This is a genomic window from Microcoleus sp. Pol7_B2, from assembly GCF_036701035.1.
Taxonomy (GTDB): domain Bacteria; phylum Cyanobacteriota; class Cyanobacteriia; order Cyanobacteriales; family Microcoleaceae; genus Microcoleus.
Genome location: NZ_JAUBQB010000046.1, coordinates 1 through 54,878, shown reverse-complemented (window position 1 = coordinate 54,878; position 54,878 = coordinate 1). Strand labels below are relative to the sequence as shown.

Below are 54,878 nucleotides of genomic sequence, written 5' to 3'. Positions count from 1 at the left end.
TCGAGCGAATAAGCTTTCATTTTTTCTGCTGATGTACTGAATGTAGTGTACCACATTTACATGGAATTTGCTGTATCAGGCCAGTGCAGAGCACTGGTCACATGATCCCCCGCCTGGTCAAGTTGAATAAGTGCGATGTCATCTCCCAGTTGATGTGAGAGGGCATCAATAAACTCCTGAAATCTTTGAGTATTGAGGCGATCGTATTCTTGACAAAAATGCCAGCCGCTCAAAGGTTCGACCACCCCGTAGAGCCAAAAATTGTCACGTTTCCAGAGTACCGGTGCGTAAGGTTTCACTCCAAACGCCATAATCACTTTCCCTGTTTCTGTTTTAAGTCCCAAGCGGGTCTCGTCTTGACACAAGTAACGCAGCCGTTGTCCCTTTCCAAACAAGCGTTGATAGGTCAACAGGGCTGGGGCGATGTTTTTTTAAAACGCTGATCGGCATTGGGTTCTTGCTTCCCGCTTTTGGGGCGTGGCACTTTTAATTTAGCTTTAAGTCGATAGTGTACCCAATGATAGACTGTGGGGTATGTCAGGTTCAGTTGATAAGTCTCATTGAGCCACTCCACGATTTCTCCGTAAGTTTTGAAGCCTGGTGGCTGTTCCAGTCTTTTTTGTAATCCGGCAAGAGCCTCTGGACTCAAGTGGGGCAATTTTCCGGGTGCACTCTTGAGGGCCAACAATTCGGACAATCCTCCCTGACGATACTTTTGCAACCACCGAGTTACCGTTGAACCATCACGTCCCAGACGTTTGGCCAGGATTTGATGCTGAGTGATTTGTCCAGTTTTTAGCCACCACAACATTTGCAACCGTTCTTTCTGACTGGCGGTACGACTGTTTTTTAGTTGTTGCTCCAAACTCTCTGCACTTTCTGCGCTCGCCACCATCAGTTGACGTGCCATAACTCATCACCTCTCAACAGTATCTTTATTCTATGCAACTTCATGTAAAATTGGTATAAGTCCTACCTCCATATTGATAGCTAAATCCTGATTAAGTTCTCTCAATTTGCGGGTTAAAGTAATCAGTTTCGCTCTTTCTTTAGGTGTGGCATCGGAACGCAAGCTGTTTATTTGAGAAATAAACCTAATCTCTGACAGAATTTTTGGAATTTCTGGAAACTTCAGCAAAGTAGCATCCATCAAATAATAGGCATCTAGATCGGGGTCTAAAATTAGATTATCAGTATCGCCGACGCGAGCGCTCAGTCTATTAAGTTCGGCAGCTAAACGTTAATCTACAAAATTGTAAGTTTCTAAACTACACTGGCTGTGGCGAAGTTTGAAATTTTGCCAATTTTGATAACTTTTATTAAAGTTTTCACTGGACATTAATATGTTTCATATCTGGCAATCTGTATTTGCTAGCGCTTGAAAGTTCTTGTCTATCTTCTTGGCTTCTTAATCGGTTCGGGATTCTGAATTGCTTAAATTAGGATTGAAACTATGATAATTTAACAGTTGAAGTTTCGGTATGTATTCCCTCAACTGGCGCAGCGGGCGCAGGTATTGATTACCGTAGATTTCTTTTTTGGAAAAATCAACCCTGCTGTTAATTTCGGAAATCAGCAGGTACATGATCAAGGTTAACGGTATTGCAAATAGACAACCGATTAAGGTAAATTTTTGAGGATAGCTCAGCCGATTCATTAAATGGATAGCCAAGGATTTTCTGTTCATAATTGATACATTTAAAGAAGATTATACTAAAAAAGTAGCGATCGCTACTAAAGTAGTTTCGGGGACACTCGCTCTAGAAAACCACAATGCTAATACAATTAATCAGCGATAGCTGATTTAATTTCTAAGGCGTTTTCGTCCTGTTGCAACAAATTTTGCGGCATCCCTGTGATATCCTTGGCTCAGTTCGCCTTCCACAGTCTAAAACACGTTTAGCAGTTTTGGAACGCAGAATAGTAATTTGTACTGAGATTCGGGGGGAGGATTAGAGGCTTTTAAGAATATTTACTTAAGCATAAATTTTTCTTAATACCCGGAGACAAAAAGTAAAAATTAAGTAATAACTGGGTAGTGCAAGTTTCCTGAAACACAACTGTCGGCAGCAAGTAGGAAATACTTGCGCCGCACCAGCAACCAGCAGTCAAGTCGGTTCTGCACAAAGGAACCAATACCACCAGCAATAGTGTCTAAGTAAGTATCTGCAGTTGAGTGTTCAGGAGCGATCGCGCATTGTGTAAAGTGAGGCAGAGGGCGTATGATGAAAAGAATCTCCAAAAATAAATCCCCAAAGAATAAAAACCGAGAGCAAAAGCAGCCCAATCCTGTAATCTTGGCTTTGGTGCTGACAGGAATTCTGGTATGGGAAATGTATCCGGCGCTAAGACACACCGCTGCGGCTAACGCGGGCGCTCTCAAAGATTCCCTTGCCCAGTTGGAAAGACAACAACAGCAAACCGCGCAGCAATTTTCCTCAGCCGCGGTACCCCAAAAAATCAGCTATTCGGTATTGGCACTCAATACTCTAATTTCCGAACCGGGCAATTTGGCCGAGGCTACGCGCCAAAATCCCCCGAATAAATTGCCCGCAACCGTAGCAGCAGCAGTTCGCCGAGAGTTGTCGGACTCCACTGGCATTGCTGCTGACAAGTTGAAAGTAACTGAATCGAGCGGACAAAGTTGGCCGAATACTTGTTTAGGACTCTCGAAAGCGGATGAAATTTGCGGTCAAATGATTGTCGAAGGTTGGCGGGTTGTGGTTTCTGATGGTAGGCAAACTTGGGTTTACCGTACTAATGCTAGGGGAAATATCTTGCGTTTGGAAAAAAAGTTAGCTAGGTAAATGTAACCCTGTGAAATGAAAAATAAGTTTACTTTTGGAACAAGCAAGATGCCTGTTCCACAAAGAGTAAATTTTCTTGTGGGAAGTTTCTTGTGGGGTAGGCTTCTTGGAACAAGCAAGATGCCTGTTCCACAAAGAGTGAATTTTCTTGTGGGAAGTTTCTTGTGGGGTGGGCACGCAAGCCTGCCCCTTAAATCAACCCGGGAGTTGGTTTCTTTCGATGATGCCGCCGCCCAATAGCACATCGCCGTCATACCAAACAGCCGCTTGTCCGGGGGTAATGCTCAACTGCGGTTCGTCAAAAATCAACTTAACTCTTGAACCGCCGACTTTTTCCTCTGGTTGGGAGGATTCTACAGGAATAATTGTAGCCGGGACGGGTTGCGATCGATATCGAATCTGTACCTGAGCCCGAATCGGAGCCATCGGCGCAGCCACAGAAACCCAATTCACTTTCTGGACTGTACATTCAGATTCTACTGCCAACTGTCGATCGCCCACAATTACCCGATTGCCAGCAGCATCGAGTTCAATCACATACAGCGGTTCCGCGGCAGCAATTCCGAGTCCCTTCCGCTGCCCGATGGTGTAGTGGTGCACACCGTCATGCTGTCCGAGCACCCGCCCTGACTTGTCCACAATGTCACCCTTTTGCGGCGCAATGTACTTATCCAGAAAAGCCCGCATCGAACCGTTACTTTCCACCAAGCATAAATCCTGACTTTCCGGCTTATCAGCAGTTGTCAAGCCAAATTCTGCCGCAATTCTGCGAGTTTCTGTCTTGGTAATTTCCCCCAAAGGAAATTCCGTACCCGCCAACAAATCCTGTGTTAGATCGTACAAGAAATAAGACTGATCTTTCGCAGGGTCGATCGCCCGCAGCAACTGATAACGACCCGTAGCAGCATCGTAAGTAATCCGAGCGTAGTGCCCTGTAGCGATTTTTTCAATTCCCAGTTCTTCGCGAGCATACTTAAGCATTGGCCCGAACTTCACAGTTTTATTGCACTGCGAACAAGGCAAAGGCGTAACTCCTGCACTGTAACCCTCCACCAAATAATCGACAATACTTGCCTGAAAGACCTCGCGGCTGTCAACAATGTGGTGGGGAACGCCCAAATCTTCGCAAATTTTAGCTGCATCGACCATTCCCTCAGAGCAGCACTGACCTTTGCCCTTCATCAACCACAGCGTTAAACCCACCACTTCATATCCCTGATGGTGTAAAATTGCGGCTGCTGCGGAACTATCGACCCCGCCGGAGAGGCCTACAACAATCTTGTTCATGGTTGGAGAGAAATTGCTATTTTACTGTTACTTTGTTCGATCGAGCTAATTTATTATACCACAAAGATACTACAACTTGCCACTGCTGCTGTTAGCTGAAATTTTAGCACTAATATGACTATTCAAAAATTTGTTGTCACCGCCGACCAAATGCGGCAAATAGAAACGAGAATTTTTGCTGCTGGAATGCCAGTCGCAGCTTTAATGGAAAAAGTCGCGGGACTGATTGCTAGACGCATTCAGCAGCTTTTGAAGGTGGAAGGAAGTTCGGCAACGGGCAGTGTACGGGATTTAACGGATAGAAGGAAAAGGGAAGAAGGGAAAAATCTTGTTAATTCTCAATTGCCAATTATCGGCGTATTGGTTGGCCCCGGACACAACGGCGGCGATGCTTTGGTTGTTGCCCGCGAATTGCACTTTCAAGGGTTCCAAGTAGTTATTTACTGTCCGTTTTCTAAACTAAAAGAACTAACAAAAAATCACGCTGATTATGCGCGTTCTTTAAATATTCCATTTGTTGACAAAATTGAACCGCTGAAAAACTGCGATTGGCTTGTAGATGGTTTATTTGGATTCGGATTAGAACGAGAAATTAATAACGCCACTGCGTCAGCTATTGACGAAATAAATAATTTAAACATACCCATTTTAAGTATAGACATTCCATCGGGAATTCATACAGATACCGGAGAAGTTTTGGGGACGGCAATTCGGGCAAAACATACATTATGTTTGGGTTTGTGGAAAATGGCATTTCTGCAAGATAGAGCGTTAGAATATATCGGGAGTTCCGAATTAATTGATTTTGATATTCCTGCAGCAGATATTGCAGCAATATTGGGCGAAACGCCAGCAATACAACGCATTACAAAAGCATCGGCAACTCAGCATTTGCCGTTACCCCGATCGCCAATTTCGCACAAATACACCAACGGTCACTTACTAATTATTGCAGGTTCCCGCCGCTACAGCGGAGCAGCAATTTTGGCAGCATTGGGAGCAAGAGCAAGCGGCATCGGAATGCTGTCAATCGCTGTTCCTGAGTCGATTAAACCGATGTTGAGCAGCCAGTTGCCAGAGGCATTAGTTATAGGATGTCCCGAAACCCAAAGCGGTGCAATTAGCGAGTTGCCAGTAGCAATTGATTTGGGCCTCTATGATGCGATCGCCGCAGGGCCAGGTCTGACATTGGAAGCGGCAATAGCTGTAGAATCTCTACTGGAGAGCGATCGACCTCTGGTTTTAGATGCTGACGGTTTAAATATCCTCGCTCAACTCGGCACAGTCCCGATTTTGTCGGAACGTTCAGCACTTACAATTATCACGCCTCACCCGGGTGAATTCAAGCGTTTATTTCCCGAATTAGCCGACGAAACCGGCGATGATCGAATTGCGGCAACTCAAGCAGCAGCTCAGCTTTGTGGCGCAACGATATTGCTCAAAGGAGCGAGAGTTTGCATAAGTTGGAAGGATGAGGGCGATTCCCTACGGGATAGCTACGCTTCACGTATCATCACCTATCTCAATCCCGAAAGCACCCCAGCCCTCGCCAGAGGCGGCAGCGGCGATGTTCTCACCGGCTTGTTAGGGGGACTATTAGCAACAGCGATCGCCCGCAAGTCCCCCCCCAAATTAGTTGCTGTAACAGCAGCTTGGTGGCACGCTCAAGCGGGAATCATGGCTGCCAAAGAACGGACGGAATTAGGAGTAGATGCCTTTACTTTGACACAGTATTTAATTCCAACATTGCGAGAATTTACTGAGTAAACAATCAACATTAGTTGGTAGGGTGCGTACCTCGCATCTTTGTATTGGGTAGGTGTCCACCGCGCACCTTACCCCTTGGTTTGTATTGACAACGGAAGTCCTCATAAAAATATTACAACTTGTATTCGTTATGACAAACCAACGGGTAACTCAAACGAGTGACACTCACATGAGTGACACTCCAAAAAGTGACTGTGCATCCACAAATCCCACCAGTTATACCTGAAATATCAAAGACGAAAACTTAAATGTTGAGAGGAACCACATTATGTATACCGAAGAAAGAAGCTTGAACAATGAAACTATGGCTCTTGTCGCCGATACTACTGCTCAATCAAGTCTTACATTTGCTGAAACCACTGGAGTAAACAAACCCACTTTACAAATGGGTTCAACAGGTCAAGCTGTCAAGGAACTACAACAGCTTCTATATCATTGGGCTTATTATTTCGGGCCGATTGACGGTATTTTCGGCGTCCAAGTTCAAAACGCCGTCAAAGGCTATCAACACCGCGTCTTTTTAAAAGAAGATGGGATTGTCGGCCCTATCACTTGGGAAGCACTATACTCTGGTGCACCTGTGAATATGCCGATCGTCATGAAGGGCAGTTCTGGTAATGCTGTTAAAATTGTTCAGAATGTCTTGAAAATCAATGGATACTATTTCGGCTCCATTGACGGATTCTTCGGGGCGATGACAGATGTAGCAGTGCGGCAATTGCAACTGAGCAAGGCTTTACCGCAAGATGGAATTGTAGGCTACAGAACTTGGCACGCCCTCAGCAAGTTACCGCATTAATGACTGGTTGGCTTCACTTTCAGTCATCGCCAAAAATCGGTAGCTCAATTAGGGATTTAGGCTTTACCTAAGTCCCTAATTATCGTTAAGGGGAAGGCAGCGCGCGGGAAGGGCGATCGCAAATTCTCTTACCGTTCTCGGCGATAAAAAATATTCTCGACTTTTCCGTGTTTATTTCTTACTATATCTTAGGAAATTGGGAGTCACAATCCGGTTTATTTCTCTTCTGATTTAGTTGTAAATAGTTGCAATCATAAAATTATTATTCCGATACTTACCTAACAAGACTTAGGCATGGAGGGCTTATTCCCGGTTTCTACGAAAAATTCCAGGTTTAGTAACAAGAAATTTAGGAATCAACCGGGTTTTTAAGCCAAGCGCACGCAAGTCCCGAACTAGCCTTTGATGAACTTTTCTAATTTTTGAGCCATCTTCTCTATCATTCCCTCCGAAGTATCTCCCGCCGATGATTCAGCTTCAATACGCTTGACCACATCCTCTGAAAGATTCAGCAACTGCACTAATTTTTGATAAGCTGCGGCTTCTTCAGCGTTAATTTTTGGTTCGTCAGGAGTGCGAGAACTAGATGAAATCACTTCATAGCCGAGTTGCAGGACTAATTCCCTTTCATCTTGAGTTTCTAGTTGACCGATCAACTCGTCAAGGGGAATATTTTGCATAATATAATCCCGCAGTTCTTGTTGCATTTGTTGTCCGTCGGTATCTGGGGCAAACAAACTGCAAAAACGATCGAGCATTAAATCAACTTCTTCTGTCGCGAGTTGGCCGTCAGCCCAAGCCATAGAAGTAACAATCCTCAGCAGATTCATCTGGCGGGGCGTAATTGATGGAGGAGGTGGGGTTTGCATAATTAAAATGGGTAATTGGGAATTGAAAATTGGGAATTGGGAATTGGGAATTAGGAATTGAGCCTGATTCCTTCTTGTCTTTTCTTTCCCGTTCCCCTTCATTTATGTCACAATTTCGACAGAGGAACTCCCAGCCATCCAGTAAAGTTTTGTTTCTGAATAGCGGTGGGCTGTTCCACCGGCACGATCGAGTAGCGGCCAGGCCGCGGCGGCGCGAGAGTCACACGACAAGTCCGCAGTTCGTCTTGGTGAAAAACTGTCACCGAGACGATATCCCCAGGCTTGAAATCTTTTAGTCTCTCGCCCGCTTGTTCTGAATTTACCCGAAAACCTTCGATCGCCAGCAACTCGTCCCCAGCGTCAATTCCCGCCAATTGTGCCGGAGAGCCTATTTCGACAAATTTAACCATTTCCCGCCCGTTTTCCGATCCCAACGTCCAACCGATGCGAGGCGTTCGGTCAGTTTCATCTACCCAAATTTGCAGCCCGAAAGGTTCGAGATATTTGTTGTAAGGCAACTCTTCTGTACCGTCTATATAGCGCGCAAAAAAGTCGCTCAAATCAATGCCGGCGACGGACTCGATCGCACTTTGCAACTCTTCGGGAGTAAAGCCTATTTCTGCGGGCAGCGAAGGAGAATTTAAGTGTCCGTTTGATGTCAAATGCGCCGACTTGCCGTCTGTTTCCGACTTCAGGTCAAAATCGCCATTTTCAGTCGAATTAGCATTGCCAAACTGCTGCCACATCAAACGCATCACATCGTCGAGTGATCGCTCATTGCCGTGTCTAGCTCGAATCAACAAATCGAGCAAAAACGAAACAACTTCCCCTTTCAAATAATAGGAAATCTGCGAATTATCGCTGTTAGCATCCCGGCGATAAAGTTTAATCCAAGCATCCCAGCTCGACTCGCTCAGAGGCTGCACGTTGCGCCCCGGAGTCGTCTGCAAGCGAGTAATTTCCTTAGCCATACCTTGGAAAAAACCTTTCACGCTGTAGAGACCAGCTCGAAAAGGAATCACCAAATCGTAATAGCTGGTAGTCCCTTCAGAAAACCATAAAGAAGGAGTATAATTCTCTTTTTCGTAGTCAAATACTTCCAGAGCTTTCGGTCGAATGCGCTTGACATTCCACAGGTGAAAAAACTCGTGAGCTACCAACTGAATAAAGCGTTCATACTTTTCCTTAGCCCGAAACCCAAAACGCGGATAGTTGAGAGTGCAACTCTCCTTGTGTTCCAAACCGCCAAAACCAGAGCCAGACAAATGCAGGAAAAATACATAGCGTTCGTAAGGGAAACCGCCGAACATTTTTGCCTCGACTTCGATCACTTTTTCGATGTCTCGAATCGTGCGCTCTGGTTCTAAATTGCCTTTTCCCCAAACAACTAGCTGGTGGGCTTTTCCCATCACTTCAAACTCGTACACTTCGTGATAGCCAATCTCAAAAGGACTGTCTACCAGAGTGTCAAAATCCGCAGCAGCGAAAGTAAGATTTTGGCCAGGAACAGGTGGCAAAGTAGTAACGGTGCGCCATTCGGGCTGCGGCGGCACAACGGTTACGGTGTAGCAGTTGCTCTCAAAACCGGGCAAGAAAAAGCACAAAGCCGCCGGATTGAAATAACCGTGAGTCGAGTCTAAATGATTGGTTCGCACTGTCAGTTCGTTGGCAAAAATGCGGTAGAAAACCGTGACATCTGACACGGAATTTGTCTCGATTTGCCAGTGATTTTTGCTGAGCTTGCGCCAAGGTAAAGCACGCACAGCGTAGCTATCCCGTAGGGAATCGCCCACCTGTGAGCTAAAATCTTGCAGGTGGCGGGCGTACTCTCGAACCAAGTAAGAACCGGGAGTCCAAACAGGCATTTTTAAATCCAGAACCTGCTCCGACCAACCTTGCACGCGCAAAGTTACTTCAAAGAGGTGGGATTCAGGATTGGGCATCGCCACCGAATATTGAATTGTCGGTGCTGTTAGTTGCCCCTGACTGTTGCCGGCGGCGGACGAAGTATCCAAACAAGTAACATCAGTCATTGACTTGCCAAATTAATCAAGTGCTTGAGGTTGATCAAATGGATAGTTTGGCGGTCTGGATCGATATTGATCCAACCTTTACTATCAAGTTTTTCCATAATTTTGCTGGTTTCATCTAGGGTGATATCTGTGACATCAGCTAAGTCTTCATAAGGAATATTGAAGATATCTTTGCCCTCAGCAGTTTTCTGACCGTAGTTTTCTGCCAGCTCGACTAAAGTATTTGCTAGTTTAACCGCTGGCTGGCGGTTGCGGAGTTGATAGCGGAGATTGGTTTGGCGCAGCCGCCGTACCATCAGTTGCAGCATCCGGTGGTGCAATTGCGGGTCTTTAAACAGGGTTTGGATAAATCGCTGAGCTGTGACGCTGAGAAGTCGCACTGGCGATAGAGCAAGTACGTCATTCGATCGGGGAGATTCGTCCAGAATTGCCATTTCGCCGAAGAAGGCACCCCGTCCTAAAATAGCCATTGATACAGCTCGATCGTTTGACAAGCGGCGGACTTTTACCCAGCCAGACACGACAAAGTAAATCGCGTTGCCCCAAGAATCCTCCATCACTACAGCTCGGCCCGGGGGATACTCATGCTTGACGGCATTTGATAGCAACCCTCCCAAGGTTTCTGGGTTAGCACCCTTAAATAGAGGGAACAGCTCACTGAAAGCTTCTGTCTTCATGCAAACTCGCGGAGGTGGGAAATATGATTAGGCGACACCCAACAGCTAGGGAACGATCGATGTTTGGGAACACAAACAATCTCTTGCTCCTTTAATTGATGATAAGGGTGCAGAGACCCGGTTCACGTAAAATCGGCAGATTCTTTAATCTTAAACGGGTTTACAAGCCGGCCACTGCCTGTTGGACTTTACCCAACAGAGGTTCTATGTATTCCGGCCAGCCGATCGCGATTGACTGTGTGTGGGCCAGAGTTTCCGGCTCGATCGCATCTTTAGTCCACCTCAGCGGTTGACCTTGCAAGTCGCAACAAACCAATCCGGCTGCTTTTGCTAAAGCCAGAGGGCCGGCGGTATCCCAAACTTTAACTCTGCCGTTGAGATACAGGTACAAACCAGCTCGACCGAAGATAACTTCCATCACTTTTAAGCCAAAGCTGCCCAGCGAGTAAAATTCGGCTCCGGGGATGCTTTGGGCGATCGCCCGGGCGTAGTTTTTCTGGTCTTTGTCTCCGAGAACAATTTTACAATTTTGCGCTGTCGGAGCCGGGGGTGGGCACAGGGCGATCGGCTGCGGCGCTTGGGTTCCCACACTTTGGAACAATCCCCAATCTTTGCCACCAAAATACATTTGGTCAAAAGCCGGGGCGTTGAGCCAGCCGGCCACCGGTTCCCCTTCAAGCAGCAGCCCCACCATCGAAGCGTAGTGCAGTTTTCCCCGAATAAATTCTTCTGTCCCGTCGAGGGGATCGATGCACCAGAGGCGTTGGTAATTGGCCCCGTAAGCTGCTCTGGAGGCGCTGTTTTCCTCGGTGATCCTGCCGTCTTCAGGAAACAAAGCGCTAAATGCTGCCGATAGTTGTCGGTCTAGGTATTGATCGATACTCGTCACGTAGTCGTTGGGCCCTTTCTCGGAAACTTCAAAAGGTTCGGCTGCGAGCTTGTAAGCTTCTTGACCGCACTCGCGTAGGGTGTAGCGAATTTTTTGGTCTTGCTCTGGAGAAATATACATGAGGTTAAACATAAATTCTTTAGCTAACTTCAGCATAAAAGCTTAAGTCCTTTGAATCGATCGGCGCGAGTCACTGTTTTTGATTCGTACAGGATTTGCGCCCGGTTGTCCATAAACCCGGTTTCCTAAGCATGAGGGCCGTTGCTATACAAGTCCCAGACAGGAGTGGTGGAATTAAAAAAATTTAGACATGACGGAGAACCCCCAGATTCATCATGTGTAGAGTCAATCTAAAATCTAAAATCTAAAATCTAAAATCTAAAATCGACTGACTGACCGCACCACCACTTTCAATAGTTGAGGATAGAATTTTCTGAGGTTAGATAATTTGTGCCAGCACCAAATTGCAGTTTGTTTGGTGGACAATAAATATGCTGCTGGAGTGCAGGTTTTACTGGAAGCAATGGCCGCCCGGTCGTCATGACTGGGACTCAAGGTAGGGTCGATTATTTAGCTGCCCCGGATCTTGCCAAAGTTGTAAATGTGGGAGATGCAACAGGTTTGCGGGATGCGATCGTCCATTTGCTAAAAAATCCTCAAGAAGCTGAATCTCAAGCGCAGCGCGGCTACGAAATGGTTGTGAACCAGCACAGCAGCGAACGTTATGTCGATGTTTTAGCCAAGAAGTGGCGATCGCTTTAATAAAACTGTATGGTGCGCCGAGGCGCACCATAAATCACGTCCGCAGGATGCACAATGCACACCTTACTGACATAGATAAAAAGCCCAACTATTTATTACCTAAGTCATATTTAAAAAATCATCAATTATGAGTTGCAGTTCCTAATTAAATCTTATAGCAGTTACTTACCTAGTAAATAAACCGGGTTTGACAAAGATCATCGAAAGGCTTAAGGAAGTATTTTCGTTCATCAAACCCGGTTTATGTGCCTAAAACGGTTTCACTCAAAACTCCGAAATCAAAACTATTAAGACTCCCGTCCACTCGCCCACTTATCCCGCCATTTCACAGTCCCTTCCGAAACTAAAACCCAGCGGCGACAAACCAGATTTTCTCGCAGCGGCGACAGTCCTTCCCGTAGCAGCGCATACTTATAAGAAATCAACTTCCCCGCACTTTCATTAAAAGGAATTTCCCCAAACCAAGTATTAGTATTGATATACTCTAAGGGGTAGCCCTTACTAATATCCCAATTCCCCAATTCAGGACAATCTCCAATCACCACAATTCTTTCCCCAGGCTGAGTTCTAACGCTGTTAAGCTGCGCCCGCACAATAGTTTTCGCCTTAACTCGCTCTCCGACGCGGCTAAAAATCATTACTTCCCGCGAACCCAACTCTAAGTTGTACAGCATTCCATCTTTAACTTCAAACTTACGGCGGGATAAAACCTCCGTATGCTCTCCATCAGGCAGCTCAGTATCCACCTCTTTAAGTGTCACAGAATTGCCCCGATTCATCGCTACAAACACCACGGAATCGCGATAGCGACGCACGTAACAATAAACATCAGCAGTTAGATATTTTTGCCACTGACTCCCCATCGAAATAGCTGGATTCAGCCGCCGCAAGCCCGACAGCAACCGCACATCTCGATAAATCGGCGAATCAGTATCCCACTTTTCCATCATCGGGCGGTTGTAGGGGTCGTTTCCCCCTTCGGTATCATCGTGAAGATACTGTTCGGTGCCGTAATAAATGCAAGGAATGCCGCGAGTCGTCATAATTAAACCTATCGCTAACCGCAGCATTTCTGGATCGGGATTCAACGACTGAAACCTCGGCATATCGTGGTTGTCAATAAAAGTAATCAACTCCGTCGCCCCGTAGTAGCGGTGATCCAAATTCAGGACATCTTGGACTAACTTAAATCCCGCCTCCGCACCCTTTCCCAATACTTCTCGAATTGCCACGCACAGACCAAAATCTAAAATAGTCATCCCCGACTCGTTGACAAATTCCACAGAACGATCGTTTCTAGGGTCGCTGTAAATCCATTCGCCAAAAATGAAAACATCAGGTCTGTGTGTTAAAATGTCAGCATTAAACTCCTGCCAAAACCAAATAGGCATATGCTTGACTGTATCAACCCGCAAAGCATCAACGCCTCTGTCCAGCCATTGTTTAATTGCTGACTTAATGTAATTGCGGTATGCAATATTGTTTTCGTTGAAAGTTGCTAAACCCGAGAGTTCGCAGTTTTGGACTTGCCATTCATCTTCCCAGTTTGTGACTTCGCCGTAGTGGTGATACCAGTCATCTTCATCGTCGTTAAAGTCAGCTATTTTTACGCCGTCGTCGTAGAGTTCCCCTTTTTTACCACTAAAATCTGGGTTGCTGTGATTGCAGACAATATCGAGCACGAGTTTCATATTTCGCTGGTGCAACTCGTATACTAATTTGTCAAATACGGTATCTTTAGTTTCTTGTGTTTGGTTGATAGAAGGATTGTCGCCTGTGGCAATGAAGCGGGGATTTAGTCGCTTAAAATCTTTAGTCCAGTAGCCGTGAATTGCAGCTTGTTCGACAAATAATGCTTCAACTTGCTCGAACAGTGGAGTCAGCCAAACTGCGGTAACTCCCATATCTTTTAAGTAATCGAGTTTGTCGATAACTCCCTGCAAGTCGCCGCCCCAATATTTGCCCCAATCTTTGCCTTCTGGATCGTAAAGTTCTGGGTTGGGGCCTTCGTTATTTGCGGGGTCGCCGTCGTAAAAGCGATCGACTACAATGAAATAAATTGTTTCTTGTCGGAATTCAATGTCTCTGGTGTAGAGGAATTCTAAATCGAGTTCGCTTTCTGGCTTAACTTCTTCTACCAGAGAGTCAATTTTTTCTTCGGCTTCGCTAACTTCGTATTGAGAGGAAGTTTGATTTGGAGTGACTGATGTCATGAGATGTATTTTTTTATATTGTAAGATTGGTCAGTTATTCGGAGCTACAGTCGGAGATAGCTTTCCCCTCTAACTTACTTTTAGAGCATCATACGGAATTTACTCGTTTAATGAAATCTTCCTTTAGAGAGAGGGCAAGCTCATCCTTGAGTATTAGGTGGATGAGAGTTAATATTTAGCGTAATTCTCAATCACAGAGGCAGAGCCTCAAAAACCAGTGCTACCAGGCTGAGCCTGTTAACGAGAAAAGGTGCACTCATTGTGTGATCGCACTTTTTCCCTTCCTTCTATTCCTCCCGCAAGTTTTGGATATCTTCAACGCTCAAACCAGTAGTTTGACTAATGGTTTGATTGTCAAGGACATTGAGAAGTTGCCTAGCAATTTATAGAGCCTTTTCTCTCATTCCTAGCGCGATTCCTTCTTCTCTGCCTCCTGGGATGCCTTGTTCTCTGCCTTGTGCGATGCCTTTTTCAATTCCCTTGAGCAAGACACGCTGCTGATGGAGAATAAACATTTCGTGTTCTTCTAAATATGCCAACTCCTCTGGATTCAAATTAGTTTCATTGGCAATCGCAAAGGCTTGCTGTATTTCCGATACTGTTTCCATTGTTGACGGCACTATTTCCAAGCTGGGAGCATTTTTCTTAAAATAAATCCACTTATCAGTCAAAGTTCCTAACTCATCCAATTGGTTATTTTATTTTGGCAATTCGATAAATATTAGTTCAATCTATGGATCGACATAATCAAATAAACTGTTTTTATCCGTAAACACAAAATGAGAAATTACTTCTTGGTCATTGCCAAACATTTCAAAATCAGTAATTGTCAAAGCAATTATAGATTTTAACTTAAAGTAACCTTGACCGCGAATCAGTTGAAAAGAGCGATCGCCCGACATCCACCCCAACCCTAGCTAACTACAGCCACCGCAGACTCTGGAACCTGAGAATGCTCCACCCGAAAAACATTCGCGCTCAAATTAGCAACCACTTGTTTCCCCTGCTGCGTCAGTTCCAAATAGCCGATCGCATCCTTCACATACCGATAAACCACATTCCAATAAAACTTCGGATAACCATCCCGCAACTCCCCCGGGTTCTGATAGCCCAAAACCAGATTTTGCCCAGTCTCCTCAAACTCGTAAAACAGCGCCGCAATCTTTTGCAAATATCGCGGATCACTCAACTGACCAATTAAATCAGCAGCCCGAACTAAACCCGGGTAATTTACAATATCTTGATAATCTTCATCAGCAGGAACTGGGAAACGAGTCAGCTCAATATTACGCTTAACCAGCTCAGCATCAATCAGTTTGTGGCTGCCAAAACGCTCGTCAATAAACATTTTTCCGCGATCGACATGATAAAGCATCAAACTAGCATCCGTCGCCCCTGGAGGCAGTGTTAATTTCAGGTCGCCTATTCCCGTTGCATACAGTCCCAAATCTGTTCTATCTTGTCGGCAGACACCTTTAACATACCCGATATCGTGACATAGCAAAGCAATGTGGAAGTGCAGCCAATCTTCGCAGGAAACACCCCCTTCGCGGATGTGCTTCCCACCCAGAATTGCTTGTCCCACCAAGGTTACTAAAATAGTGTGTTCGACATTATGGTAAAGAGCATCGCTATTAGCAATATTTTCTAAAGCCATACTCGCCACCCAAGCAATAATCTCGCCATAGTCAGATTTAAACCCGCCATAAGTGTGGCGGTAGCCTTCAATCAGGCGATTGACAAAAGCCTTAATCAGCAGTTCAGTTGCGTTAAACATATTCACTTCCCTAATCCCACCTAGATTATTAAATTATTTTTATAGTTATTGCTTTTGCTGCTACCGCTTGATGTTATTTTTGGCTTAAGCGCCACGATGGATACCCACTCCTATCGACAGGCATCCCTTGATATTATCAACAATTATGGCTTAAATTAGGGCTCTCGCAACTACCAGAGTGACAGACCCCATAAATAATTGATATCAATGGGTGATCGAGGTATGACACCCCTCAATCAGCAGTACAGGGTTACATCTTCGCCGCATACCTCAGTCGATTTTAGATGTTAGATTTACTCCACAGATACATCTGGGAGTTGGAACTAGGAGCTAAAACTTTGGGTTGCTCACTACTCTTGTCGGAAACTTGTATCTGTTCTGGCTGACCCCACCCCAAAACGAGAGAGACCAACAGCTTAACCCAATTAATTCCTCATACACAGGATTAAGTTTGCACATAGGCAGTATATGGAAAAAATGGTGTCCCAATAACTAGATATCTCTCTCACAAGAACACCGGGTGAGTATAAGTTGGCACACCACTGAGTTACTGGTGGCTCTCCCACTGCAATGCTATCGAGCCACTGTGGCACTTGTTGCAAGAGGCGATCGCAAAAAGTTAAGTCTTGGCACTGATTTTTCGGGAAAATACTTGTAGTCCAGTTCATGATTGATCTCAGTAATAATTACTAACAAAAACTTATGAATCACTCGACTTAATCCTCAACGAAACCCACTGTTACTCCGGTGACGTGAATAAGTTTTATGGGTGACACTCACAGTCGCAAAATGTGATGCGAAGAGCTAGCATTTGTGATTTAAAACTCGCTAAAGTGTGAGACAGATCACGCCCTCTGTTGCATCCAGAATGTATATTTAGATAGATGGCAAGAAAATAAGACAGAATAAGTGGCAGCCCTCCCTCGCAGCTCCCCTCTCCCATCCTCTGCGATCTACTACTCTGTATACTTACTAATATAAGGTTTCAGGCAATGATTAAACAAAAACATAAATATGCCGACCTTGCTCAACTCCCCCACACAGATACCGTGCTGCAAAAACTCCCTGTAGAAGTTAAAGAATGGGCCCAAAGCTTGCCTTGGAACCAACGGCGCTATGTTTTGTCCCTCTGCTACATATTGTGTGCATCTACTCCCGACTTGCAAGCAGAATTTTTAGATAATTATACAGCCGACGGTTTAGTCTCAAAAATGTTTGAAGATGTAGATACTCTACACCGAGTCAAAGAGTATTTAATCAGATTTCGGGTCAAAAAACAATTAAACGAATCAGATTTAAGAAGCTACATCAAACAATTTTATATCCACTCAGCTCAACAATCGCGCAGAGAAACTGACCAATATTTAGAATCTGCACTCCGCTTCGTCTTGAGTACAGAAGAACGTAATAATGTTTTTAACTACATTTTAGGTTTTGAATTTATTAAAATTGTGTTTCAAATGAGCTGGTTGCAACACGAAAGATTAGCGAGACTGCAAAAAAATCAGTCGCAGTTTATTGAAACCTATATCAAGCCGATTCAACACGCACACAGAATTAATGGCATAATTCTCCCGAAAGATGAGAGAATCTTTTTTGCCAGACGCACCTATTACGTTCAACTACCTAACATTTCCTACAGAAGGCTCATTGAGTTAGTCATGGCAACTTTTACTACAGAAATGGTGAGTAATTGCGGATTTTCTATCAGCCGCCACTCTCAAGCTCTGCGTTTTGACTGCGATTACATTTATGATCCAGAACCAGAAGAAGAAAGATTTCCTACTGACTTGCAATTTATTCATTGACTTGACGCAGTAAGGTGTACCCTACATTGCTTTTTTCTTTTGACTTTTAGTTGCCCTTTGGGAACAGGAGAGTTTTTGAATCAGGGGACTTTGAGTCGGCAGGTTAAAACCGAATTTTTCAGCCGGATTTGATATAAAGTAGGAGGGCTGTATCAACTAACCTTCCGCTTGCATTTCTTCAATGTCAAACCAGCTAACTATCACTCCCGCTAGCGGAATCGCCAGAAATATACCTAAAAGTCCTGCTGATCTTGCCCCGACTAACAGTGCAAAAAATACCACTACCGGATTGAGGTTAAGGGAATTTTGCATCAGTCTGGGATGAATAAAGTTGTCTTGAATTTGCTGCAAAACAATGCAAGCTGCCAATACTTTTAAAGATAGCCACACATTTTGAGACAATACAATAAAACAAACTAAGCTAATTCCCAGCGTCGCTCCGATCCCTGGAACTAAATCAAACAATCCGATAATAAAGGCTAAAATCAAGGGAAATTTCACATCTAACAGCAGAAAAATTAAAAAACTTGCTGTTGTCAAAAATAACATTAATAGGATTTGTGCCTGAAAAAATCCTAAAAAGTTTTTCTCTATTGTTACGCTTAAACGCCTGTGCAGGTGTCGAGGTATAAATTTGAGAACTAACACCCACAGCCTCTCTCCATCAAGTAACATGAAAGAAGCCACCACCAAAATTAATATTAAATTCAATAAATTGGTTAAAAATACTTGTAAAAAAGCAATACTCGATACAACTCCCGCCAAAGCTTGATTTCGCAGTTGTTCCTCAATAACTCGCAGGTTAACTTGCAGGTTTCTCGCCCGCAGAAATGCTTCGATGCGCTCGGACAGAGGCGCCAGAGCATTCAAAAATTCAGTCATGCTGTCAATTAATTGCTGTCCTTGAGATAAAAGAGTGACGCCTACAGTGACGGTGAGACCGCCCAAAACTAAAATGGTGAGCAAGACAACGAAGGCGACAGCTAAACTTCGCGGTAAAAATCTTTGGAGAGTTCGCACCGGATAGTTGAGCAAAAAAGCCACGAGTGCAGCAATGGTGAAAACCGCGACTGCAGTTTCAAAGTAAGCTAAAAGTTGCAGTCCAGCCCAACCAGAAGCAAATAAAAGCAAAAACCGGACTAAGGCTAAATTGCTTAGCATATTCCAAAAATTGGGAGGGGTTCTTTCTTGCTCTTTCACAGGGATTTTTAGGGGTTAATAATAGCTCAAAACTATTGCAGAGTGATCTTTTAGAATCGCACCCAAGATATATCTGCGGCTATCCCCCTCAAGGCAGAAAACAGATGACGAACGGAGGCAGGAGTGGGTTCTATTCACCATAAGTTCGATCGTCACGAATGCCCCATGAAACACGTCCGCGATCGAACAAACAGCCTTTTTGACTCTAAAACCGCCTCGGGAATTCTTTGCGAGGGGAGTATTTGTCGTGGCGGGCCCGCAACTAACACACAAACGCTCAAACTTGCCGGCGCCGAAACACCCGGTTTCAGTGCCCGTGGCGAAAAATTTCAACTCTGCCTCGTGGAAGATAGTATGAACCGGTCAATTTTTGGGATACTAGAAATTAGCACTCAACTTAGCTGAGGAACAAACGTGCTGCTATCAAAAGGCTTTGAAGTAGAAATGTATACCGGCACTCCCGAAGGTGAGGTTGTCGGTCTCTCCGATCGCATAGTTGCCGATTTAGAGGGGTTTGTGCGGGAGCCTGATAGCCGCAATGTGGAGTACACGACCGCCCCGCTGTGCAGCTACGATCGCCTGTTGTGCGCCTTAGTCAAGCCGCGAGTCCGGCTGCGCGAGTATCTCAAACAATTGGGCGACTATACCTTGCTGCCGGGAAGTACCTTGTCTCTCGGAGGAAGCGATCGATTTTACAGATCCGATCCCAACAACCCCTACCACACCTACATCGAGCAAACCTACGGCACCAAAGTCGTCACCGCCAGCATTCACATCAACATCGGCATCTCCCAACCAGAAATGCTGATGCGGGCCATCCGCCTCGCCCGCGTCGAAGCACCGCTATACCTTGCCTTGAGCGCCTCTTCTCCCTTCCTCGACGGCGAAGCCACGGGCTATCATTCCACTCGGTGGGGTTTGTTTCCCAAAACTCCCGCCATCGTCCCTCTGTTTGAAAGTCACAAGCATTACATTCAGTGGACTGAAGAACAGCTAGAACTCGGTACTATGCAAAACGTCCGCCATTTGTGGTCTGCAGTGCGACCCAATGGCGATCGTCGCCCCTACTGTCTCAACCGCCTCGAACTGAGAATTTGCGACCTCGAAGTCAATCCTCTGGCTTTGTTGGCCATCACTGCCTTACTAGAAGCTCGCATTGGGCAGATGATGGAAGACCCCAGCTTAGACCCCTTAGAACTCAGCACCTTACCGGCGGCCACCCGCAACCAAGACTTAGTTGCTCTCACAGACGCCAACGAAATTGCTGCATCCCGGCAAAGTTTGGATGCTCCACTAACCCACTGGCAGGACGGCAGGACTATTCTGGCACGAGATTGGATTGAGGAAATTTACCGCGAAGTGTGGCCTATAGCCAAAAAACGCGGCTTTAGTTGCTTTCTCTCGCCACTCAAAAAGATTCTCCGGGAAGGCAACACGGCCCAGCAGTGGTTGAAGCTACACGAGGGCGGTTCGGACACCCGCAGTATTATTCTGCAAGGGATTCAGGGGATGGCTCACCAAGAATGGGAGCTAGAAGACAACTTGTGCGCCCAGTTAGTTGCCTGAAGTACCCGCCGTTATTATAACGGGGGCTTTCACTAGCCCCCTGGCTATGCGTACTCAGCCAATACAAATAGCCCGCACCTCCCGGTCAAAAGTTGCAGAGCGACTCCCAAAAACAAATCAGAATATTTAATCAATGGAGTTCGACAAAGGTTATAAATAAAAGCTATAAGGTATATCTACCTGTGGGTGGTTTTTTAAATTTCCCAATAGCTGTATTGTTCGCTTTTAATTAGCTTCATGCCCCAACTTGTCTTGATTCACCCGCAAATCCCCCCAAATACTGGCAATATCGCCCGCACTTGCGCTGCCACAGGCACAGAACTGCATTTAGTGGGCCCGCTGGGGTTTGAAATTAGCGATCGCTACCTGAAACGGGCAGGCTTAGATTACTGGCCCTACGTCAACCTCCACTGCCACGAAGACTTAGCGGCTTTTCAGGCCTATCGGGAGCAGCGCGGGGGACGATCGATCGGATTCAGCACTGGCGGGCGATGCAATTACGCGCAATTCCAATTTCAGCCCAACGACTGGCTGATGTTTGGCTCGGAAACTGTAGGCATTCCCCAATTCGTCTTGGATGCCTGCGACGCCACACTTTTTATTCCGATGAGCCAGCCTGGAGTCAGGAGTTTGAACCTCTCCGTCAGCGCCACTGTGGGTTTATTTGAGGCTAAACGACAGTTGGGAGAGCTGGGATAAATCATTATCAACACATAAATATATAGATATTTAATAGCTGCCGGAGGCTGCCAAATCTCCATTTAAGTATAAGAAATTTGTATCAAAGGGGTGAAAATCTAGATAGCCGACATTAATATATTTTATTCATTCAAAAACAGATTGTTATCAGCAACACCAAATTACTCCCAAGATGATTCAGCAACAAAAACAGAGGATTTTAGCGATTTAGGGCGTGAGCGAGTACCAGCTTGGGTCTGAACACTATATCTAGTAAATATACGGTTGTAGGTTGTCCGGAAATTAGCCTAAAGTCTGATAATAGGTGAGAGTTCAGAGCCTTACCGGAACGAAGATTTTATGTATTCGTTCCAGCTATTGCGGTGTAAGGCTTGTGGGGTTAATTGCAGCAGGTTTGACCGAGAATTTTAAAATTTATGACGGTTTGAGCTTGTCTAAATTAAAAAAGCAAGGTAATCTGGCCTAAGCATGATAGCTGTCAACAATCAGAATATTTTTGCTTGTTGATTTAAACTCAGCGTCATGCGATCCCCTTGAGTGTTTCCAAGGACAGTTAGCGCTTCTCAGTAGGAGGTCGTTTTTTTGAAACGAACATATCCCCAAATTAAGCCTGTTCAGGCTAGTGAAATCGACAGAGACGGTTCTGCGGAACCATCCAAACAGACAACGCTCAGCACAGGCAGAGTTCGCTCTCTCGCCACGATCGGGCTGGCAATATCGGTAGGTGCTTCTGGCATTCTGCTACCGAGAAATGGAGACAGCGCTCGCGCGTCTGAACTCGCACCGACATCAGAATCCACCGCTGAAGTACAGCCAGTATCGGCCAACGGGTCCGCTACGTCCGCACAAGTTGACGGTTCCAAGGCCCAACAGCCCGGAGCACCTTCTGAGCCGGCGACGGTTAAGGTGCAGGAGGGGCAAAGCCTTTGGGAGCTTTCTCGGGATTATGAAGTTGAACCGTTGGTACTAGCAACTGCCAACGACATCCAACCCGATACCATACTCCAAGTTGGCCAACAGCTCAGAATTCCGACTGCGACGGAAGCCACACCACAACAGAACGCCGGCTATAGCACATCGGCTTCGCTAGAGCGCGCAGCGACGGTCAATCCCGAACAAGAGTTAAATCTGACTGGCTCCGAGCCATTGGATAGTGCAGCCAGGACAGCGCTGCCATCAACCGCAGCGACCCCGCTGGTTACGACGGTACCGGAACAAAGTTCGATCGAGATCCCGAATGCAGACGGGGCGATCGACAGTTTGAAAAAACAGGAAAACCGCACCACAGAATCGGGTCGAACTATGTTCGGGTCGGAGGGGGGAGCAACTTTATCTACACCTGCGGCATTTTTGCCCGAGTCAACACCGACGCTGACCTCCCCCGGATATGCAACTGGGACAACTATTCCTGACCTCGATGCCACACCTGTAATTCCCAATTCCGGGGGAGGTCAAGCAGCATCGCCCGATCGAGCATTCGAGTCAATTGAAGAGTCTTTGGCAACACCCAGTTTGCCCTCGGCTGTGGTAGTCCCCCCTGCGGGAAGTACCGCCACGCCGGCTGAGGTTCTCTACAGCGTGCGTCCGGGAGATACCCTAGATGCGATCGCCAAAGGTCACGGCGTATCGCCCAAAGATCTGATCTCCGTCAACAAGCTCGGCAACCCCAACTTGCTGAATGTCAATCAACGCCTCAAAATTCCCCAAGTTGGATTTAAAAATCCAGGGGTGGAGGTGGCAGCATCTTATTCTGCCTCCAACTCTACATCTGTCTGGGCAGCGAGTTCGGTTCCCGCATCTTTGAACCCCAGCTCGTCTACCTCGGAAATAGCAGGTGCTGGCGTTGCAGTACCCGCGCCCAAAGTGCCTGTTGTATCTCCCCTGGAGAACCTGGAAGGTCTGAACAATATTTCAGCGCCGATGGTTCCCCAAATTAACAGCATTCCGCTCACTCAAGTTTCCCAAACGATTCGCGATCCAGGGAAGCTGGCTCTTCAAGGCGAACCAACATTTACAGGTGCAGTTGACACCAGTGCCCTGCCTGGGCCAGCCAGTGCAACTGCTACCGCCATCGCTACGGGAGAATACCCGCAGCCGCTCAGCTTCGTGGCAAATACTAGCGCTCAGGGTTCAAATGCCGATCCAACTAGCGCTTTACCAGAGTCGAATTCGGAGGCTCTCCCTACCGCAGAAGCTCTCAACCCTTATTCCGAACGATTGAGGGCAGAAGTTGTCCGGCTGCGAGAGGAATATCGTGCCTCGCGCAATTCGATCGGCCCCAATGCGGTGTCCCTAGCTCCAAATGACGGGTCTTCGGTCAACCCGTCTGAGGATATGCCAAGTGTCAATCCATATCTTTACACCCCCGACTATACTGAGGCGGTGCAGAATGAAATCAGCAGACCGCCATCGAGAGCGTGGTCTGAACAGGTTCAGAAGCAGCAGCAAGAGCGTTTAGACCCCGCTCGCGCAGCGGAACTGCAACCGATCAACCTGACGCCGACCTCTGCTGGGCAGCAGCCTGTGGTAGCAACTGCTCCTTTGGGAGCCGACGGTTACGATCCCCTAAGCAACCCGTCTTTGGGACGCATGGTTTCTCCAGAACTGCCTCCGCTTTCTAGCCCTGATACCTATCTGCCTAACGGCAAACAACAGTCGGCTAAGGGGTTTATTTGGCCGTCTAAGGGCGTTCTTACTTCTGGCTACGGCTGGCGGTGGGGACGGATGCACAAAGGAATTGATATTGCAGGGCCGATCGGCACGCCAATTGTGGCAGCATCAGACGGGGTGGTTACCTATGCTCAGTGGAACGACGGCGGCTATGGGTATCTGGTGGAAATTACCCATCCTGACGGCACTGAGACTGTCTATGCCCACAACAGCAGAATTTTGGTGCAAAAGGGTCAGAGAGTCGCTCAAGGGGAACAGATTTCAGAAATGGGCAGCACTGGCTTCAGTACCGGGCCGCACTTGCACTTTGAAATTCATCCCGCCGGACAGGGTGCTATCAACCCCATGGCTTTACTGCCCGACGATGCGTCCAGCGCTTCTCGGTAACGACTGGTCGGAAGTTATGGGTTTTGAATGATTACCAAAACTCATAACTTTTACGGTATATTATTAGAAATACTGTTGTTTGAAAACAAGACATAGCTAGCCCTACCGTGCTACGATGGTAAATCGTGAAGTAGATTTGGCTCAGTGGCGCAGTGGTTAGCGCAGGGGACTCATAAGCCCAAGGTCGCAGGTTCAAATCCCGCCTGAGCCATTATTTAATCAAAAAAACTGCGCTCTCAAATTTGAGAGCCTTTTTTTTGATTGATCGAGAAGATACTTGTAGTCGTTATGAGTATGATATATTTGTAACAGTTCGTAAAAAAGGAAACAAAATCTATGACCAGTGAATGCCTCCGGGTTGGTCAAGCTGCACCCGATTTCGCAGCCACAGCCGTAGTGGATCAGGAATTCAAGACTGTTAAACTGTCAGACTATAAAGGCAAAAAGTATGTAGTCCTGTTCTTCTACCCCTTGGACTTCACCTTTGTGTGCCCGACTGAGATTACAGCATTTAGCGATCGCTTCGAGGACTTCAAGAAAATCGATACCGAAATCCTCGGCGTATCCGTTGACAGCGAATTCTCCCACCTCGCTTGGATACAAACAGACCGCAAATCAGGCGGTGTCGGCGACCTCAACTATCCCTTAGTTGCTGACCTCAAAAAAACAATTAGTTCAGACTACAACGTCCTCGACCCAGAAGCAGGCGTTGCCCTCAGAGGTCTGTTCATCATCGACAAAGAAGGCATCATCCAACACTCTACTATCAACAATCTTGCCTTCGGCCGCAACGTGGACGAAACTCTCCGCACTCTGCAAGCTATCCAACACGTCCAGTCTCACCCCGATGAAGTTTGTCCCGCCGGCTGGCAGCCCGGTGACAAGACTATGACTCCCGATCCAGTCAAGTCTAAGGTATTCTTTGCTGCGGTTTAAGCACATTATATTTGTACGGACACGGCGCTGCCGTGTCCGTACCTGCAGAGGCATTTATTTAACCGGATTTTTAATTACCAATTAGCAATTAGCAATTACCCAATTAGGAAATATGCTGACTTCTACTAATTTTAGCGGCTTGTTAAATGAGCGGTTTTTCCAAAATTTATTGCCTGTTCCGGCGAGTAATGTTCTGAAGCTGGGACAGATGACGCCAGACTTTGAATTGCCGGATATTAATAATGGCAAATTGGTGCGGCTGTCGAATTATCGGGGCGATAAGCCGGTAGTTCTGGCTTTTACGCGGATTTTTACTGAAAAGCAATATTGCCCTTTCTGTTTTCCTCACATTAAAGCTTTGAATGAAAACTGGGAAAAATTTGCCGATCGCAATATAGAATTATTGATGGTTGCCAGTACCGACGATCGCCAAAGCCAAATTGTGGTTAGAGATTTAGGCTTGAAAATGCCTCTGCTTTCTGATCCAGGCTGTCAAGTTTTTCGGGCTTATCAAGTCGGTCAGGCTTTAGGTGCTCCTTTGCCGGCTCAGTTTGTTTTGGGTGCAGATGGAAAACTCCTCTTCAAACATTTGTTTTCTTTCATAGACCACAATGCTAGTGTGGACACTTTGTTAAAATATGTCGATCGGTAAGGAAACCGCTGCTGTGTCCTAATTTGGAGTTTTTCACCGCTGATGGACGCTCGTTTACGCCCATCAGCGGGATTTTTTCACCGTTTGACACTGGCTGCGACAGATCTTTAGTTATAAATACTTATTGTGCCAATTGCGATGGCGGAATGTTGCCATGTTGGCTCGACATTAATCTAGGCTATAGCTTGAAGGTACTTAGTACAAGTTTAAGCCAATGTCGTCTCCCAAAGATCGATCGAGCAAAATTGAATTGAGCGTCTTAGCGTCGCATCCTGAGTTGTTGACAGGTTTAGATGCGTGGCTGCGGCTAGGTTTACTTTCGCCCGCTGAGGTTGAGGAATTGTGCGGGCAGTATTTAGTCTGCCCAGTCAGAGCTCCCGCTGTAGACCTTTCTGAAATTGAGAACCCGCGAGCTCCTATTGCCGAGCCAAAAGTACCTGCCTTATCAACGCCTCAAGCATTACCTAGCAGCAGAGAAAGCGTTGCTAGGGCCACAGAAACTACTCAAACCCCTAATTTTATAGCTCAAATTTTGCACTCGCTAATGGCAGAAATTAGCGTGGTGTGGCTGTTGTTTTTAGGAGTGTTCATGGTAGTTGTCTCCTCTGGAGTCTTAGCTGCCAGTCAGTGGGAAAGATTTCCTGCCGCCGGACAATATGGAGTTTTGTTAGCTTATACTTTAACCTTTTGGGCGATTAGCAGTTGGGCCAACAGACAGGTTAATTTGCACTTGACTGCTCAAACTTTGCAAGAAGTGACTCTTTTGCTAGTGCCGATCAATTTTTGGGCAATGGATACTTTTGGATTGTGGCGGTATCCTTGGGATTGGGCAGTAGCAATCACAGCGGCACTTATTTTGACTTGGATAACTGCCCGGATTATAAAAGATCAATATCAAAGCTTTTCAGGAAAAAACATCACTCGTTCGATCGCCCTAAATCACTTAGGATTGAGTTATTTGCACTGGGGGTGGGCATTGGCAGGCTTTTCCCTGGCTGCGGTTTATGTGGGTACAGTGGGAACTGCTGCTACTACAGTTTATCAAGTTCAGCAACAACGATTGCAATCTATCCAACGTGGGGGAAATACTGAAACATTCCCCGCTGCTTTCAGTTTAAGCCGAGATTTTTTGACTTACAAAAAAGCGGCTTTAGTAGCTTATTCATTAGGAATTTTACTGGGCAGAGCGATATTTGTCAAGGATGTAAATATCGCTGAAATGGGTTTAGCTTTGGCGATTTGTGGCGTGCTTTTAGCATGGCTAGATTGGCAGCAACCCCGGCAATCTGGGACTATTGAAAACAATATATCCGATCAGCCAAATCCCAGCAATTTTTTTAAATGGCAATTAGCGGGAATGGGTTTGTTAGGTTTGGGGTGGCTGGTTTGTTTTCGCGACATTCCGCTACAAGCGATCGCAGTTAGCGGATTGGCTGTTTGGTTTTTTTACAATCGTTTAGTGCGGTTTTGGCAAGAGTTTGATTTGCTAATGCTGGAGGCGGTGGGACTTCAGAGTATTTGGCTGTTTTGGCGAGTGCTTCCTTTAGGGATTAGAACACAAGTTGTGGCATTTTTAGCTCAGCTTACAAACTCTCAGGAAACTCCTTGGGCTTTTTGGGGTGTTCTGCTGTTGCCTTATTTAATTTTAATGGTAAGTGCAGCGCAGTGGCTATACCGCAAGCGAAAGTTTCAACTTGCCAGTTTTGGCGAAAACCTTGCTCTCGGTTTGGGGAGTGCTTTAACTATTATTAGTTTTGTCAATCCGTTTTGGCGATCGCTCAATTTATTAGTCTCTACTTTAATTTTAGGTTGGATCACTTGTAAATACGTCATTCCCGATAATTTCCGGCGAGTTTCGAGGCCGGCTTCTGCGGCTGAACAACGGGGAAATCCGGCAATTTTGCTTCCCATAACTCACATTATTGGTTTAGGCGCGATCGCTTCGGCAATTGACTTATTTTTTCCCAACCAGCCACCCAATATTTGGTCGGCAATATTATTGATTTTTATGGCGGCTGAGTGGGTATTTTTTGTCTGGATGAAAGCGGCGAATTTTAGAGAAAATTCTGGGTTTTTCCGCTGGCATCCTGCATGGTTCCAAAGTTCCTGGTATCTAGGCTTAGTATTAGCAGGATTTAGCTTTGTCTTGTTGCAAAATTATTTGATTGCGGGTACTGCAACTTATCGCCCTCAGTGGAGTTTGCTATGGCTGGCGACTCCTTTGGCTTTGACTGCTGTTGCTAAATATACTGAGGTACCTCACAAACGAGTTGCCAGTACCTTTAGTACGATCGCCCTAATATTTGCACAATTTCTAATTTTTACTTTTCCGGGATATCGGTTAATTGGTTTTGGTTTAGCCGCCGGATTAATGTTGGTCAATACTTACTCTTTAGTAGAGCTACCAGCGGCTGCGATTGGAGTGGGGTTTGGCTTGAGTTTCGTAGCTGCGGTGATTGATCAATTAGGTTTTGTGTCGGGTTGGGATTGGGGAATTGCCGGGGCGATCGCTCTTTTGTGTATGTGGCTGCTTCGCAGCAGAATAGTTCGTTTTTCCAGCCGTTTGCCTGAGTCTTCTCAATTAGCTGAAATTTACGATCGAGCTTTAGATGGATGGGCAATCTTACTGGCAGGCTTGCTGTTAACAACTATTACTTTTTATTCCTATGAACTCTACGCAGACAGTACCTTAAGTTTTCCACCATCTGCTGAAGTTTTGGCTGCTATTTTGGTGATAATGGCTGCGATTCTTTTCAGAAGTTTACGGCAACTTTCCCCTCTGGCAATTTATGCTCTGGCTTGGAGTTTGGAGTTATTGACAGCAGTCGGTTTAAGTTTTGTCGATCGCACTACGATTAATTTGGCAGTTGCTAATATCGCTCTCGGATTGTTTACTCAATTATTGGGTGATGTGTGGCGCCGCCGCCACCCCGATCCAACAATTTTACCTAGCATTCATTTGATACCTTTGGTTTATGGGGTGTTGGGTTTAACTTTCCGATCGCACACTTTGACGAATTGGACTGGTTTAACTGTGTTGGGGGCGTGTTTAATTGCGATCGGCATTGGTAGGCGGGAACCAGAATTCAAACCTTTGGTTTATTTAGGATTAATTGGCGTGTCCGTTGCTGCTTACGAATCGCTACTATATCAACTTTTTCAAACACCAGGAGGATCTTTTGGCGACGGCTTAATTGTCCTGGCGACTCTCGGCACAACTTTAACATATATCTATCGCATTTTATCTCCTTGGCTCAGCAATTATTTACATTTAACTAATGCAGAGTTAAAAATATTTGCTCACCTGCATTGGGTTTTGAGCAGTTTGCTGCTGATTTGGGCTTCGGCCGAGGATATTAAGTCCGGCCTAAGTTTAGGATTAGTCACTGGTGCTTTATTAGTTCAATATGCTTTCTTGCAAGGGCGAAATAATCTCGATCGCCAATGGGCAGAAATTTGGATTTACTTAGGTTGGCTAGAAGCCTTTGGCATCCGGCTTTACTGGATCAATACACCTTTAGTTAAGTATATTTCCGGGCCGCTGGGGCCTTGGAAAGTTGCCTTCGCTTCCCTATTATCCTATTTCATTTACATTTTACCTTGGGAAAATTGGGGTTGGTCAAAAAAACCTTGGCAGGTAATTGCTTCGCTGATTCCAATAGTTACTATTTTGGAAAGTCCGGCTAAGTTTTATCCGATTAGCTTGCTGATAGCTGCCGCCTTCTATGTTTTCCTGGCTTGGGAAAGGCAGGAAGTCCGTTTTACCTATGTGAGTGTGGCGATAATTGATTGGATCTTGCTGCGGTGGTTCTGGCAAATAGGATTGACTCAGCCAGAGTTTTATGTTACTCCTTTAGGACTTTCTTTACTTTATATTACTCACTTCGATCGCACTCTCAAATTACCAGCACAAAAACCGCTGCGCCACACTCTGCGAATGCTTGCAACTGGGCTGATTTGCGGGATACCTCTTTTGACTCAGCAAAGCCACGGTTTAGTTGCGGCAGCTTTTAGTTTAGTGGCGATTGCAGCGGGTTTGGCGCTGCGAGTTCGGGCGTTTTTGTTTGTGGGAACGGCTGTATTTTTAATCAATGTTTTCTATCAGTTGGTGGTTCTGATCTTCGATTATCCGCTGATTAAATGGGCGATTGGTTTGGCTTTTGGGATTGTGTTTATCTGGATTGCTGCTACTTTTGAAACGCGGCGCGATCGCATTTCTGCTTTGGTGCAGCATTGGGTTGTGCAATTGCAATCGTGGGATTAGATTAAGTGCTTGTAAGGCGGGCAATGCCTGCCATCCTGAGCGACTACTGGTCGATGTAGTATAATCACATTATTAAACCTGGAGCGCCGACAAAAACTCCAATATTCCTGTACGAACAATGATGACAACTCAGTTAATTAAGCGGTTATTTACAGTCAAAGAATATCATCATATGATTGAAGCTGGCATCTTGACAAAAGATGATAAAGTTGAATTAATTCGAGGAGAAATTGTCCAAATGGCCGCCGTCGGTAAAAGACATACATCTCATGTCAAGCGTCTGACAGAGTTATTTTATACCCGCTTATTATCGAGAGTAACCATTGGAGTTCAAGATCCGGTAGAATTGGACGATCACTCGGAACCTGAACCGGATATTTCCTTGCTGCGACGGCGCGATGATTTTTACGAATCGGGACATCCTCAGTCTGAGGATATTTTACTAATTGTGGAAGTAGCGGATGCAACCGCTGAAACTGACAGAAATATCAAAATTCCTCTTTATGCCGAAAACAATATTGTAGAAGTTTGGCTGGTAGATATTAACGAGCAATGTGTAGTAGTTTATCGCGAGCCTTCTCCATCGGGATACCAAAATATTCAAAGATTCCAGCGAGGTCAGACTTTATCTATCCTAGCTTTTCCCGGTATAGAAATTGCTGTAGATAATGTGTTGGGATAAAAGAGCCAAAACTCATACGATTTTAGATTTTAGATTTTAGATTGGGGAATGACTTATTATATAAGGATTTGGAGCTTGCCTAAAGTTGCTTTTTTTAAACTGGTTTCATTTAATTAAAAACCCGGTTTCTCAAAGAAACCGGGTTTTTAATCAACACTATTTATCCGTCTGTAGAGCGCATTAATGGCTCAATGCGAATTCTGGCAATTTCGGCTCTGATGAACCATCGGGCACTACCTTAACCTGACCGTTTTCATCCACATCAACGATCGCCTTTTGGCCATCTTTCAGCTTCCCAGACAGCATTTCCTCAGCCAGTACATCTTCCAACAACCGCATGATTGCGCGGCGCAAAGGTCGAGCACCGTAGCTGGGATTGTAGCCTTCTGTAACTAACAAGTCCTTGAACCGTTCCGTCACCGACAAAGTAATACCCTGTTCGGTTAAGCGGCTGAAGACTTGCTGCAACATGATGTCCGCAATCTGCTTGACTTCTTCCCTGTTCAACTGGCGGAAGACGATAATCTCATCCAAGCGGTTGATAAATTCGGGACGGAAAAACTGTTTCAGTTCTTCGTTTACCAAGCTGCGAACGCGGTTGTACTGACCGTCTGCGGCACTTTCAGCAAACTCGAAACCGAGACCGCCACCGCCTTTTTCAATCACTCGCGAACCAATGTTTGAGGTCATGATCAGCAGTGTATTCTTAAAGTCTACTGTCCGACCTTTAGCATCCGTCAAGCGGCCGTCTTCCAAGATTTGCAGCATCATGTTGAAGACATCCGGGTGAGCTTTTTCGATTTCGTCGAACAAGATGACCGTGTAAGGACGGCGCCGGACTGCTTCGGTTAGTTGGCCGCCTTCATCGTAGCCGACGTAACCGGGAGGGGAACCGATGAGTTTGGAAACCGTGTGGCGTTCCATGAATTCGGACATATCTAACCGAATCATGGCTTCTTCGGAACCGAAGAAATAAGTTGCCAGGGCTTTTGTAAGTTCTGTTTTGCCGACGCCTGTGGGGCCGGAAAAGATGAAACTGGCGATCGGGCGATTGGGATTTTTCAAGCCTACCCGCGCGCGACGGATAGCCCGAGAAACTGCGCTGACAGCTTCTTCTTGACCGATCAAGCGCTGGTGCAAAGTATCTTCCATGTGCAGCAGCAATTCCGATTCGGATTCTGTCAGCTTGCTGACCGGTACTCCCGTCCAATTAGCCACGATGTGGGCGATGTCTTCTTCGGTAACGATGGGAGAAGTTTTGAGTTGGCTTTTGTTGATCGTAGCTTCGGCGATTTCGGCTTCAATTTCTAATTCGCGATCGCGCAATTTTCCAGCTTTGTCGAAGTCTTGCTCGCGCACTGCTGCATCTTTTTCTTTTGTTACTGCAGGCAGTTGCTTTTTGAGTTCTTTAACTTCGGGCGGGGTTTGTGAATTCATCACGCGGACGCGGGAACCTGCTTCGTCAATTAAGTCGATCGCCTTGTCTGGCAAAAACCGATCGTTAATGTATCTGTCTGACAGTGTAGCCGCTGCTTCTAAAGCTGCGTCGGAAATTGTCAGTCTGTGATGCTGTTCGTAAGCCGATCGCAACCCGTACAATATTTCTATTGTTTCAGCCACGCTCGGTTCGCCGACTTTGATCGGTTGGAAGCGGCGTTCTAAGGCAGCGTCGCGCTCGATGTGCTTGCGATATTCGTCCAAGGTAGTGGCGCCGACACACTGCAATTCGCCTCTAGCAAGGGCGGGTTTGAGCATATTGGAGGCGTCCATGCTGCCTTGAATTGCGCCTGCACCGACTAAGGTGTGAATTTCATCAATTACCAGAATGATGTTGCCGGCAGCGCGAATTTCGGCCATGATTTTCGTCAGCCGTTCTTCAAATTCGCCTCGGAACTTTGTACCAGCAATCAGCGAACCCATATCGAGGCTGATTACTTGTTTGTCTTCTAAAATTTCCGGGACGTTTCTATTAACAATCCGCTGGGCTAGGCCTTCGGCGAGGGCTGTTTTGCCGACCCCTGGTTCGCCTACTAATACTGGATTGTTCTTCGTGCGGCGGCCGAGCACTTGGATCACGCGCTCGATTTCATTTTCGCGGCCCACTACGGGGTCGAGTTTACCTGCTGCGGCTAACTTGGTCAGGTTTGTGCCAAATTCTTCTAAAGTCGGGATTTTGCGATCGCCGCTATCTCCCCTACCTCCGGGTACTGCCGCGACTTCTCCCACGGCACGAATTACCTGCGTGCGGACTCTCTGGCGATCGATTCCCAAGTTTTGCAGCACCTTCGCCGCCACCCCTTCATCGTCCTGAATCAGCCCCAGCAGGATGTGCTCGGTGCCGATGTAATTGTGGCCTAACTGCCGCGCTTCATTCAGCGCCGTCTCAAAAATGCGCTTGACGCGGGGCGTAAAAGGAATTTCAGGCGGGAGGAACCCGGAACCTCTACCGATGATATTTTCGATTTCATTGCGCGCCTCTTTCAAGTTAAGGCCCATATCCAGTAATACTTTTGCAGCGATGCCAGTGCCTTCGCCGACGAGTCCCAGAAGAATTTGCTCGGTGCCTACAAAATTGTGACCGAGGCGTCGCGCTTCCTCTTGGGCTAGCATGATTGCTTTAATGGCTTGTTCTGTAAAGCGTTCAAACATATTTTTTCTATCCTACTGTCTTGGCGAGGGCTGTATCGCTGCTGGTGAGGAGCGATTTGGAACACTACACAAATTATAGATGTAAATTTTTGTGTATTTCCTTCTCTAACAATGTATCTTGCTAAAGGGGTAGGGACAGTGGGGAGACCCGAATAGTAGGGGTGTGGTTGCCGTCCGCTGTCGATCGGATATTAATTGAGAATAATAGTAGCAAAATGGCTTGATTGCCTGAATACTATCATTTTATGTATAAATTATATTATTGTCCGAGTAAATAAAGCTTGATTTTTCTTTGCCTAAGTACATAGTTGAATTAAGCATATAACAGTTGCCCTGTCAAGACTTTTGAAGGTTGAGAGTGGTCGTGCCGTCACCCAACAGCCAACAGTCAACAGCGAACAGCGAGTAGAATCAGATATATTTTCAACTCTGAGGAGAACTCCATGCAATTTCTCTCGCAATACCAAATCCACTCCACTCTCCACGAAGGTATCGAAACGATTATTTATCGAGGAAAAATCCCCACCCACCAGGATACAACCGTACTCAAAATCCTGAAAGCTGAATATCCCACCCTCGATGCAATTACCCGGATCAAGCACGAGTATCGCATTCGCCAACATTTAGACCATCCAGGCCTAGTTAAAGTCCTTAGCTTAGAAACCTTTGATAACCGTCTCGGCTTGCTTTTAGAAGACTTTAATGGTGAATCTATCGATCGCCTCATGTCCAGACAAAAGCTCGAAGTCATCACCTGTTTGAGGTTTGGCATCCAACTCATTAAAACCTTAGAATATCTACACCTTCAAAAAATTATTCACAAAGATATTAAGCCGAGCAATATCATCATCAACAGCCAAACAGGAATTATTAAACTGACTGATTTCGGGATTGCTTCACGATTGTCCAAAGAAACTCCCCAAATTAATAATCTTAACTCGATAGTCGGTACTTTTGCTTATATGTCTCCCGAACAAACGGGGAGAATGAACCGCACCCTAGACTACCGCACCGACTTTTATTCTCTCGGAATCACTTTATATGAAATGCTGACAGGTCAATTGCCATTTATGAGCAACGATCCGTTAGAAATTGTTTACAGTCACATAGCTTGTCAAGCAAATTTTCCCCATCACATTAATTCAGACATTCCACCAGCCATCTCACAAATTGTGATGAAATTGATTGCCAAAAATGCCGAACAGAGATATCAAAGCGCAGGCGGATTGTTGGCAGATTTAGAAATTTGTTTAAATCAGTTAGAAACTACAGGCAAGATAGTCGATTTTACGCCGGGAAACTTAGATATATTGAGTCAGTTGTTGATTCCTCAAAAATTGTACGGTCGGGAAACACAAGTCAGCGAACTATTGGCAGCATTTGAACGTGTCGCTAATCCTTGCGAGGAAAATTCTTCCCCTTCCCAAATTGAACTGATCCTAGTGTCGGGTTATGCAGGTATAGGCAAATCTGCCGTAGTTAGCGAAATTCAAAAACCCATCACCAGACAGCAGGGTTATTTTATTTCAGGTAAATTTGACCAATTCAAACGCAATATACCTTACGCATCTTTAATTCAAGCTTTTCAATCTTTGATCCAGCAGTTACTTGCCGAAAATAGCAAAAAATTACAAGATTGGCAACATAAACTTTTAGCCGCACTAGGCGATGCCGGCCAAGTAATTATTGACGTGATTCCCGAACTAGAATTGGTAATTGGTAAACAGCCTGCCGTTGCAGAACTTGCCCCCACAGAAGCACAAAACCGCTTTAACAGGCTATTCAAAGAATTTATCCATGTATTCGCGCAAAAAGAGCATCCATTAGTTATATTTATCGATGACTTGCAGTGGTCAGATTCAGCAACCTTGAAATTAATGGAATTGCTAGCGACTGACCCAGATAGCAAATATTTACTATTTATTGGAGCCTATCGAGACCATGAAGTTAGCTCTACACATCCTTTAATGCAAACAGTAGAGTACCTTCAAAAAACGGGTATTATTATAAACCATTTAGTGCTGGAACCTCTTTCTTTAGCCCAGGTTACTGAGTTAATTTCTGAGACATTGAATGACTCCGACAGACTTCAACCTTTAGCGGAGTTAATTTGGAATAAGACTGGTGGGAATCCTTTTTTCTTGACGCAATTGCTCAACACTCTTTATCAAGAAAAACTTTTGAGATTTGACTTTTCCCGCCTCCTGTCTCCCGGAAGCAGAGGGGAGTGGCAGTGGAACATTGAGGAGATTCACGCTATTGGCATCACAGATAAGAGTGTAGTTGAACTGGTAGCCAGTCGGATTCAACAATTGCCAGAGACTACACAACAAGTTTTGAAATTGGCTGCTTGTGTTGGGGACAAATTCACTTTAGATGTTCTCTCTACTGTCAACGCAAAATCTCCATCAGTCACGGCAACTGAACTCTGGGATGCTTTGCAAGCAGGGTTAATACTTCCTTTGAATGATAGTTACCTCATTCCTTTATTTTTAGATGGAGAAGCAGGAGCTAATTTAACTTTCGATTCTTCGCGAATCAGCTATAAATTTTTGCACGATCGCGTCCAGCAAGCTGCATATTCGCTGATTCCTGATGATGAAAAGAAAGCCACTCATCTTAGCATCGGTAAATTGCTGTTTGAAAATACGCCCGCCGATAAAGTAGAAGAGAAAATTTTTGATATTATCAACCAGTTGAATGTAGGAATTGATTGTCTGGTCCTGCAATCAGAAAAAGATGAATTAGCAGGATTAAATTTAATTGCTGGACATAAGGCAAAAGTAGCTAATGCTTACGAACCCGCTGTTAAGTATTTGAATGCGGGAATGTCGTTATTAGCACCTGATAGTTGGGATCGCAACTATAGCCTGACGCTGCGGTTGTATGTAGAGACGCTGGAAGCGGAATATTTAAACACCAACTTTGAGCAAGCAGAAGTTTTGGCAGAAGTGGTTTTGCGATCGGCTAAAAACCAGCTTGATATCGTGAAAGTGTATCAGCTCAAGATCCTATTTTATCAGGCTCAAAGCCAGATGCTAAAAGCGGTTGAAACAGGTCTAGAAGTGCTGGAAATGCTAGGAGTAAACCTATTAGACAACGAAACCATTGCAGTGCCAAAATTGCCGCGAATTGAGGAATTAGAAAACCTGCCAGTTATGACAGATCCTTATCAACTGGCAGCTATGGAAATCCTGACCGCCCTCTATCCTCCTGCTTATATTGCCAAACCTGAAATTGTGTCCTCCCTCGTCTTGACTATGGTCAATCTTTGTATCGATCGCGGTCATTCAGCATTAGCTACTTTTCCCTATACTCTTTATGGAATGATTCTGTGCGGCATCGAAGGCGACATCGAAGCTGGCTACTACGCTGGATTAATCGCTTTAAAGCTGCTAGAACAATTTAATGCTAGCCAACAGAAAGCTAAGGTTTATGTAATGTTTAATGCTCATATAAGAATCTGGAAAGAGTCTACTAAAAACACACTTAATTCATTTCTAGAAGGGATGAAATTTGGTGTAGAAAATGGTGATTTAGAATGGGCAGTTTATAATTTTATGCACTATATTACTAATTTAGTGTTAGTGGGAGAACAGTTAGAATATGTTGAAGAAAAACAAAGCGTTTGTATGGAGTTTTTGCAAAAAAATAAACACGAATTTGCCATGGGTTATGCTCAAATTTGGCAAGTAATGGCTTCAAGCTTAAGAAGCAAAACAGCACAGCAAGTACGGTTAGTTAGCGGCAGGTTGGATGAACCTGCTGTGATGTCCCGTTGGCAGAAAGAAAATAATCGAATGTCGCTGTTTGCAGCTTATGTTGCTAAATTGATCGTGCTTTATTTATTGAAAGATTATGCTGCGGCTGTTGCTCGCGGTAAATTAGCGGCAGAATATGCAGATGGGGCGATCGGCTTAATCACTGTTGGGGTACACAATTTCTACTATTCGCTGGCCCTCCTCGCTCACTATCCTGACAGTGACAATCAAGAAGCATACCTAGCTATTGTTAACTCTAATCAGCAAATTATGAAAAAGTGGGCCTACCATGCACCCATGAATTATCAGCACAAGTACGAGTTAGTTGAAGCTGAGAAAGCTCGACTTTTCAGCGATAAACTTGCAGCCATGGATTATTATGACTTAGCTATTAAAGGAGCGGCTGCTAACGGTTACATCCAAGAAGAAGCATTAGCTTATGAATTAGCTGGAGAGTTTTATCAATCTTTGGATAAAGAGATAATTGCTCCATCTTATCTGACAAAAGCTTATTATGCCTACATCCGCTGGGGAGCTATAGCAAAAGTTAAATACTTAGAATCCCGTTATCCTTATTTAGTCGATCGCAATCAAGGAGCAATATCTAAGAATGTTGATCTCATGACTGCTACCACTACTGTTGACAATAGCTTGATGCTGGATTTACCAACTGTTGTCAAAGCATCTCAAGCTGTTTCGAGCGAAATTATCCTCAGCCGTTTGCTAGAGAAACTCGTACAGCTTGTAAAAGAAAACGCAGGCGCTCAAAAAGTATTATTTCTTGCCAGGACAGGTAATCAATTATTCATAGAAGCTGGACTTACAGGTCAGTTTAATGATGTAACCCTGTTACAGTCTCTCCCGATTGCCGAATCCGAGATGCTCCCCATTTCATTGATTAACTATGTAGAAAGAACCAAAAAATACTTGGTTTTAGATGATGCTACCCGATCCGATCAATTCCAATTTGACCCTTATATTGTGGCAAATCAACCCCTATCTATCCTGGTATTGCCAATTATCCATCAAGGCAACCTTACGGGAATTTTTTATTTAGAAAACAATTTAACAAAAGGTGCTTTTACTAGCGACAGGTTAGAAATTTTGGGAATCCTCTCTGCACAAGCAGCTATTTCTCTAGAAAATGCTCGTTTTTATAATATTCTGGAAACGCGAGTAGCCCAAAGAACTGAGAATTTGCATACTGCACTGGAAGAACTTCGCCACACTCAAGTGCAGCTAATTCAAAGTGAAAAAATGTCCAGTTTAGGTCAAGTGGTCGGGGGAATTGCTCACGAAATTAATAACCCGATTAACTTTATTTATGGAAATTTATATTACACCAATGAATACGCTGAGAACTTACTAAATCTACTACGTTTATACCAAAATAATTACCCAAATCCCGTACCACAAATAGTAAATGAAATAGAGCTAATAGATTTAGATTTTTTAATGAATGATTTCACTAAAATGATAGATTCAATGAGAGTGGGCGCTGCGAGGGTTCGCGATATTGTGCTGTCGCTGCGAAACTTTTCTCGGTTAGATGAATCTGATAGAAAATGGGTTAATATTCACGAAGGTATCGACAGCACGTTGATGATTTTGGAACACAAATTAATTGATATTCAAGTGCTCAAGGAGTACGACAATTTGCCTTTAGTGAACTGCTATCCTGGAGAAATTAATCAGGTATTTATGAATGTCCTGACCAATGCGATTGATGCTTTTTCTCGCGAAAGAGGGAGTGAAGTTGACTCGAAACAGACTCCGACAATTCAGATTTGCACTGAAGTCGCGGAAGGAAATCAAGTAGCGATTCGCATTGTTGATAATGGTGTGGGGATGAATTCGGAGGTGCTGGGTAAATTATTCGATCCGTTTTTTACTACTAAACCGGTAGGTAAGGGGACTGGTTTGGGATTGTCTATCAGTTATCAAATTGTGGTAGAACAACATGGAGGAAAGTTAATTTGCAAGTCGGAACCTGGAGAGGGCAGCGAGTTTACTATACTGCTGCCGTATTGATGAATTAAAGCCATCGTGAAAGCAACTGTTCAATTACTTTCACAAAGCCGATCGCAATTTGAATCAACGGCCAACCCACAAAACAAATTAACACCGCCCAGCGAGTTTGAATATCCAAACCTTGGCGAACCGCCACAATTACAGCTAGCAAACTCCACACAGCTAATATCCGCTCTATTCCTTCTCCCAGCAAGGGAATTAAGGTTAAAAAATTCAGCACTTGGGGCGCGTAAGCAAAGCCGATCGGCACCAACAACTCCCCATAAGTTACGTGCCCCTGCTTCAGCCACTCTCCGATTTTAAAGATAGTGAAAGTCCAAAAATAATAACCCCCCGCAACTGCCAAACCATCTATCCAAAGTGCTAAAAATAACACTGATAGCTCAGTTCGATTGATTAACAAGATGACGGCGCTGCCCAAAACGCGGGACAGCGCAGCTAAAATTACAATTGTTAAAGCTATTCGCTTAGTTCTGCGAGTGTAGGGAGTTTTTTCGTAAAAATTGCCGTTCAAAGAAAGTGCGTTCCAAAGCGTTGCCCCCAAACCTGCAATTGAATCTTCTCCCTTCACGTGGAACTCCTGATCCTCAAGATAGTTGACAATTTTTACAAAATAAGGTCTAATACAGCAGAATCACCGACCTATTTCTAGGTAATTAAGTAATTAATTGGCATTCTACCAGATTTTATTAAATGCTAAGATTGATTTTACGGATACTTGCATGGCTGCGCGGGGGAAGTTTAAATTTGTTGCTCATCGCAGGTGTAATCCTGATAATTTGGGGCATTCTTTCGCCGGTGGGGACTGTTATATGGTGGCTGAATCAAAGTGCCGAAACTTTGGGTCTCAAGAAAAACCCGCCGGAGATATTACCCTCAAACAAGGGCAATTTAGAAGCCCGCAAGTCTTCGCAACTCAATTGTTATATCATCTTTTTACCGGGAGTTGGGGATTTTTCGGGGGACGAATTAACCCCTGGCGAAGAGTTCTTTCTCAAGCGTTTAGTTAAAACTCACCCGCAGTGCGTAGCAGTGGGCGATGTTTTTCCTTATTCAGCGTCTAACAAAAGTTTAGGAGGAGAGCGATGGCTAGCTCCTTTTTGGCGGTTTGCAGAACAGGCAAAAAAAGGGCCGATTGCGGGGAATATATTCATTAAAATTCGCAATCTCTGGAGGTTTGCAATTTCTCTAGATTATCGCTACGGCTTTGCATACAATCAGGGAATGGCTAATGCAATTATCGATCGCATGAATGCTCAATCTCCCATTTCAGTTAATTCTAAACAACCTTTGAAAGTTATTTTAATTGGCACTAGCGGCGGCGCACAAGTTGCTTTGGGTGCTACTCGCTATCTTAAAGAATGGCTGAAGGCCGAAATTACCGTTGTTTCGGTTGGAGGCGTCTTTTCAGGAGAAAATGGTTTTGCAGAGGCCGATCGCATTTTCCACTTTCGCGGCACTCGCGATTCAATTGAGGATATCGGTGGCATAGTTTTTCCGAGTCGCTGGTACTGGTACGCGACTTCTCCCTTCAACCAAGCTCGTTTGCAAGGCCGCTATGCAGAAGCTTTGAGTGGCCCTCACAAGCACGACGGCGATGAGGGATATTTTGGGGAAAATCTGGCGGCGGACGGTAAAAAGTATGTAGATATAACGCTGGACAAGATTAATCAATTGCCTGTTTGGTCTAAGGGTGCGTCCGATTGATCAGTTCTTGCATATTGGATCCCTGTAAAATTATAATTAAGTTAGGAAGAAAAATTTGAGTTTTAATTTATTCATAAATAGAAGAGTGCCGTTCATCATTAAAAACTAATTTTAGTATAGTCAATAATAATAAAACTCTTCTGGGCAGTTGCTCAGAGGAACGCCAGGAATCTACAAGTTAAATACACAACCGCTTAGTCATTAGTCATTCGTTATTAATTGTGTCATTGTTGGTGGTGCGTCGCTTGAAGCTTGGCATTGTTGCCTTCCAGTCTCTATCGCAATTCCCGATCCCCGATGCCCAATTCCCAATTCCCAATTCCTAATTCCCAATTCCTAATTATCAATGTCTCGACCAACATTATATATTGCCATCACCAATCACGGATTCGGCCACGCTGTCCGAGTTGCTTCCGTAGCTGCAAAAATTCAAGAATTAAATCCAGATATCTTACTAATTATCACAACAACAGCACCTCGCTGGCTGCTAGAATGTTATATTGGTGGCGACTTTATCCACCGTCCCCGCGCTTTTGATGTGGGTGTCGTGCAAGCTGACAGTTTGAATATGGATAAAGACGCGACGCTGGAAAAATTGCGGGAAATTAGGAAAAAGCAAAATTCCCTAATTGCGGGTGAAGTTAATTTTATCAAGCAAAATCGGGTGGGTTTGGTGCTGGCAGACATTCCTCCTTTGGCAACGCGAATGGCGGCAGCGGCTGGGGTTCCTTGCTGGATGATGAGCAATTTCGGGTGGGATTTTATCTATCGCGAGTGGGGCGGGGAATTTGTAGAAATGGCAGATTGGATTGGTGAATGTTTCGGAATGTGCGATCGGCTTTTTCGTCTTCCATTACACGAACCGATGGCAGCTTTCCCAAATATTCAAGATGTGGGCTTGACTGGCGGCAATCCTCGCTACAGTAATGAAAAAATTCGGGAAGTATTCGGCATCGAAACACCGCTGGAAAAAACTGTATTGCTGACTTTCGGCGGATTGGGTTTAGAAGAAATTCCTTATCAAAATTTACAGCAATTTAGCGACTGGCAATTTATTACTTTTGATGCGGGATCTCCCGATTTGCCGAATTTGATTTATGTCAAAAATCAGGAGTTTGCACAATCTTTCCCGATTTTACCTCGTCCGGTTGATATTATGCCTGTTTGCGGGCGCTTAGTTTCTAAACCGGGATACAGCACTTTTGCGGAAGCTTTGCGCTTGGAAATACCTGTTGTTTCTATAATGAGAGAAGGTTTTGCGGAAGCTGCGGTGTTGCTGGAAGGGATTCAAAATTATGCGGAACATCAAATCTTGACGGAGACGGAATTTTTTGAGGGGGAGTGGGAGTTTTTGCGACAACCGCTGCATCCGCCCTGTTTGTCGGATAAATTGGATAAAAATGGTACGGAGGCGATCGCCCAAGCTGTTGTAGACTATTTTGCATAAGTGCGATTAGAAATCGATCTTACACAAACAAAGTCTACCTCCGCCGACAGAAGACTTTTGCATCAGTCTCATCCAAAATCTCAAATCTAAAATCGAATGAATCACTATCAACAGATACTCAAGATTCAAACTACAGGGAAATCTCTGTGCAAAATCACTCCTAAGATAGAAGATGTGGTGGCGAATTCAGGTATTAAAACGGGACTTTGTAGTTTATTTTTGCGCCATACTTCTGCTAGTTTGGTGATTCAAGAAAATGCTGACCCGGATGTACTTAAGGATTTGGCTAACTTTTTGGCTAAACTGGTACCGGAGGGCGATCGCTACATTCACGATGCGGAAGGCCCAGACGATATGCCGGCGCACATTCGCACTGCGCTGACTCATACTTCTGAACAAATCCCGATCGATCGCGGCAGGTTGCTGTTAGGAACTTGGCAGGGAATTTACCTGTGGGAACACCGCCAGCGGGGTCACATTCGCGAATTAGTTGTTCACGTCAGCGGCACTTGATCGGAATTTGTACCTCGCTGATTTTAGTTGCTTCCGGCGTCATCGGGGAATTGTAAAAAAAGCGGCGCGGCGGCCCGACTATTTCGTATTCGGGATGTTCTTGAAGCCAATCTTTGAGTTTCTGGAGGTTATTTTCGTAGCTTTCCCAAGTGTAGGCCCCGCGCACGCCGATGCTGACAACTGTCATCGCAGAAGTATCTGTGACTTCTACAGCGGAGTTAACGCTGCTGGGGGCGATATTTGGTGCGGGATAGAGGAACGAAACTTCTGCTTGGGGAACTGCATCGATTTGCCCGGAAGTTTCCGTGTAGCGCGCTTCTACTGGCGTTGTCATCGCTATTTGGTTGTTGCTGATGTGTTGAAATAAGGGATTGAAGGCGATGCCAGTTGCTCGTCGCAAATCGCCCGCGTGGGTGTAGGTGACAGCGCGGTAGTGAGGATATTGCTTAACTTCTATGACCCCAATCTGTGCGGGTTCAGGGAATCCAGTAGGTAATACCATTTAAGATTTAAAAGTTTAGATTTTACATTGAAGAATGGGGAAGACTGACTCCACAAGGGTTTGGAACTTGCTTGCAGTTGCATTATTTTTGGCAACTGGTATAAATAGGCTGAGATTGTTTGCAGACAATCGTTCAGGTGGCACAATTAGTTTAGCAGTTATTTAAGGCGCTGCTAACTATCGATCGCCTAGAATTAGTTGAGAGATTATTAATTAACCTCGTAATAATACGGACGGCACTGAGTAACCAGAGAAACATTAATCTAGTTGTGCTTGAAAAATTAGCGTTTTTCCGGTGTTTGCTATTTGTGTCGGAAAATATTCCGCTGTTGGGCCCATCGAGCTGTGCGTTCTCAGTTATTGGGACGCTTATCGCGTTCAGTAACGCCTATCAATTATATCGCTTTCAGGGAATGACGTATGAAAAAGATTCTAGTGATTGAGGACGAGCAAGTAATTCGCGAGAATATTCTCAAACTCCTCAAAGCTGAAGGTTTCGACGTGAGGGGTGCAGAAAATGGAGCACAAGGTTTATATGCGGCAGTGTCAAATGTTCCCGACGTGATTATTTGCGACGTGATGATGCCAGAACTTGACGGGTATGGGGTGCTGATGGCCTTGCGATCTAATCCTGTTACTGCTACAGTACCTTTTGTTTTTCTCACCGGTAGAGCCGATCGCTCTGAAATGCGACAAGGTATGGAATTGGGAGCAGATGATTACCTGACTAAACCTTTTAGTAAAGCTGAACTGGTGGGCGCGGTATCGAGCCGTTTGAAAAAACAAGAAGCTGTCGCAGAACAGTACAATACTTTGCGATCGCAAAGCAGCGAATTTATCCAAAATACTGCCGACAAATTAGAGCAGATAAGAACCCGTTTGTGCAACGCACTGGAACGAGAAGAATTCCAAGTTTACTATCAGCCGCAAGTCAATGTCCAGACAGGTAAGATTATGAGCGCAGAAGCTTTAGTGCGCTGGGTACATCCAGAAAAAGGGCTAATTTCGCCTGCAGAATTTATTCCCCATGCCGAAGAAACTGGCTTCATTGTAGAGTTAGGCGAGTGGGTTTTGCAGACAGCCTGCCAGCAAATGCAAGTTTGGCAAAATGCTGGTTTTCCGCTCCGAATAGCTGTGAATCTGTCGCCGCGCCAATTTCACCAACCGGATCTCAGCAGCAGAGTTGCCCAAATTTTAGCAGAAACTGGTTTGGAAGCGAGCAGTTTGGAATTAGAGCTGACAGAAAGTTTGATGGTAGAAGATGCCGAAAGTGCGATCGCGACTTTGCAACACTTGAAAAATTTGGGAGTTTGTATATCTCTTGACGATTTCGGAACTGGGTATTCTTCTTTAAGCTATCTGACGCAATACCCTTTCGATACTTTAAAAATAGACCGCTGTTTTATCAGCAATATCACCGATGGCTGCACAAATGCAGCGATTGTGAAAGCTATTATTGAAATGGCGCACAGTCTCTGTCTTGAGGTTATTGCCGAAGGAGTTGAAACAGAAACCGAAAAAGATTTTCTCTGGCGCTATAAGTGCGATATAATGCAAGGATATTTGTTTAGTCCTCCTTTGGCAGCAGCGGATTTTGAACAGTTGTTGAGGGCAGGAAAATAGAATACCTATTAAGTCAATATTGAGCAGACAATTAAGTGCGATCGGGGTGAAACATGGTTTTAGAATCCAGCAGTAACGTTGACACACTCAAACCAAGCAATAAAAAAAATAATGATGTTTACATAGCTGTTAAACTAGCTCTATTGATAGTGTTTTTAGCTATTTTGTCCAAATTTTTTGTCATTGTCAACGCTGGAGAAAGGGGCGTGGTGATGCAGTTTGGTAAAGTGCAAGAACAGGTACTCGGAGAAGGAATTCACGTAATAGTCCCCACAGTTTATAGTGTAAAAAAGTTGAGCGTCAGGGTGCAAAAACAGGAAAGTTCCGCTGAAGCCTCCTCAAAAGATTTGCAAGATGTTTTCACGGATGTAGCGCTAAATTGGCATATTATCCCAGAAGAAGCAAATGCTATTTTTCAACAAATAGGTGACGAAAAAGAAGTCGTGGCTCGCATTATAGAGCCGGCGGTTGAAGAAGTATTAAAAGCAGTGATGGCAAAATACACGGCTGAAGAAATTATTACTAAACGGGGAGAAGTTAAAGCCGCCGTCGATGATTCTTTGACCTTGAGGCTGGTGACATATCACATTGCAGTTGACGATATTTCTTTAGTACACGTTCACTTTTCTGAGCGGTTTAGCGAGGCGGTGGAGGCGAAACAAATTGCCGAACAGGAGGCAAAAACAGGGGAGTTTTTAGCGCTGAAGGCCGTAAAACAGGCAGAGGCTAAGGTGAATTTAGCCAAGGGAGAAGCCGAAGTGCAAAGGTTGCTGCGGGACAATTTGACTCCGGAACTTTTGGAAAGGCAGGCTATAAAAAAATGGGATGGGAAATTGCCGGTGATTGTTGGTGATGGGGGTAAAAATTTATTGGATTTGAGGAAATTGGTTGAGAGATAATTATACTCCTGGACGCACGAGTGGGGAGAAACCGGGTTTTTTACGAAAATACACGGCGTTTAGCTTTTTATGTTGGTAAAAAAACTGGTTTCTTGAGTATTGGTGCGTAAGTGATCAATTAGCAATTACCAGCACCTTAAGTTAATATCTGTTCAAAAGCTTTAGTAATTGCAGTTTGAAAACGCTGTCGGTGCTTCAGTTTTAAAACGGGTTTAATTATTTCAAAACATACATTAGAACTTGGTTGGCTATCTATAAGTTTAATCGCTCGTAGTGTAGATAGCTGCAATTCTTTTTTTACCATCAATTCAGGAATAGCGGCTGCACCTGTGCCACTTTCCACCACTGCTTTTACCATTTCACTGCTATTCAAAACTAAAGTTACATTCAATTCATTGGGATTAATGCCCCAACTTTGCAAAGCTTGTTCCAACATTTGCTGAACTCCAGAACCAGCTTCTCGCATCACCCAATCCGTTTCCGCAATTTCCGCTAAACTCACATCTGCACGTTCAAACCAAGGGTGAGATTTGCCAACTACAATCAGCAAGCGTTCGCTGCCTACAACTTCTTCTTTCAGAGTGATCTTAAGCGAAGCTTTGATGTCTCCCGTCACTAAACCCAAATCAAATGTTCCCGTCGCCGTCCCCGCACAAATTTCTTCGGCATTTGCCAAAGTACAATTCACGCAAATACCAGGATATTTTTGTTTGAACTTGCTAAGTTTATCAGGCAACCAATAATTGCCAATGGTCAGACTGCAACCCAAGTTTAAATCGCCTCGTTGCAAGTCGTTCAACTCCCGCAAACCTCTCTCAGTCAAAGCAACTTGGTCGAGAATTTTCTGAGTTTCAACTTGCAGCAACTTCCCAGCATCTGTGATTTCGATGCGGCGGCCGATGCGGTGAAATAGTTTTACTCCGTATTGCGCCTCTAAGCTTTGGATTGTCGCGCTGACAGCGGGTTGGGTGATGTAAAGTTCCTCGGCTGCGCGGCTGAAGTGCAGGTGTTCCGCGACAGCTAGAAAAACTCGCAGTTGGTCAAGCGTCATTCCGGCCATGCTGAGTACCCTTTTACTAAATACAGTTATTTTTTGAGATTAAAATCTCTGGCGACTAAACTTTGACTTGAACTTTTCGATCGAGTCTCTGGTACAGATTGGAATTCCCCAAAAAGCACGGTTCCCAGCCGGTATTTGAAATTTACTTTTAAGGTCAAGGGTTTGAGCTTTTGACGACAGATAGGTCTGCTATTCCAACAGTTCTTATCGGGGTGGCACTGCATCACTTGTATTTATTAATTCGATAAAAAACAACATTTGATTCTACCCCTCAAGAGCCTTAATGTGATACTTAAGCTTCTAACGCAGGGCCCCATGCTGAAGCAGCACCGACAAGTTTAAGCCGATCGCCAAAAGTTGATCGACAAAAAGAGAGAAGATAAATGACCAAGAAAACGCCAAAAAATCACAGTCCCCACGGCTTAAAGCCGGACTGCCTCTCCTTCGGGGAGGTTTTAGCTCAATCCTTTGCCGTCATTGCACCTACAACGATACCAGCATCTAATATAGGGTTAATTGTCGCTCTTTCGGGTAACGGGGCTTGGCTGAGCTTTCTCATCGGCTTGATAGGCCTAGTATTTGTCAGCATCAATATCAACCAATTTGCCAGCAGATCGGCTTCTGCAGGTTCTCTTTATTCTTATATTGTTAAAGGACTAGGCCCGACTGCCGGCGTAATTTGCGGCTGGAGTTTGGTACTGGCTTATCTATTTACTGCGATGTCCGTTTTGTGTGGTTTTGCCAACTTTACGGGTACTTTCATCGGTCATTTAGGCATCCATCCCTCACCGATTACGCTGTTAGCGATCGGGGCCGGCGTTGCTTGGTATGCAGGTTATAAAGATATCCAGCTTTCAGCTATGGCGATGCTGTGGCTGGAGGGGGTATCAGTGGGAGCGATTTTTATTTTGGGAATGATCATCTGGGCGCACAAAGGTTTTGCCCTGGATATGTCCCAATTAACTTTGGAAGGCGTAACTCCGGGGAACATAGCGACGGGACTTGTCTTAGTAATGTTTGGTTTCTCTGGTTTTGAAAGTGCTACATCTCTGGGCGACGAAGCGAAAAAACCCTTAAAAAATATCCCCAGGGCTGTCATGGGCAGTGCTGTCATGGCAGGCTTATTCTTCATTCTGATGACCTATATTGAGGTTTTGGGTTTTAGCGGTACTGGAGTTTCTATTACTGATAGTGAAGAACCTCTGACTTTTCTATCGCAACAAGTGGGCATGGGCTGGCTGGGAGAGTTAGTGGCTTTAGGCGCTTTATTTAGCTTTTTTGCTTGCGTGCTCGGCAGCATCAATCCAGCGGCGAGAGTGTTTTTTATGATGGCGCGGCACGGTTTGTTTCACTCTTCATTAGGTGTAGCGCATTCATCTAATAGAACTCCCCACGTTGCAGTAACGATGTGTACATTTATGACATTTTTGGTGCCGGCTGTGATGTCTATGTTTAACATCAAACTGTTTGATTGTATGGGTTATTTGGGGGCAATTTGCAGCTACGGATTTTTAACGGTATACATCTTGATTTCGATCGCGGCTCCGGTTTACCTGCACAAAATTGGTAAATTGCGCCTGCAGGATGTGGTGTTCTCGGTGGTGGCGATCGCATTTATGATGATTCCGATTGCCGGTAGTGTGGGCATTCCAGGCAGCACTATGTTCCCAGTTCCCGAAGCTCCTTACGATGCGTTTCCTTACTTGTTCTTGATGTATTTGGTTGCTAGTTGCGGATGGTTTGTCTTGCAGCGGCGGCGCTATCCTGGACTTGTGGGTTCGATGGAGCAGGGTATTGACGCAATTCATGCCAAGTTCGACGAAGAAAATGCAATTTACGGTGGTGTTCGATTGAAAGCAGTCCCCTTTGACAGTGATGGTTTTTGATTAGCAGTTAGCAGTTCGCAGTCAGGGCGAAGAGTTTTTAGCAACTGGGTTTTTCCTGAGATATTGCAGCATTATCGATCGGCATTTCAAGGGCAGGCTAGGAGCAACTAGCCACAATAAAATTGAATTTGTGTGGAACGGGCTAAAGAGCCAGTTCCTAAGATACGATCCCAGCGAGTACAACGAAATAAAAAATCTGAGGAAACACGGAAATGAATGAGTTACTAACAGCAATTTCTACTGGTATGACAGCTTTTACGGCTACGAATCTTGACGATATTCTGATTCTGCTGCTGTTTTTTTCGCAGGTGAATGCAGTATTTCGGCGCAGGCATATCGTCTTTGGTCAGTTTCTGGGCTTTACTGCACTGGTTTTTGCTAGCCTTCCGGGGTGTTTTGGCCGCTTAATCTTTCCCCCAGATTGGATCGGAATGCTGGGTTTGCTGCCAATTGCGATCGGGCTTAGCCGCTTGCTGAATCCAGAAACTCACGATTCGGAAGCTGAGGCAGAATTAGAGCAATCTGAGAAATCTTTTTTTAGCAGTTTTCTGTCTCCTCAAACTTACAGCGTAGCAGCGGTGACGGTGGCAAATGGGGGCGACAATATCGGGATATATGTGCCGCTTTTTGCTAGCAATACTTTAGAAAGTTTGGCGGTGATTCTCGGCGTATTCTTCGCGATGGTGGGCGTTTGGTGCTACGCTGCTTATCGGTTAATTCAGATGCCGGCTATCGCGGATACTTTGACTCGCTACGGCAATCAGCTTGTGCCTTTTGTTTTAATCGGATTGGGAATGGCGATTCTGGTTAAAAGCGGCACTCTGGCAAGCCCAACTTTAAGTATAATATCTTTAGTTGGTTGCGCTTTCTGTTTGATAACTATGAGCAGAAGTAACGCCAGCGAAACGGAAGTTTAGAAAGATTGCAGGGACAGCACATGAATTGGATTGCAGCAGCGATTATTGCCGGGATTACATCTTTTGCCGCAACCAATATAGACGATATGGTGCTTTCGATGCTGTTCTTTGCCCAGGTAAATGATACTTTCCGCCCCCGGCATATCTTTGTCGGTAAGTACCTCGGATTTGCAGCACTTATCGCTGCTAGTTTGCCCGGTTTTTTTGGCGGTTTAATTGTGCCGAAAGCTTGGATTGGCTTGCTGGGTTTGCTTCCGATCGCGATCGGCATCAGTCACTTAGTCAAGCCAGAAAATGAGGAAAATGACGTACAAGCAGTATCGGGCGAATTTAACCGTCAATCCAACTCATCTGCTGTGTCAAAACTCGCCAATCTTTTCAATCCCCAAACTTTGAATGTGGCTGCGGTAACAGTGGCCAACGGGGGTGACAACATCGGTATTTATTTGCCGCTGTTTGCTAGCAGCGATTTGCCGAGCTTGGTGGTGATTTTGGCGGTTTTCTCGGTGATGGTAGGTGTTTGGTCTTATGTCGCGTACCGATTAACTCGCCAAAGGGCGATCGCCCCTATTTTGACGCGCTATACCAAGGCTGTTGTCCCTTTTGTCTTGATTGGTTTGGGAATATTCATCCTGATTGAAAGTGGTAGTTATCGGCTGCTTCCGCCATTTCAATCTAACTAATGCTCAGCCAATGTTCTGCTACTTTCATCCCTCTATAGGTAGATAATTTGCCATAAGTCACAAGTCCTAACTCATCACTTTTTCCTTAACAATTGTTTGCTTAAAAAATGCGCTAAATTGCTTGATTTTAATCAACAAATATGCTAAGTTAATAATGAAGTGAGTGACAAAGCTAAAAGCAGCTTCAAACTAATTTAGCCTCAAGTATTCACGAAACTTAAAACCATCTTTTAAGCTAGCCAATTGCCCGACTTAGGCAACAATATACCTCTTGTCTCAAGAAATCCTGTAGTGGTGAATCAAAGCGAGCTAAAAACTTGACGATGAATCCCTAAAAGCTCGCCCTATCGCTTCGCCACTACCCCACGCAGAGCGAATTTGACAATAGGTATCATGCAAAAAAAACAGATTTTTTGCTTCTGGAAAATTTGGTTTCTCAGGCAAACCCGTTAAAGAGATATCGTTTTTGCCTAAGTCCTAAAATAGCAAGCAAACAGAAAGTTGGAAAAAACCTGACAATCTAGAAAAGGAGAAAAATTGTGAAAATCTTCAAATTTGTTTTAGTGCTCTTGGTAATGGTCGCCAATTTAGTATTCGTTCCTCCCTCCTGGGCCGACGCTCCAAAAACGCCGAAATATGCGAGCAATCCCGATTACATAGAGGTGACTGAAGCTCTGAACACTCTAAAGGCAGCGAAAGACGCACCCGATACCGCCCAGAATTATACCCCTGAGGAACTCCGGAAAAAAATCGCTCAATTGGAGTTTCAAAAATACACTTTAGAAACGGGAAAACCTTGGGGTCAGTGCCGCAACGAAACCGGAAAAACCCTGGCTGTCTACGGCCCGAAACGCAAAAAAGCAGCGGAGTCTTCTTACGAGAATGCCCTTTATTTTATAGCTGACGGCCAAACAACTGAACATAAATGGGATTGCGATGGAATTTATCTACCCAGCGATATCAAAGCAACCGATTTAAGGGCGACCGATCAACCTTCCGAAGAATTGACGGGCGGTCTAGCTGTTAAGATAGTTGACGGAACTCAAGTTGTAGCGAGAGCTAATCCCGATACGGGGGCTGTAGAATTCAACGTTCCTACTGCTAAAGTTTTCCAGCCTGGGGATGCGAATTGGTTTGTTCCTGATGTGACTCAGGCGTACATAGATACGCAAGTTCCCAACGCACCTACTGAGGAAAATGATTAGGTTTGGTGAAGTTGTAATGTGATCGGCTGTTTAAAGCCCGTTGCAACGCAAGAACCGCCGGGGAGGGGAGCGCTCCCCGGCGGATAATCGTCCCAGAGAAAATATATCGGTTTACCTTCTTATTTCGAGTTAAAATTAAAAGGTTGATCTATGCTATTAAATTGGAAATCCACAAAAGTAAATACAGAAAAGACTAGGCGACCAAATCCGTCTCGGGTGCGGGATCACTTGGCAAACGAGCGCACTTATTTAGCATGGATGCGGACAGCAATATCGTTGATGGGTTTTGGCGTAGTTATCGTGCGCCTTCGCACCTTTCATCCCCCTCTACTCCCAACTCCCGGCAATGGCTGGAAGTTGGGTTTGCTTTTTTCAGCAGTGGGTTTGCTGACGGTGTTATTCTCAACTAAGCACTACTTTGGCGTCCGTCACGATATCGATTACGATACTTATGAACCTACCGATCGCTGGGTAATTCTTTTCAGCCTCGCGATCGCCATCCTAGGGGCTGGGGTAATTTATTATATGTTCACCGTTCCTTCTAGCTCATTTGGTTTGATGGCACCTGAATAATGGTGGCGGTTTAATATGAATATTAAAGAGTTCGACCGCGTGCAATTATCGTTCAAACCGATGCAAGTAGATGATGAGAAACCAAAGCAGCAAAATCTGTCGCGGGCGATCGATCGATCGGCAAATGAGCGCACCTTCTTAGCCTGGATGCGGGCCGCGATCGCCCTCATGGCTTTTGGCGTCGTCATCATCCGACTTCGCGTCGTGCAAATGCCCGTAGATTACCGTCAGGCGATGGGGTGGAAGTTGGGTTTAATCTTCTCTCTAATAGGTTGGGTGACAGTCTTAATCTCAACTGTGCATTACTTCACCGTTCGCCACCAAATTGACCACGATACCTACAATCCCCCAGACGCCATGGTTTTATTTTTCAGTTTCGCTGTGGGCTTATTGGGAATTGGAGTAATTTATTCGATTTTGGCAATCGCCCTGAGCCCAAGTAGTTCTGTCATACCCGATTGATTGTCAACAGGAGTTAATTATGAACAGCGATACAGTTGCCACGATCGCTTCCATTATCATCTTAGGTGCTGCTATCTGGGCAGCATTCGTAGTGCTGGAGACTGTCGCGAAAATAGTCCCTAAATTGCTGGGCGTGACAGTCGCGATCGGGCTTTTGCTCGTTTACCTGCAATATTACTGGGGCATCGATACTGCATATCTTTGGCAAACTGTCAAGCATTTGCCTGAAGCTTTCAATTTCTCGATCGGCGCTTAAATCATCACCAGCCAGCATTCTCAACAACCTCTCCCGGATAGATATTTTTGTACCGGGAAAAAACTAGATTTAGCCGATCGCCCCGGAAATACGGTAACTTTATCGACTTACTAGACATAACTGATTTGGGCTGTTAAACTACGGTAAGTCGATCGAGTAATGAGCTATTAACGTGGAAAACGCTAAAAAAGTCATTGAAGAGTACCAGCTTGCAGGACAACTGACCCAACAGTTGCCAGAAGCTAAGGGCTTTAACGAAGTCTGGTTTAAAAAGATCCGAGGCGGGTTGCTTCTGGCAATTGGATATTTGCTATCACCCCTGTGTTGGTGGAACGACATATTTTTCAATCTGCCAATTGCCTACGCCTTTGGGTATATCTGTAGTTGGCTTTCCCCAGACTTACTATTTCCTTGCACGATTGTCGGCTACTGGCTTTCCAATATTGTGGGAATTCTGTTGATGCAGCTAGGAACTTTAGATGTTTTTACAGACAAACCCAAGGGCAAAAACCTCAAAAAAGAGTTATTGACGGGTTTAGTATCATCAACCGCCTTCACTCTTGTCATTGTGGCATTGATTCATTTTAATGTTCTCGAAACTCCCGATTTCTTTGCCGGCCAGCAGTCGGTTAACCTCAGCTCTGCTTTACCTGTGACGCTCGTCACTTCAAGGTAGAACGCCGAATATACACCCCATAAATGAATCCAGGGTTTTTCATCAGTTACACAGGTACATATAAGAAAATCAGGGAGCTTTGACACTACAATTTCTGTAGTCTTGTTTATTTGCATTTACTTACTTTTACCAATAATATTGTTCCTGAAAACGCGGCTAGTCAAAAGCCTTGAAAAGACAAATTTTTGGTAAGACTTATTGAAATGCAAGTGAGATTTAGCCTGTGTAGCTGTGTTGTTGTAGCCGCCCAAGTTATCTATTTGTTGGTTGGCAGCGCTTAAATACACAGTTTTTGGGCATAACCGTGAACTACTTATTACTATCGTTTCTCAGCTTTTTTGTGGGCATTATCGTTGGTTTGACCGGAGTTGGCGGAGCCTCGCTCATCACCCCAATGTTAATTTTTGTTTTCCAAATTCCAGCATCAATTGCTATTAGTTCGGATGTCGTAGCTGCTACACTGATGAAAGTTGTTGGTGGCTTCAAACACTGGCAGCAAAGGACCCTCGACTTGCAAATAGTTAAGTGGCTGGCTTTGGGTAGCGTGCCCGGTTCGCTGACTGGCGTGTGGATTTTACACTGCATCAAATCCAGCGGCAGTCAGGACTTAGACAGCATATTGCTGCGTGTTCTTGGAGTAGGGATCGCCCTAATTGTCGCTTTATCGCTGACCCAATTAGTGGTCAAAACATTTTTCCCTAATTTTAAATTACCTTCGCCCCCTGAATGGGACTTAAATACTAATTATGGTCGTTTTTGTACTGTGGGTGCAGCAGCAATTTTAGGCTGCATAGTGGGAATCACTAGCGTGTCTTCCGGTGCGATGTTTGCACTGTTGCTGATTGCTTTTTTCCGCCTGGATACTTCTAAATTGGTGGGTACAGATATTTCCCAGGCGGCAATTTTGTTGATGTTTACATCTCTGGGACACCTCAGCCTCGGAACAGTAGACTGGAGTTTAGTATTGCCAATTTGGTTGGGTTCGGTGCCGGGAGTTTTGGTAGGTGCTAAATTCTGCCAAATTATGCCTCAACGCCCGCTAAAGTTTGTTATTTACGGAATGTTGGCGATGGCTAGTTGGAAGTTGTATCAAGTCTGAAAAGTAGGGTAAAATCAGGAGTATTGCTGTCAACAAATATGCGCTTTCGGTGCAGTCCTGCAGGGGTTTAAACCCCTGGCTCAAAGCTGAAGTCCTCTGAAGAGGACTATTACAGCACTTCCGGATGTTATGAGGTACAGTAGCAGCAATTAGCAAACCAGTTTTTGAGATGTTTGGGATTCATT

General features: G+C 45.0%; 47 protein-coding genes and 1 tRNA gene. 29 read left to right on the top strand and 19 right to left on the bottom strand.

The features are described from left to right. Positions 1-56: 56 nt before the first annotated feature. From QUA57_RS17800 to QUA57_RS17785, 4 genes are all read right to left on the bottom strand, one after another. On the bottom strand, positions 57-365 hold the full coding sequence (locus QUA57_RS17800) for a transposase (protein WP_333251236.1): 309 nt from the start codon (positions 363-365) through the stop codon (positions 57-59). 41 nt (positions 366-406) lie between these two features. Then, on the bottom strand, positions 407-910 hold the full coding sequence (locus tag QUA57_RS17795; protein ID WP_333251233.1) for a helix-turn-helix domain-containing protein: 504 nt from the start codon (positions 908-910) through the stop codon (positions 407-409). A gap of 30 nt (positions 911-940) precedes the next feature. Further along, entirely contained in the window at positions 941-1,150 is a 210-nt protein-coding gene (locus QUA57_RS17790) for a hypothetical protein (protein ID WP_333062595.1), read from the bottom strand. 258 nt (positions 1,151-1,408) lie between these two features. Continuing rightward, positions 1,409-1,687 carry a hypothetical protein gene (locus tag QUA57_RS17785; protein WP_333062596.1) on the bottom strand — a complete coding sequence of 93 codons (279 nt, stop codon included), beginning with the start codon at positions 1,685-1,687 and terminating at the stop codon, positions 1,409-1,411. A gap of 535 nt (positions 1,688-2,222) precedes the next feature. Between QUA57_RS17785 and QUA57_RS17780 the strand changes: the two genes are divergently transcribed. Next, positions 2,223-2,807, top strand: coding sequence for a hypothetical protein (locus tag QUA57_RS17780; protein ID WP_333062598.1), 585 nt, complete (start codon positions 2,223-2,225; stop codon positions 2,805-2,807). 195 nt (positions 2,808-3,002) lie between these two features. On the opposite strand, the gene mnmA is transcribed toward QUA57_RS17780, so the two are convergent. Further along, positions 3,003-4,094 (bottom strand): tRNA 2-thiouridine(34) synthase MnmA, encoded by a 1,092-nt coding sequence (mnmA, locus tag QUA57_RS17775; RefSeq protein ID WP_333062601.1) that lies wholly within the window; start codon positions 4,092-4,094, stop codon positions 3,003-3,005. 114 nt (positions 4,095-4,208) lie between these two features. Between mnmA and QUA57_RS17770 the strand changes: the two genes are divergently transcribed. After that, on the top strand, positions 4,209-5,861 hold the full coding sequence (locus QUA57_RS17770) for an NAD(P)H-hydrate dehydratase (protein WP_333062603.1): 1,653 nt from the start codon (positions 4,209-4,211) through the stop codon (positions 5,859-5,861). A 268-nt stretch (positions 5,862-6,129) separates the two neighbouring features. After that, on the top strand, positions 6,130-6,660 hold the full coding sequence (locus tag QUA57_RS17765; protein WP_333037722.1) for a peptidoglycan-binding protein: 531 nt from the start codon (positions 6,130-6,132) through the stop codon (positions 6,658-6,660). Between the two features lie 395 nt (positions 6,661-7,055). On the opposite strand, the gene QUA57_RS17760 is transcribed toward QUA57_RS17765, so the two are convergent. From QUA57_RS17760 to QUA57_RS17745, 4 genes are all read right to left on the bottom strand, one after another. Next, entirely contained in the window at positions 7,056-7,529 is a 474-nt protein-coding gene (locus QUA57_RS17760) for a TerB family tellurite resistance protein (protein ID WP_333062604.1), read from the bottom strand. A gap of 107 nt (positions 7,530-7,636) precedes the next feature. Further along, positions 7,637-9,562: a M61 family metallopeptidase gene (locus QUA57_RS17755; protein WP_333062606.1), complete on the bottom strand. Its 1,926-nt coding sequence runs from the start codon at positions 9,560-9,562 to the stop codon at positions 7,637-7,639. Next, the gene (locus QUA57_RS17750; protein ID WP_332985141.1) at positions 9,559-10,239 is read right to left on the bottom strand and encodes a Crp/Fnr family transcriptional regulator; all 681 of its coding nucleotides are present in this window, start codon (positions 10,237-10,239) and stop codon (positions 9,559-9,561) included. Before QUA57_RS17750 ends, QUA57_RS17755 begins: the two co-directional genes overlap by 4 nt. A gap of 160 nt (positions 10,240-10,399) precedes the next feature. Further along, positions 10,400-11,284, bottom strand: coding sequence for an inositol monophosphatase family protein (locus QUA57_RS17745; RefSeq protein WP_333062608.1), 885 nt, complete (start codon positions 11,282-11,284; stop codon positions 10,400-10,402). Between the two features lie 384 nt (positions 11,285-11,668). Between QUA57_RS17745 and QUA57_RS17740 the strand changes: the two genes are divergently transcribed. After that, entirely contained in the window at positions 11,669-11,890 is a 222-nt protein-coding gene (locus QUA57_RS17740) for a glycosyltransferase (protein WP_333062610.1), read from the top strand. 287 nt (positions 11,891-12,177) lie between these two features. Here the strand turns inward: QUA57_RS17740 and QUA57_RS17735 are convergent, their stop codons facing one another. The 5 genes from QUA57_RS17735 to QUA57_RS28720 all read right to left on the bottom strand — a co-directional run bounded on the left by QUA57_RS17735 (position 12,178) and on the right by QUA57_RS28720 (position 16,369). Continuing rightward, positions 12,178-14,103 (bottom strand): alpha-amylase family glycosyl hydrolase, encoded by a 1,926-nt coding sequence (locus QUA57_RS17735; RefSeq protein WP_333062611.1) that lies wholly within the window; start codon positions 14,101-14,103, stop codon positions 12,178-12,180. A 383-nt stretch (positions 14,104-14,486) separates the two neighbouring features. Next, complete coding sequence (locus QUA57_RS17730) at positions 14,487-14,774, bottom strand: hypothetical protein (protein ID WP_333062613.1); 288 nt, start codon at positions 14,772-14,774, stop codon at positions 14,487-14,489. A 60-nt stretch (positions 14,775-14,834) separates the two neighbouring features. Then, positions 14,835-15,005, bottom strand: coding sequence for a hypothetical protein (locus tag QUA57_RS17725; RefSeq protein ID WP_333062615.1), 171 nt, complete (start codon positions 15,003-15,005; stop codon positions 14,835-14,837). Between the two features lie 11 nt (positions 15,006-15,016). Then, positions 15,017-15,880, bottom strand: coding sequence for an Npun_R2479 family HD domain-containing metalloprotein (locus QUA57_RS17720; protein WP_333062616.1), 864 nt, complete (start codon positions 15,878-15,880; stop codon positions 15,017-15,019). A 330-nt stretch (positions 15,881-16,210) separates the two neighbouring features. Then, entirely contained in the window at positions 16,211-16,369 is a 159-nt protein-coding gene (locus tag QUA57_RS28720) for a Mo-dependent nitrogenase C-terminal domain-containing protein (RefSeq protein WP_445251965.1), read from the bottom strand. Positions 16,370-16,872: 503 nt separating this feature from the next. Here QUA57_RS28720 and QUA57_RS17715 point away from each other — a divergent pair. After that, entirely contained in the window at positions 16,873-17,688 is an 816-nt protein-coding gene (locus QUA57_RS17715; protein WP_333037746.1) for a cobyrinic acid a,c-diamide synthase, read from the top strand. 156 nt (positions 17,689-17,844) lie between these two features. On the opposite strand, the gene QUA57_RS17710 is transcribed toward QUA57_RS17715, so the two are convergent. Next, positions 17,845-18,888, bottom strand: a complete 1,044-nt coding sequence (locus QUA57_RS17710) for an AI-2E family transporter (RefSeq protein ID WP_333062618.1) — start codon at positions 18,886-18,888, stop codon at positions 17,845-17,847. 123 nt (positions 18,889-19,011) lie between these two features. Here QUA57_RS17710 and QUA57_RS17705 point away from each other — a divergent pair, with 123 nt between their 5' ends. The 9 genes from QUA57_RS17705 to QUA57_RS17665 all read left to right on the top strand — a co-directional run bounded on the left by QUA57_RS17705 (position 19,012) and on the right by QUA57_RS17665 (position 30,744). After that, the gene (locus tag QUA57_RS17705) at positions 19,012-19,293 is read left to right on the top strand and encodes a hypothetical protein (RefSeq protein WP_333062620.1); all 282 of its coding nucleotides are present in this window, start codon (positions 19,012-19,014) and stop codon (positions 19,291-19,293) included. A 9-nt stretch (positions 19,294-19,302) separates the two neighbouring features. Beyond that, the gene (gene gshA / locus QUA57_RS17700) at positions 19,303-20,454 is read left to right on the top strand and encodes a glutamate--cysteine ligase (RefSeq protein ID WP_333062621.1); all 1,152 of its coding nucleotides are present in this window, start codon (positions 19,303-19,305) and stop codon (positions 20,452-20,454) included. Positions 20,455-20,691: 237 nt separating this feature from the next. Next, the gene (locus QUA57_RS17695) at positions 20,692-21,153 is read left to right on the top strand and encodes a tRNA (cytidine(34)-2'-O)-methyltransferase (protein WP_333037752.1); all 462 of its coding nucleotides are present in this window, start codon (positions 20,692-20,694) and stop codon (positions 21,151-21,153) included. A 582-nt stretch (positions 21,154-21,735) separates the two neighbouring features. Beyond that, positions 21,736-24,210 carry a peptidoglycan DD-metalloendopeptidase family protein gene (locus QUA57_RS17690; protein ID WP_333062622.1) on the top strand — a complete coding sequence of 825 codons (2,475 nt, stop codon included), beginning with the start codon at positions 21,736-21,738 and terminating at the stop codon, positions 24,208-24,210. A gap of 138 nt (positions 24,211-24,348) precedes the next feature. Beyond that, positions 24,349-24,421, top strand: a tRNA-Met gene (locus QUA57_RS17685). A gap of 125 nt (positions 24,422-24,546) precedes the next feature. Continuing rightward, a complete protein-coding gene (locus tag QUA57_RS17680; protein WP_190663488.1) occupies positions 24,547-25,146 on the top strand; it encodes a peroxiredoxin in 600 nt (199 codons plus the stop codon). A gap of 112 nt (positions 25,147-25,258) precedes the next feature. Then, positions 25,259-25,798, top strand: coding sequence for a redoxin domain-containing protein (locus tag QUA57_RS17675; protein WP_333062624.1), 540 nt, complete (start codon positions 25,259-25,261; stop codon positions 25,796-25,798). Positions 25,799-26,012: 214 nt separating this feature from the next. Next, positions 26,013-30,062 (top strand): hypothetical protein, encoded by a 4,050-nt coding sequence (locus QUA57_RS17670; RefSeq protein ID WP_333062626.1) that lies wholly within the window; start codon positions 26,013-26,015, stop codon positions 30,060-30,062. Positions 30,063-30,183: 121 nt separating this feature from the next. After that, positions 30,184-30,744 (top strand): Uma2 family endonuclease, encoded by a 561-nt coding sequence (locus tag QUA57_RS17665; protein ID WP_445304487.1) that lies wholly within the window; start codon positions 30,184-30,186, stop codon positions 30,742-30,744. A gap of 180 nt (positions 30,745-30,924) precedes the next feature. Here QUA57_RS17665 and QUA57_RS17660 read toward each other — a convergent pair whose 3' ends face one another. Then, complete coding sequence (locus QUA57_RS17660; RefSeq protein WP_333037761.1) at positions 30,925-33,393, bottom strand: ATP-dependent Clp protease ATP-binding subunit; 2,469 nt, start codon at positions 33,391-33,393, stop codon at positions 30,925-30,927. A gap of 443 nt (positions 33,394-33,836) precedes the next feature. Between QUA57_RS17660 and QUA57_RS17655 the strand changes: the two genes are divergently transcribed. Beyond that, positions 33,837-39,185: an AAA family ATPase gene (locus QUA57_RS17655; protein WP_333062629.1), complete on the top strand. Its 5,349-nt coding sequence runs from the start codon at positions 33,837-33,839 to the stop codon at positions 39,183-39,185. Between the two features lie 4 nt (positions 39,186-39,189). Here QUA57_RS17655 and QUA57_RS17650 read toward each other — a convergent pair whose 3' ends face one another. Beyond that, positions 39,190-39,756, bottom strand: coding sequence for a hypothetical protein (locus QUA57_RS17650; RefSeq protein ID WP_333037764.1), 567 nt, complete (start codon positions 39,754-39,756; stop codon positions 39,190-39,192). A gap of 122 nt (positions 39,757-39,878) precedes the next feature. Here QUA57_RS17650 and QUA57_RS17645 point away from each other — a divergent pair, with 122 nt between their 5' ends. The 3 genes from QUA57_RS17645 to QUA57_RS17635 all read left to right on the top strand — a co-directional run bounded on the left by QUA57_RS17645 (position 39,879) and on the right by QUA57_RS17635 (position 42,852). Beyond that, a complete protein-coding gene (locus QUA57_RS17645) occupies positions 39,879-40,892 on the top strand; it encodes a hypothetical protein (RefSeq protein WP_333062631.1) in 1,014 nt (337 codons plus the stop codon). Positions 40,893-41,238: 346 nt separating this feature from the next. Further along, a complete protein-coding gene (locus tag QUA57_RS17640) occupies positions 41,239-42,339 on the top strand; it encodes a glycosyl transferase (protein ID WP_333062633.1) in 1,101 nt (366 codons plus the stop codon). Positions 42,340-42,435: 96 nt separating this feature from the next. Continuing rightward, positions 42,436-42,852: a secondary thiamine-phosphate synthase enzyme YjbQ gene (locus tag QUA57_RS17635; RefSeq protein ID WP_333062634.1), complete on the top strand. Its 417-nt coding sequence runs from the start codon at positions 42,436-42,438 to the stop codon at positions 42,850-42,852. Here QUA57_RS17635 and QUA57_RS17630 read toward each other — a convergent pair. Beyond that, positions 42,839-43,354 (bottom strand): heme-binding protein, encoded by a 516-nt coding sequence (locus tag QUA57_RS17630; RefSeq protein WP_333062635.1) that lies wholly within the window; start codon positions 43,352-43,354, stop codon positions 42,839-42,841. The genes QUA57_RS17635 and QUA57_RS17630 overlap by 14 nt on opposite strands. Positions 43,355-43,774: 420 nt before the next feature. Here QUA57_RS17630 and QUA57_RS17625 point away from each other — a divergent pair, with 420 nt between their 5' ends. Further along, positions 43,775-44,977 (top strand): EAL domain-containing response regulator, encoded by a 1,203-nt coding sequence (locus QUA57_RS17625; RefSeq protein WP_333062636.1) that lies wholly within the window; start codon positions 43,775-43,777, stop codon positions 44,975-44,977. 53 nt (positions 44,978-45,030) lie between these two features. Continuing rightward, positions 45,031-45,876 (top strand): prohibitin family protein, encoded by an 846-nt coding sequence (locus QUA57_RS17620; RefSeq protein ID WP_333062638.1) that lies wholly within the window; start codon positions 45,031-45,033, stop codon positions 45,874-45,876. Positions 45,877-46,012: 136 nt separating this feature from the next. Here the strand turns inward: QUA57_RS17620 and QUA57_RS17615 are convergent, their stop codons facing one another. Continuing rightward, on the bottom strand, positions 46,013-46,936 hold the full coding sequence (locus QUA57_RS17615; protein WP_333062640.1) for a LysR substrate-binding domain-containing protein: 924 nt from the start codon (positions 46,934-46,936) through the stop codon (positions 46,013-46,015). Positions 46,937-47,319: 383 nt separating this feature from the next. Here QUA57_RS17615 and QUA57_RS17610 point away from each other — a divergent pair, with 383 nt between their 5' ends. From QUA57_RS17610 to QUA57_RS17570, 9 genes are all read left to right on the top strand, one after another. Further along, complete coding sequence (locus tag QUA57_RS17610) at positions 47,320-48,822, top strand: APC family permease (protein ID WP_333062641.1); 1,503 nt, start codon at positions 47,320-47,322, stop codon at positions 48,820-48,822. Between the two features lie 212 nt (positions 48,823-49,034). After that, entirely contained in the window at positions 49,035-49,739 is a 705-nt protein-coding gene (locus QUA57_RS17605; RefSeq protein WP_333062644.1) for a cadmium resistance transporter, read from the top strand. A 20-nt stretch (positions 49,740-49,759) separates the two neighbouring features. Next, positions 49,760-50,422 carry a cadmium resistance transporter gene (locus QUA57_RS17600; RefSeq protein ID WP_333062645.1) on the top strand — a complete coding sequence of 221 codons (663 nt, stop codon included), beginning with the start codon at positions 49,760-49,762 and terminating at the stop codon, positions 50,420-50,422. Positions 50,423-50,961: 539 nt separating this feature from the next. Then, positions 50,962-51,627, top strand: coding sequence for a hypothetical protein (locus QUA57_RS17595; RefSeq protein WP_333062646.1), 666 nt, complete (start codon positions 50,962-50,964; stop codon positions 51,625-51,627). 150 nt (positions 51,628-51,777) lie between these two features. Further along, positions 51,778-52,200: a DUF202 domain-containing protein gene (locus QUA57_RS17590; RefSeq protein WP_333037782.1), complete on the top strand. Its 423-nt coding sequence runs from the start codon at positions 51,778-51,780 to the stop codon at positions 52,198-52,200. A gap of 15 nt (positions 52,201-52,215) precedes the next feature. Beyond that, positions 52,216-52,662 carry a DUF202 domain-containing protein gene (locus QUA57_RS17585; protein ID WP_333062648.1) on the top strand — a complete coding sequence of 149 codons (447 nt, stop codon included), beginning with the start codon at positions 52,216-52,218 and terminating at the stop codon, positions 52,660-52,662. A 19-nt stretch (positions 52,663-52,681) separates the two neighbouring features. Continuing rightward, complete coding sequence (locus tag QUA57_RS17580) at positions 52,682-52,918, top strand: hypothetical protein (protein WP_333062649.1); 237 nt, start codon at positions 52,682-52,684, stop codon at positions 52,916-52,918. Between the two features lie 172 nt (positions 52,919-53,090). Then, on the top strand, positions 53,091-53,594 hold the full coding sequence (locus QUA57_RS17575; protein WP_333062651.1) for a hypothetical protein: 504 nt from the start codon (positions 53,091-53,093) through the stop codon (positions 53,592-53,594). 304 nt (positions 53,595-53,898) lie between these two features. Then, entirely contained in the window at positions 53,899-54,693 is a 795-nt protein-coding gene (locus QUA57_RS17570; RefSeq protein WP_333062652.1) for a sulfite exporter TauE/SafE family protein, read from the top strand. The last annotated feature ends 185 nt before the right edge of the window (positions 54,694-54,878 follow it).

Coding starts and splice junctions, on each gene's coding strand:
- QUA57_RS17795 (WP_333251233.1), bottom strand. CDS start 910: ATGGCACGTCAACTGATGGTGGCGAGCGCAGAAAGTGCAGAGAGTTTG.
- QUA57_RS17790 (WP_333062595.1), bottom strand. CDS start 1,150: ATGGATGCTACTTTGCTGAAGTTTCCAGAAATTCCAAAAATTCTGTCA.
- QUA57_RS17785 (WP_333062596.1), bottom strand. CDS start 1,687: ATGAACAGAAAATCCTTGGCTATCCATTTAATGAATCGGCTGAGCTAT.
- QUA57_RS17780 (WP_333062598.1), top strand. CDS start 2,223: ATGATGAAAAGAATCTCCAAAAATAAATCCCCAAAGAATAAAAACCGA.
- mnmA (WP_333062601.1), bottom strand. CDS start 4,094: ATGAACAAGATTGTTGTAGGCCTCTCCGGCGGGGTCGATAGTTCCGCA.
- QUA57_RS17770 (WP_333062603.1), top strand. CDS start 4,209: ATGACTATTCAAAAATTTGTTGTCACCGCCGACCAAATGCGGCAAATA.
- QUA57_RS17765 (WP_333037722.1), top strand. CDS start 6,130: ATGTATACCGAAGAAAGAAGCTTGAACAATGAAACTATGGCTCTTGTC.
- QUA57_RS17760 (WP_333062604.1), bottom strand. CDS start 7,529: ATGCAAACCCCACCTCCTCCATCAATTACGCCCCGCCAGATGAATCTG.
- QUA57_RS17755 (WP_333062606.1), bottom strand. CDS start 9,562: ATGACTGATGTTACTTGTTTGGATACTTCGTCCGCCGCCGGCAACAGT.
- QUA57_RS17750 (WP_332985141.1), bottom strand. CDS start 10,239: ATGAAGACAGAAGCTTTCAGTGAGCTGTTCCCTCTATTTAAGGGTGCT.
- QUA57_RS17745 (WP_333062608.1), bottom strand. CDS start 11,284: ATGCTGAAGTTAGCTAAAGAATTTATGTTTAACCTCATGTATATTTCT.
- QUA57_RS17740 (WP_333062610.1), top strand. CDS start 11,669: ATGACTGGGACTCAAGGTAGGGTCGATTATTTAGCTGCCCCGGATCTT.
- QUA57_RS17735 (WP_333062611.1), bottom strand. CDS start 14,103: ATGACATCAGTCACTCCAAATCAAACTTCCTCTCAATACGAAGTTAGC.
- QUA57_RS17725 (WP_333062615.1), bottom strand. CDS start 15,005: ATGTCGGGCGATCGCTCTTTTCAACTGATTCGCGGTCAAGGTTACTTT.
- QUA57_RS17720 (WP_333062616.1), bottom strand. CDS start 15,880: ATGTTTAACGCAACTGAACTGCTGATTAAGGCTTTTGTCAATCGCCTG.
- QUA57_RS17715 (WP_333037746.1), top strand. CDS start 16,873: ATGATTAAACAAAAACATAAATATGCCGACCTTGCTCAACTCCCCCAC.
- QUA57_RS17695 (WP_333037752.1), top strand. CDS start 20,692: ATGCCCCAACTTGTCTTGATTCACCCGCAAATCCCCCCAAATACTGGC.
- QUA57_RS17680 (WP_190663488.1), top strand. CDS start 24,547: ATGACCAGTGAATGCCTCCGGGTTGGTCAAGCTGCACCCGATTTCGCA.
- QUA57_RS17675 (WP_333062624.1), top strand. CDS start 25,259: ATGCTGACTTCTACTAATTTTAGCGGCTTGTTAAATGAGCGGTTTTTC.
- QUA57_RS17670 (WP_333062626.1), top strand. CDS start 26,013: ATGTCGTCTCCCAAAGATCGATCGAGCAAAATTGAATTGAGCGTCTTA.
- QUA57_RS17665 (WP_445304487.1), top strand. CDS start 30,184: ATGACAACTCAGTTAATTAAGCGGTTATTTACAGTCAAAGAATATCAT.
- QUA57_RS17660 (WP_333037761.1), bottom strand. CDS start 33,393: ATGTTTGAACGCTTTACAGAACAAGCCATTAAAGCAATCATGCTAGCC.
- QUA57_RS17655 (WP_333062629.1), top strand. CDS start 33,837: ATGCAATTTCTCTCGCAATACCAAATCCACTCCACTCTCCACGAAGGT.
- QUA57_RS17645 (WP_333062631.1), top strand. CDS start 39,879: ATGCTAAGATTGATTTTACGGATACTTGCATGGCTGCGCGGGGGAAGT.
- QUA57_RS17640 (WP_333062633.1), top strand. CDS start 41,239: ATGTCTCGACCAACATTATATATTGCCATCACCAATCACGGATTCGGC.
- QUA57_RS17635 (WP_333062634.1), top strand. CDS start 42,436: ATGAATCACTATCAACAGATACTCAAGATTCAAACTACAGGGAAATCT.
- QUA57_RS17630 (WP_333062635.1), bottom strand. CDS start 43,354: ATGGTATTACCTACTGGATTCCCTGAACCCGCACAGATTGGGGTCATA.
- QUA57_RS17625 (WP_333062636.1), top strand. CDS start 43,775: ATGAAAAAGATTCTAGTGATTGAGGACGAGCAAGTAATTCGCGAGAAT.
- QUA57_RS17620 (WP_333062638.1), top strand. CDS start 45,031: ATGGTTTTAGAATCCAGCAGTAACGTTGACACACTCAAACCAAGCAAT.
- QUA57_RS17615 (WP_333062640.1), bottom strand. CDS start 46,936: ATGGCCGGAATGACGCTTGACCAACTGCGAGTTTTTCTAGCTGTCGCG.
- QUA57_RS17610 (WP_333062641.1), top strand. CDS start 47,320: ATGACCAAGAAAACGCCAAAAAATCACAGTCCCCACGGCTTAAAGCCG.
- QUA57_RS17605 (WP_333062644.1), top strand. CDS start 49,035: ATGAATGAGTTACTAACAGCAATTTCTACTGGTATGACAGCTTTTACG.
- QUA57_RS17600 (WP_333062645.1), top strand. CDS start 49,760: ATGAATTGGATTGCAGCAGCGATTATTGCCGGGATTACATCTTTTGCC.
- QUA57_RS17590 (WP_333037782.1), top strand. CDS start 51,778: ATGCTATTAAATTGGAAATCCACAAAAGTAAATACAGAAAAGACTAGG.
- QUA57_RS17585 (WP_333062648.1), top strand. CDS start 52,216: ATGAATATTAAAGAGTTCGACCGCGTGCAATTATCGTTCAAACCGATG.
- QUA57_RS17580 (WP_333062649.1), top strand. CDS start 52,682: ATGAACAGCGATACAGTTGCCACGATCGCTTCCATTATCATCTTAGGT.